The 55713-nt window shown below is 59.0% G+C and carries 57 protein-coding genes and 3 pseudogenes (2 of these 60 only partly in view); 38 read left to right on the top strand and 22 right to left on the bottom strand.

Going from position 1 to position 55713, the window contains the following annotated elements; all coding sequences use genetic code 11:
- The 8 genes and pseudogenes from HX866_RS16235 to HX866_RS16200 all read left to right on the top strand — a co-directional run.
- Positions 1-731, top strand: the 3' portion of a protein-coding gene (locus tag HX866_RS16235) for a TonB-dependent receptor (protein ID WP_177092720.1). Its footprint begins 295 nt before the window's first position; 731 of the gene's 1026 nt are visible here — the last part of the coding sequence; the start codon falls outside the window, past its left edge; its stop codon occupies positions 729-731.
- A gap of 165 nt (positions 732-896) precedes the next feature.
- Positions 897-1271 (top strand): copper homeostasis periplasmic binding protein CopC, encoded by a 375-nt coding sequence (copC, locus tag HX866_RS16230; RefSeq protein ID WP_177092719.1) that lies wholly within the window; start codon positions 897-899, stop codon positions 1269-1271.
- A gap of 107 nt (positions 1272-1378) precedes the next feature.
- Complete coding sequence (locus HX866_RS16225; RefSeq protein ID WP_177092718.1) at positions 1379-1882, top strand: TlpA disulfide reductase family protein; 504 nt, start codon at positions 1379-1381, stop codon at positions 1880-1882.
- 180 nt (positions 1883-2062) lie between these two features.
- Entirely contained in the window at positions 2063-3118 is a 1056-nt protein-coding gene (locus HX866_RS16220) for a HoxN/HupN/NixA family nickel/cobalt transporter (RefSeq protein ID WP_177092717.1), read from the top strand.
- Positions 3119-3402: 284 nt separating this feature from the next.
- On the top strand, positions 3403-3744 hold the full coding sequence (locus tag HX866_RS16215) for a hypothetical protein (RefSeq protein WP_177092716.1): 342 nt from the start codon (positions 3403-3405) through the stop codon (positions 3742-3744).
- Positions 3745-3965: 221 nt separating this feature from the next.
- Positions 3966-5340, top strand: a pseudogene (locus HX866_RS16210) (transposase).
- Positions 5341-5596: 256 nt separating this feature from the next.
- Positions 5597-6628, top strand: a complete 1032-nt coding sequence (locus HX866_RS16205) for an IS110 family transposase (protein WP_177140097.1) — start codon at positions 5597-5599, stop codon at positions 6626-6628.
- Between the two features lie 450 nt (positions 6629-7078).
- Positions 7079-10669, top strand: a complete 3591-nt coding sequence (locus HX866_RS16200; RefSeq protein ID WP_177092715.1) for an SIR2 family protein — start codon at positions 7079-7081, stop codon at positions 10667-10669.
- Positions 10670-10796: 127 nt separating this feature from the next.
- Here the strand turns inward: HX866_RS16200 and HX866_RS16195 are convergent, their stop codons facing one another.
- The 4 genes from HX866_RS16195 to HX866_RS16180 form a co-directional block, all read right to left on the bottom strand.
- Positions 10797-11153: a hypothetical protein gene (locus HX866_RS16195; protein ID WP_177092714.1), complete on the bottom strand. Its 357-nt coding sequence runs from the start codon at positions 11151-11153 to the stop codon at positions 10797-10799.
- A 632-nt stretch (positions 11154-11785) separates the two neighbouring features.
- On the bottom strand, positions 11786-13093 hold the full coding sequence (locus HX866_RS16190) for an nSTAND1 domain-containing NTPase (protein ID WP_177092713.1): 1308 nt from the start codon (positions 13091-13093) through the stop codon (positions 11786-11788).
- 311 nt (positions 13094-13404) lie between these two features.
- Positions 13405-13620 (bottom strand): hypothetical protein, encoded by a 216-nt coding sequence (locus tag HX866_RS16185; protein ID WP_177092712.1) that lies wholly within the window; start codon positions 13618-13620, stop codon positions 13405-13407.
- A 405-nt stretch (positions 13621-14025) separates the two neighbouring features.
- Positions 14026-15228: a tyrosine-type recombinase/integrase gene (locus HX866_RS16180; protein ID WP_177092711.1), complete on the bottom strand. Its 1203-nt coding sequence runs from the start codon at positions 15226-15228 to the stop codon at positions 14026-14028.
- Between the two features lie 273 nt (positions 15229-15501).
- On the opposite strand from HX866_RS16180, the gene HX866_RS16175 reads away from it, so the two are divergent.
- The 3 genes from HX866_RS16175 (at position 15502) to HX866_RS16165 (ending at position 18720) form a co-directional block, all read left to right on the top strand.
- Positions 15502-16341, top strand: a complete 840-nt coding sequence (locus HX866_RS16175) for an alpha/beta hydrolase family protein (protein WP_218179701.1) — start codon at positions 15502-15504, stop codon at positions 16339-16341.
- 281 nt (positions 16342-16622) lie between these two features.
- Complete coding sequence (locus HX866_RS16170) at positions 16623-17312, top strand: radical SAM protein (protein WP_177140096.1); 690 nt, start codon at positions 16623-16625, stop codon at positions 17310-17312.
- Positions 17299-18720: an autotransporter outer membrane beta-barrel domain-containing protein gene (locus tag HX866_RS16165; RefSeq protein WP_177140095.1), complete on the top strand. Its 1422-nt coding sequence runs from the start codon at positions 17299-17301 to the stop codon at positions 18718-18720. The genes HX866_RS16170 and HX866_RS16165 overlap by 14 nt, the downstream gene beginning before the upstream one ends.
- Positions 18721-18910: 190 nt before the next feature.
- Here HX866_RS16165 and HX866_RS16160 read toward each other — a convergent pair whose 3' ends face one another.
- Together HX866_RS16160 and HX866_RS16155 are read right to left on the bottom strand one after the other, a co-directional pair.
- Positions 18911-19147: a hexameric tyrosine-coordinated heme protein gene (locus HX866_RS16160; RefSeq protein ID WP_177092706.1), complete on the bottom strand. Its 237-nt coding sequence runs from the start codon at positions 19145-19147 to the stop codon at positions 18911-18913.
- A 64-nt stretch (positions 19148-19211) separates the two neighbouring features.
- Positions 19212-20216 (bottom strand): catalase family peroxidase, encoded by a 1005-nt coding sequence (locus tag HX866_RS16155; RefSeq protein ID WP_371319256.1) that lies wholly within the window; start codon positions 20214-20216, stop codon positions 19212-19214.
- 151 nt (positions 20217-20367) lie between these two features.
- On the opposite strand from HX866_RS16155, the gene HX866_RS16150 reads away from it, so the two are divergent.
- Positions 20368-20982: a helix-turn-helix transcriptional regulator gene (locus tag HX866_RS16150; RefSeq protein ID WP_177092704.1), complete on the top strand. Its 615-nt coding sequence runs from the start codon at positions 20368-20370 to the stop codon at positions 20980-20982.
- Positions 20983-21038: 56 nt separating this feature from the next.
- Positions 21039-21959: a LysR family transcriptional regulator gene (locus HX866_RS16145; protein ID WP_177092703.1), complete on the top strand. Its 921-nt coding sequence runs from the start codon at positions 21039-21041 to the stop codon at positions 21957-21959.
- A 58-nt stretch (positions 21960-22017) separates the two neighbouring features.
- On the opposite strand, the pseudogene HX866_RS16140 reads toward HX866_RS16145, so the two are convergent.
- Positions 22018-22290: pseudogene (locus tag HX866_RS16140) on the bottom strand (addiction module antidote protein); the annotation flags it as partial.
- A complete protein-coding gene (locus HX866_RS16135) occupies positions 22287-22586 on the bottom strand; it encodes a type II toxin-antitoxin system RelE/ParE family toxin (protein ID WP_177140108.1) in 300 nt (99 codons plus the stop codon). The gene HX866_RS16135 and the pseudogene HX866_RS16140, both read right to left, overlap by 4 nt.
- A gap of 193 nt (positions 22587-22779) precedes the next feature.
- Here HX866_RS16135 and HX866_RS16130 point away from each other — a divergent pair, with 193 nt between their 5' ends.
- On the top strand, positions 22780-23139 hold the full coding sequence (locus HX866_RS16130) for a 5-carboxymethyl-2-hydroxymuconate Delta-isomerase (protein ID WP_177092701.1): 360 nt from the start codon (positions 22780-22782) through the stop codon (positions 23137-23139).
- 153 nt (positions 23140-23292) lie between these two features.
- On the opposite strand, the gene cynS is transcribed toward HX866_RS16130, so the two are convergent.
- Together cynS and HX866_RS16120 are read right to left on the bottom strand one after the other, a co-directional pair.
- On the bottom strand, positions 23293-23763 hold the full coding sequence (cynS, locus tag HX866_RS16125) for a cyanase (protein ID WP_177092700.1): 471 nt from the start codon (positions 23761-23763) through the stop codon (positions 23293-23295).
- A 34-nt stretch (positions 23764-23797) separates the two neighbouring features.
- Positions 23798-24457, bottom strand: a complete 660-nt coding sequence (locus HX866_RS16120; protein WP_177140094.1) for a carbonic anhydrase — start codon at positions 24455-24457, stop codon at positions 23798-23800.
- A 111-nt stretch (positions 24458-24568) separates the two neighbouring features.
- Here HX866_RS16120 and cynR point away from each other — a divergent pair, with 111 nt between their 5' ends.
- From cynR to HX866_RS16085, 7 genes are all read left to right on the top strand, one after another.
- Entirely contained in the window at positions 24569-25447 is an 879-nt protein-coding gene (gene cynR, locus HX866_RS16115; protein WP_177124911.1) for a transcriptional regulator CynR, read from the top strand.
- Positions 25448-25537: 90 nt separating this feature from the next.
- Complete coding sequence (locus tag HX866_RS16110) at positions 25538-25726, top strand: hypothetical protein (protein ID WP_177140093.1); 189 nt, start codon at positions 25538-25540, stop codon at positions 25724-25726.
- Positions 25727-25819: 93 nt separating this feature from the next.
- Positions 25820-27202, top strand: coding sequence for a glutamine synthetase family protein (locus HX866_RS16105; RefSeq protein ID WP_177140092.1), 1383 nt, complete (start codon positions 25820-25822; stop codon positions 27200-27202).
- A 181-nt stretch (positions 27203-27383) separates the two neighbouring features.
- A complete protein-coding gene (locus tag HX866_RS16100; protein ID WP_177092695.1) occupies positions 27384-28061 on the top strand; it encodes a class I SAM-dependent methyltransferase in 678 nt (225 codons plus the stop codon).
- 141 nt (positions 28062-28202) lie between these two features.
- A complete protein-coding gene (rnd, locus tag HX866_RS16095; RefSeq protein ID WP_177092694.1) occupies positions 28203-29336 on the top strand; it encodes a ribonuclease D in 1134 nt (377 codons plus the stop codon).
- Positions 29333-29626, top strand: coding sequence for a YcgL domain-containing protein (locus HX866_RS16090; protein ID WP_177092693.1), 294 nt, complete (start codon positions 29333-29335; stop codon positions 29624-29626). The genes rnd and HX866_RS16090 overlap by 4 nt, the downstream gene beginning before the upstream one ends.
- Positions 29627-29752: 126 nt before the next feature.
- Positions 29753-30685 carry a D-2-hydroxyacid dehydrogenase gene (locus HX866_RS16085; protein WP_177140091.1) on the top strand — a complete coding sequence of 311 codons (933 nt, stop codon included), beginning with the start codon at positions 29753-29755 and terminating at the stop codon, positions 30683-30685.
- A 131-nt stretch (positions 30686-30816) separates the two neighbouring features.
- Here the strand turns inward: HX866_RS16085 and HX866_RS16080 are convergent, their stop codons facing one another.
- The gene (locus tag HX866_RS16080; RefSeq protein ID WP_177092691.1) at positions 30817-31410 is read right to left on the bottom strand and encodes a nitroreductase family protein; all 594 of its coding nucleotides are present in this window, start codon (positions 31408-31410) and stop codon (positions 30817-30819) included.
- A gap of 154 nt (positions 31411-31564) precedes the next feature.
- On the opposite strand from HX866_RS16080, the gene HX866_RS16075 reads away from it, so the two are divergent.
- Positions 31565-32014 carry a YcgN family cysteine cluster protein gene (locus tag HX866_RS16075; protein WP_177092690.1) on the top strand — a complete coding sequence of 150 codons (450 nt, stop codon included), beginning with the start codon at positions 31565-31567 and terminating at the stop codon, positions 32012-32014.
- A 2-nt stretch (positions 32015-32016) separates the two neighbouring features.
- Here the strand turns inward: HX866_RS16075 and HX866_RS16070 are convergent, their stop codons facing one another.
- Complete coding sequence (locus tag HX866_RS16070) at positions 32017-32484, bottom strand: RNA methyltransferase (RefSeq protein ID WP_007926908.1); 468 nt, start codon at positions 32482-32484, stop codon at positions 32017-32019.
- A 48-nt stretch (positions 32485-32532) separates the two neighbouring features.
- Complete coding sequence (locus HX866_RS16065) at positions 32533-33240, bottom strand: glutathione S-transferase family protein (RefSeq protein ID WP_177092689.1); 708 nt, start codon at positions 33238-33240, stop codon at positions 32533-32535.
- A 125-nt stretch (positions 33241-33365) separates the two neighbouring features.
- Between HX866_RS16065 and HX866_RS16060 the strand changes: the two genes are divergently transcribed.
- Positions 33366-33947 (top strand): TetR/AcrR family transcriptional regulator, encoded by a 582-nt coding sequence (locus HX866_RS16060; protein WP_177100043.1) that lies wholly within the window; start codon positions 33366-33368, stop codon positions 33945-33947.
- A 23-nt stretch (positions 33948-33970) separates the two neighbouring features.
- A complete protein-coding gene (locus HX866_RS16055) occupies positions 33971-34672 on the top strand; it encodes a glutathione binding-like protein (protein ID WP_177092687.1) in 702 nt (233 codons plus the stop codon).
- 63 nt (positions 34673-34735) lie between these two features.
- Here the strand turns inward: HX866_RS16055 and HX866_RS16050 are convergent, their stop codons facing one another.
- The gene (locus tag HX866_RS16050) at positions 34736-35638 is read right to left on the bottom strand and encodes an HD-GYP domain-containing protein (RefSeq protein WP_177092686.1); all 903 of its coding nucleotides are present in this window, start codon (positions 35636-35638) and stop codon (positions 34736-34738) included.
- 135 nt (positions 35639-35773) lie between these two features.
- On the opposite strand from HX866_RS16050, the pseudogene HX866_RS34810 reads away from it, so the two are divergent.
- Together HX866_RS34810 and HX866_RS34805 are read left to right on the top strand one after the other, a co-directional pair.
- Positions 35774-36922, top strand: a pseudogene (locus HX866_RS34810) (methyl-accepting chemotaxis protein); the annotation flags it as partial.
- The gene (locus HX866_RS34805) at positions 36896-37777 is read left to right on the top strand and encodes a methyl-accepting chemotaxis protein (protein ID WP_371319262.1); all 882 of its coding nucleotides are present in this window, start codon (positions 36896-36898) and stop codon (positions 37775-37777) included. The pseudogene HX866_RS34810 and the gene HX866_RS34805, both read left to right, overlap by 27 nt.
- Positions 37778-37792: 15 nt before the next feature.
- Here the strand turns inward: HX866_RS34805 and HX866_RS16040 are convergent, their stop codons facing one another.
- Together HX866_RS16040 and HX866_RS16035 are read right to left on the bottom strand one after the other, a co-directional pair.
- Positions 37793-38167, bottom strand: a complete 375-nt coding sequence (locus tag HX866_RS16040) for a YajD family HNH nuclease (protein WP_017124556.1) — start codon at positions 38165-38167, stop codon at positions 37793-37795.
- Positions 38168-38217: 50 nt separating this feature from the next.
- Entirely contained in the window at positions 38218-38904 is a 687-nt protein-coding gene (locus HX866_RS16035; protein WP_121137731.1) for a spermidine synthase, read from the bottom strand.
- Positions 38905-38986: 82 nt separating this feature from the next.
- Between HX866_RS16035 and HX866_RS16030 the strand changes: the two genes are divergently transcribed.
- Positions 38987-39268 carry a hypothetical protein gene (locus HX866_RS16030; RefSeq protein WP_177092684.1) on the top strand — a complete coding sequence of 94 codons (282 nt, stop codon included), beginning with the start codon at positions 38987-38989 and terminating at the stop codon, positions 39266-39268.
- Here the strand turns inward: HX866_RS16030 and HX866_RS16025 are convergent.
- Together HX866_RS16025 and HX866_RS16020 are read right to left on the bottom strand one after the other, a co-directional pair.
- Positions 39265-39738, bottom strand: coding sequence for a cyclic nucleotide-binding domain-containing protein (locus HX866_RS16025; protein WP_177092683.1), 474 nt, complete (start codon positions 39736-39738; stop codon positions 39265-39267). The two genes, HX866_RS16030 and HX866_RS16025, sit on opposite strands and share 4 nt — an antisense overlap.
- A gap of 91 nt (positions 39739-39829) precedes the next feature.
- Positions 39830-41881 carry a S9 family peptidase gene (locus HX866_RS16020; protein ID WP_177140089.1) on the bottom strand — a complete coding sequence of 684 codons (2052 nt, stop codon included), beginning with the start codon at positions 41879-41881 and terminating at the stop codon, positions 39830-39832.
- Between the two features lie 89 nt (positions 41882-41970).
- On the opposite strand from HX866_RS16020, the gene HX866_RS16015 reads away from it, so the two are divergent.
- The 3 genes from HX866_RS16015 to HX866_RS16005 are packed head-to-tail and all read left to right on the top strand — an operon-like array spanning position 41971 to position 43825.
- Positions 41971-42471 (top strand): MFS transporter, encoded by a 501-nt coding sequence (locus tag HX866_RS16015; protein WP_218177281.1) that lies wholly within the window; start codon positions 41971-41973, stop codon positions 42469-42471.
- Positions 42472-42503: 32 nt separating this feature from the next.
- Positions 42504-43280: a class II glutamine amidotransferase gene (locus HX866_RS16010; protein ID WP_177092681.1), complete on the top strand. Its 777-nt coding sequence runs from the start codon at positions 42504-42506 to the stop codon at positions 43278-43280.
- 11 nt (positions 43281-43291) lie between these two features.
- A complete protein-coding gene (locus HX866_RS16005) occupies positions 43292-43825 on the top strand; it encodes a DUF2937 family protein (RefSeq protein WP_177092680.1) in 534 nt (177 codons plus the stop codon).
- Here HX866_RS16005 and HX866_RS16000 read toward each other — a convergent pair.
- A complete protein-coding gene (locus HX866_RS16000; protein WP_177092679.1) occupies positions 43819-44751 on the bottom strand; it encodes a LysR family transcriptional regulator in 933 nt (310 codons plus the stop codon). The two genes, HX866_RS16005 and HX866_RS16000, sit on opposite strands and share 7 nt — an antisense overlap.
- A 159-nt stretch (positions 44752-44910) precedes the next feature.
- Between HX866_RS16000 and HX866_RS15995 the strand changes: the two genes are divergently transcribed.
- The 4 genes from HX866_RS15995 (at position 44911) to HX866_RS15980 (ending at position 48627) form a co-directional block, all read left to right on the top strand.
- Positions 44911-46197: an MFS transporter gene (locus HX866_RS15995; protein WP_177092678.1), complete on the top strand. Its 1287-nt coding sequence runs from the start codon at positions 44911-44913 to the stop codon at positions 46195-46197.
- 62 nt (positions 46198-46259) lie between these two features.
- Positions 46260-47012: a 5-oxoprolinase subunit PxpA gene (locus tag HX866_RS15990; RefSeq protein ID WP_177092677.1), complete on the top strand. Its 753-nt coding sequence runs from the start codon at positions 46260-46262 to the stop codon at positions 47010-47012.
- Entirely contained in the window at positions 47009-47713 is a 705-nt protein-coding gene (gene pxpB, locus HX866_RS15985) for a 5-oxoprolinase subunit PxpB (RefSeq protein WP_177092676.1), read from the top strand. The genes HX866_RS15990 and pxpB overlap by 4 nt, the downstream gene beginning before the upstream one ends.
- On the top strand, positions 47710-48627 hold the full coding sequence (locus HX866_RS15980; protein ID WP_177092675.1) for a biotin-dependent carboxyltransferase family protein: 918 nt from the start codon (positions 47710-47712) through the stop codon (positions 48625-48627). The genes pxpB and HX866_RS15980 overlap by 4 nt, the downstream gene beginning before the upstream one ends.
- Before the next feature lie 132 nt (positions 48628-48759).
- Here the strand turns inward: HX866_RS15980 and HX866_RS15975 are convergent, their stop codons facing one another.
- Complete coding sequence (locus tag HX866_RS15975) at positions 48760-49938, bottom strand: vWA domain-containing protein (RefSeq protein ID WP_177092674.1); 1179 nt, start codon at positions 49936-49938, stop codon at positions 48760-48762.
- A gap of 163 nt (positions 49939-50101) precedes the next feature.
- A complete protein-coding gene (locus HX866_RS15970; protein ID WP_100938900.1) occupies positions 50102-50947 on the bottom strand; it encodes an AAA family ATPase in 846 nt (281 codons plus the stop codon).
- 244 nt (positions 50948-51191) lie between these two features.
- Here HX866_RS15970 and cysK point away from each other — a divergent pair, with 244 nt between their 5' ends.
- The 3 genes from cysK to HX866_RS15955 all read left to right on the top strand — a co-directional run bounded on the left by cysK (position 51192) and on the right by HX866_RS15955 (position 54558).
- Positions 51192-52166 carry a cysteine synthase A gene (gene cysK, locus HX866_RS15965; RefSeq protein ID WP_177092673.1) on the top strand — a complete coding sequence of 325 codons (975 nt, stop codon included), beginning with the start codon at positions 51192-51194 and terminating at the stop codon, positions 52164-52166.
- A 240-nt stretch (positions 52167-52406) separates the two neighbouring features.
- On the top strand, positions 52407-53345 hold the full coding sequence (locus HX866_RS15960; RefSeq protein WP_177092672.1) for an aspartyl/asparaginyl beta-hydroxylase domain-containing protein: 939 nt from the start codon (positions 52407-52409) through the stop codon (positions 53343-53345).
- Between the two features lie 349 nt (positions 53346-53694).
- Positions 53695-54558 carry a DMT family transporter gene (locus HX866_RS15955; RefSeq protein WP_177092671.1) on the top strand — a complete coding sequence of 288 codons (864 nt, stop codon included), beginning with the start codon at positions 53695-53697 and terminating at the stop codon, positions 54556-54558.
- Positions 54559-54580: 22 nt separating this feature from the next.
- Here the strand turns inward: HX866_RS15955 and HX866_RS15950 are convergent, their stop codons facing one another.
- On the bottom strand, positions 54581-55492 hold the full coding sequence (locus HX866_RS15950) for a DMT family transporter (RefSeq protein WP_177092670.1): 912 nt from the start codon (positions 55490-55492) through the stop codon (positions 54581-54583).
- Positions 55493-55631: 139 nt separating this feature from the next.
- On the opposite strand from HX866_RS15950, the gene aceK reads away from it, so the two are divergent.
- Positions 55632-55713: the beginning of a bifunctional isocitrate dehydrogenase kinase/phosphatase gene (aceK, locus tag HX866_RS15945; protein WP_177140088.1), read on the top strand. Its footprint extends 1640 nt past the window's final position; the window shows 82 of its 1722 coding nt (coding positions 1-82); its start codon is at positions 55632-55634; the stop codon falls past the right edge of the window.

Genomic DNA, 55713 nt, shown 5'->3' with positions numbered 1-55713 from the left:
ACTATCTGACACTGGGTCTGGATTACAGCTTCAATCCGAGCTGGGGCGTGGATCTGCAAGTGCCCTACATTTTTCGCAGCCATAACACGTTGGGCACTGCATCGGACGGCGTCACGCCAGGCGATGGCGGCGGCCAATACAGCTCGAAAACCTCCAGCCTCGGCGACGTCAAGATCATCGGCCGTTATCAGGGATTCACACCGCAGCATAATTTTGGCGTGATGTTTGGCTTGAAGCTGCCCACCGGTGCCCATGACGATACCGCCGCATCAAGCGATCCCACAGCTCCAGGCCCTGTGGCTATCGATCGTGGCCTGCAACCCGGCACTGGCACCACCGATGGCATCCTGGGTGTTTATTACATGGATACGCTCAACAAGAACTGGGACTACTTCAGCCAGGCCATGGTGCAGAAGGCGCTGGATTCCAGCGATCACTACCGCCCTGGCGACGGTATCAATCTGAATGTCGGCCTGCGCTACATGGGCAACGCCTACGTCATGCCGCAAATCCAGTTGAATGTGCGCCATGTCGAGCGTGATGTCGGCGCCAATGCCGACACCGTCAGTACCGGCGGCACGCTGGCCTACCTCAGCCCGGGCGTGACAGTGCCGGTCGGCAAAAAGACCTCGCTGTACAGCTTCGTGCAGGTGCCGGTGTACCAGAATGTCAACGGTGTGCAACTTGCCCCGCGTTATACCGCGACCATCGGCGCGCGTTATTCGTTCTAGTTCGCAAGCTGTCGGCGGCTCGCCGCCGACTTTTGCGGGTGACGGGTGAGCACTCCCTCCCGGTACTACCCTGAGTTTCTGATTCGAGGCAAGACGCATAGCCCCGTCGTTCTCGAAAATGCCGATTTGGTATACCACCTATCCCACTATCGAAGGTACTTGAACATGTCTGCTCATTTCACCAAGAAAGCCTTAACTGCTGTCGCCCTGATTGCCTCTCTCGCATCGATCAGCAATGCCTTTGCGCATGCACACCTGAAAAGCGAAATACCTGCCGCCGACAGCAGCGTTACGGCCCCCAAAGACTTGCGTTTGAATTTCTCCGAAGGTGTTGAAGCACAGTTCACGAAAGTGAATGTCACTGACGATGGGAAACCAGTTGCCATCAAAGCTGTCGAGACGGAGCCGAACGACAAGAAACTGTTGATCGTTACCCCAGAACAACCCTTGAAGCCAGGGTCGTACAAAGTCGAGTGGTATGCCGTTTCAGTCGACACCCACAAGAGCGAAGGCCACTACACGTTCAAGATCACTGACTGATGATGTCGGGCGTCGGCGATACTCCTTCGACGCCTCGTCGCGGTATTTTGAATATCAGAAACCGACTGAGCCTGCTGTGCTGAGCCAATGATGCCGAGGGAAACCCGATGTCCGCAAAAAAACTACTGCCCTTGTTCGTATTCTGTTGCAGCCTGGTTGGTCTGCCCGCATGGGCTGTTGATGTGGGTGAGCATGCCCCGAATCTGACGGTAAAAATGCTCAATGGAGAAACGTTTGATTTGCAGAAACAGGCCAATCAGGTGGTGATCGTGAATTTCTGGGCGTCGTGGTGCGAGCCGTGTCGTGAAGAAATGCCTGCCATGGAAACCTATTACCAGCAGCACAAAGGCGAAGGGCTGAAGATCATTGCGATCAGTATGGATGAGCCGGAAGACGACGCCATGGTGCATAAGGTCATGGCCCAGTACAGCTATCCTGCCGCGTTCCAGCGAGATGCCGATTTCAAAGGGTTTGGCCGAGTCTGGCGCATGCCGATGACCTATGTCATCGACCGGCAAGGAGTGGTTCGCAAGGATGGCAGCGTGGGAGACCCGAAAATCGATCTGCCTTTACTGGATAGGCTCGTGACGCCATTACTGACAGCGCATTGAGTGCTCTGCTCATGCACAATGTTTTCAAATGTTGCAAAGCGAGAAGCCGGTTCAATCCCGGAACGGTCGCGCCACTGTATCTGGATCGCAGGCTATGAGCCGAATGAGTCCAGGAGTCAGACCTCGTTTTGTGCTTTCCTCAATCCAACCAGGGCGCGTATTCCCTGAGGGTAATCTCTAATGATTCTTCGTCTTGCCCAGATTTTCAGTGACTCCAACACCCAGGTTAGGGCCAAGTTATTTGGCATCTACGGGGTGTTGATAGGAATTAACGTTGCTGCCTGGATCTGGGCGTTGGTGGCTTTTCATGGCTACCCTGTACTGCTGGGTACCGCCTTGCTGGCCTACGGTTTCGGCCTGCGACACGCGGTTGATGCCGACCATATCGCAGCCATCGACAACGTTACCCGCAAACTCATGCAGGAAAAAAAGCGCCCGGTAGCGGTCGGCTTCTTTTTCTCCCTCGGCCACTCCTCGGTGGTGGTACTGGCTTCCATCGGCGTCGCCCTGGCGACGTCCGCCATGAAAGACCGCTTCGAAGACTTCAAGGCCATCGGCGGCATCATTGGCACGTCGGTGTCTGCGTTGTTCCTGCTGGCCATCGCCTTGATGAACCTAGTCATCCTGCGTTCGATCTACAAGGCTTGGAGCAACGTGCGCCAAGGTGGCGTCTATGTCGACGACGATTTCGACATGCTACTGGCCGACCGTGGGTTTATGGCGCGAATCTTCCGTCCGTTGTTCCGCCTGATCACCCGCAGCTGGCACATGTTCCCAATGGGCTTTCTGTTCGGCCTGGGTTTTGACACCTCCACGGAAATCGCCCTGCTGGGTATTTCGGCGACCCAGGCTTCTCAAGGCCTGTCGCCTTGGGCAATCATGGTCTTCCCGCTGTTGTTCAGTGCTGGCATGTCGCTGGTCGATACACTCGATGGCCACCTTATGCTGGGGGCCTATGGATGGGCCTACATGAAGCCCATCCGCAAGATCTACTACAACATGACCATCACCCTGGTCTCGGTGGTCGTGGCCGTAGTCATCGGTAGTATCGAGGCCTTGGGGTTGATCTCGGACAAGCTGGGCCTCAAGGGACCGATGTGGGACTTTGTCAGCGCACTGAATGATAACTTCGGCACCCTGGGTTACATCATCATCGGGATTTTTATCGCCAGTTGGGCCATTTCGGTGATGCTCTACCGCATAAAGGGGTTTGATACGTTGGAGGTAACGCGTTGAGTTCAAGCAGTAAATAATGCTCAGTCATTGGATAGCGTGGCGACCTAGATGGGGCGCCGGCAATTCCCGCTAATTTTTCTCTGCACATGCGCCAACGGCAGAATGTCCGCTCCGGCCGATTGCCGTCACTCGGGATCGACAGTTTGCTTGGGTGGACGTGCCGCCATTGGAGGCGCAGTCGACACTCATCAAGTGCACATGACTGGTCAGATTGTGTGAGGGGGGCTTTTTCGTTTTCGGCTACCCAATGCTACAGTCCCGCCAAATCTCAACGAGGGAACGACATGAAATTGATCGTAGGGGCTTTGGCCTTGGCACTGCTTTCTGGCTGTGCAGACAGCGGCCCAATAAAGGTCGGCCCAGACACCTACACGATTTCAACGCGCGTCCCCTTCGGCGGCCCGGCATCTGCAAAAGGGCAGGCCCTGAAAGAAGCGAACGTATTCTGTGAATCCCAGGGTAGAGAAATTCTCCTCGACCACATGCAAGCGAGCGAGTGCGCTTTGCACGGCGGTTGTGGCGAGGCCGAGATCTATTTCTTCTGCCTGGCTAAAGGCGATCCGCAGCTGAAGCGTCGGAAATACAGCCCTGATCCGACACAGAAGATTGAGATCGATCAGCGCTGATCTTGTGGGCTTGCTGCCTGGTGAATTGGACGGCTGCTAGCCCTAGTCCAGTACTGGGCTTTGTCGTTTATGGGGACTGTGCGGCCAGGGTCGTCATATCTTGCACGATGTTTTCGTGCCGCGTGGCGAATGACGTCTTTCGACCGATTCTGTTGAAAAAGTAGCTCCCCTTTCTGGCCTGCGGCAAAATCTCCGCATCGGCCAGCAGGGAAGCACGCAGCATGATGGGACAGTTATCGAGTGGGCAGGAACGGCTGTTTTACTCGTTCAACCTTGAGGATCACATCCCCGCCAATCACCTTCTGCGCAGCATTGATCAGTGTCTCGACCTGAGCGATCTGCGCCATTACCTCACCGATTTTTACAGCCCGATTGGGCGTCAGTCGATTGATCCTGAACTGATGATCCGCATGCTCATCGTCGGCTATTGCTATGGCATTCGCTCAGAGCGGCGGCTGTGCGAAGAGGCCCATTTGAACCTAGCGTATCGCTGGTTCTGCCGGTTGAGCCTCGAAGGTGAAGTACCCAATCACTCGACCTTTTCCAAAAGTCGACACGGTCGTTTTCAGGACAGCGATCTGTTCCGCTGGCTGTTCAATGAAGTGCTGCGTCGTTGCATGAACGCAGGCTTGGTTAAAGGTGAAGGCTTTGCCGTGGACGCCAGCATCATCAAAGCGGATGCCAGTCGGCAGCGCGGCGTACCGGGTGATGAGCAGGTCAACTGGAGCGATCCGTCTCTGAGCACCCGCGCCGTGCGTGAGTACCTTGAGGCACTTGATGAGGAGGCTCTGGCCGAAACGCTACCGAAGCGACTATCGCTGACTGATCCTCAAGCCCGCTGGACCGCAGCTCCAGGTGGCCCAGCGTTCTACGCTTACTCCACGAATTATCTGATCGATACCGAGCACGGTGTCATCGTGGATGTGGAGCCCACACCGGCTCATCGCACGGCCGAGGTCGAGAGCACCAAGATCATGATCGAGCGGGTCGAGGCGCAGTTCGACATCAAGCCGGAACGCCTTATTGGCGACACCGCTTACGGAACCGCGCCGATGCTGGCTTGGATGGTGGAGGAAAAAGACATCGAGCCGCACGTGCCGGTGTGGGACAAAACTGAGCGCAAGAACGACAGTTTTTCGAGCAACGATTTCCACTGGAATGAAGAGGCTGAGGAATACTGCTGCCCAGCCGGCAATGTATTGCGCAGCGAATGGCGAGCCTTCAAGAATGAGCGTTCGCACGTCACCAAAGCCAGCACCATCATCTTCCGATCCCGGCAGAGACCGACTGTGTTGCCTGTCCGATGAAAGCCAAGTGCTGCCCGAACACTGCGTTCCGCAAGATCGCTCGCAGCGTCCACGAGGCCGCTCGTGATGTAGCTCGACGCATCGCAGCAACGCCGGCGTATCAGCGCTCTCGCCACGAACGTAAAAAGGTCGAAATGTTGTTTGCCCACCTCAAGCGCATCCTGAAATTGGATCGCTTGCGACTACGTGGCATGAGTGGCGCGACGGTGAATTCACGCTGGCCGCTGCGGTGCAGAACCTGAGACGGCTGGCTAAATTTACATCTCAAGGTCCACCTGCCACGGGATAGGTGCGCCTGCACTCAGCAAAAAACCTCAAATTAACCCACTAACTGAGCAGCAACGATCAACGAAAGGGCCGAGAAACCACTCAATGTGGTGAGTCGGTTCTTAGGCGATGGTCGTGCCTGAGTTCAGGCGAGCGGTAAATCCGACTTTTTCAACAGAATCGGCCAGAAGCAATGGGATGGACTCCTCCTCACCTCGGCATCTTGAGTGCCAGACTGAAGGTGCGAACCACAGTCAACAGTGAGAAGGAGTCCACACATGAAGCTTATGCGCATTGGGGTCGACCTGGCCAAGAACGTGTTTCAGATTCACGGAGTGGATCGTCATGAGCAGCCCATCTGGCGGCAGCGTCTGCCTCGCGATCGCTGGCTGCAAACGGTGCTGGAGAAGATCGAACCCGGCTGTGAGATCGGCATGGAAAGTTGCGGTGGTGCGCACCATTGGGCGCGGCAGCTACAGGCACGCGGATTTCGAGTGAGGCTGATCGCGCCGCAGTTCGTCAAGCCGTACGTCAAGAGCAACAAAAACGACGCCAACGATGCCGAGGCAATCTGTGAGGCGATGAGCCGTCCCAGCATGCGCTTCGTCGCCGTCAAGACCATCGAGCAACAGGATATCCAAGCGACGCATCGCATCCGGGCCGGCTTAATCGAACAGCGGACGGCCAAAGCCAATCAGATTCGTGGGTTGATCGCCGAGTACGGCCTCGTAGCGCCGAAGGAGTTACTGATGCTGCGTCGCGCAATACCGTGCTGGCTAGAAGATGCCGATAATGGTTTGACGGCACGCTTTCGTCGTCTGCTGAACGGTTTGTGGGACGACCTGCGAGCACTTGATGACCGCGTGAGAGAACTCGATGGCGAGATATCAGCGATCGCGGCAAGTGACCCAGCGGCCGCCCGTTTGCAACAGCTGCGTGGCGTCGGCCCGATGATTGCCACCGCGCTGGTTGCTGCCATCGGTGATGCCAGCCAGTTTGACAATGGCCGACAACTGGCCGCCTCGCTAGGGCTGACGCCAAAGCAACACAGCTCTGGCGGCAAGGATCGACTGCTTGGCATTAGCAAACGCGGGGATGCTTATCTGCGAACTCTGATGATCCACGGTGCGCGATCGGCCCTGCGCACGGCCAAATCCAAAGACGACCGGCTCAGCCAGTGGGCTGTCCGTTTAGCCGAGCGCTCACATCCCAATGTGGCCGCTATTGCCCTGGCCAACAAAACTGCACGCATGGCTTGGGCCATGCTGCGCAACGGCACTGATTACCAACCGGATCGGGCAGCGGCCTGACCCATTGATCCAAGGAGAAACACCTCTACACCACGATTGCGAAGCAACCCGAACAATGGCAAACCGGTCGAACCGGCGTCGGCAAAACCCTCTAATGTCCAGGTGCGTAAAGCACGTAGAAGCGATTGGGAGCCGACGCGCGAATAGCCCATCATGGCCCTGCATCGAATCGATGCCGAAGTCAGAGGCCGAATATACGTGTGCAGTCGGCACGGGCGCCAAAGCAAAGGAGGCTTGCAATGAGGAGGAGTCCATATACGGCCATTGGCGTTCCTGCAAACTCCCGCCCACGCACTCTTCAAGCTGCCAATAGTGAAGCATCCCAAGCTTCGACCTGCGACTCCGTGTACTAAGCGTCACACCTTGCAACGTCTGGAGAACCAAACGAGGGTCGAGTACGATGGCCTTACGCTATCGCACCAGAAACTTGCCTCGGACGGACGTTCATTTATGGAATTTGCTGAACAAAAAGTAAAAGCGCTCCAAGATTATCCTGCGCTGAAGAAGTTAGCAGGAGTACTGTGGCGTCAGGACTCCTCGTATCGAGGGGCCGCAGTGATGGTCGGCGCAGGATTTAGCCGGTGCGCTGCACAAAGTGGCGAAACCACACGACTGATGCCGCTCTGGATGGATTTTTCAAGAAGGCTGGCGTCGGAATTGGATCCTAGCGACCCTAATTTAGCATATCTAGACCCGCTTCGCTTGGCGGAGTTGTACAAGGCGCAATTTGGACAGCAAACACTCAATGACCTCATCAGAGCTGAGATCGATGACTTAGCTTGGTCGCCGGGTGAATTACACAATAGACTGTTGGAACTTCCTTGGTCCGATGTTTTGACGACTAATTGGGATACTCTTCTAGAGCGCGCCAGTGAACGTGTACATGTACCTATTTACAGCACCGTGACAAAGCAAACTGACTTGGCAGCTGTTGCCCCACCCAGAATCACCAAGCTTCATGGAACGGTCAACGTCACCGAGGAGCTGATATTCACTCAAGAAGACTACCGGCGCTACCCTGAAACTCACGCCGCGTTCGTAAACTTTTCTCGCCAAATATTCATCGAAAATGAGCTATGTCTGCTAGGTTTCTCTGGTGAGGATCCTAATTTTTTACAGTGGACCGGTTGGGTTCGAGACCATTTGCACAGTCAATCGCGAAGAGTGTACTTGGTGGGCGCTCTGAACCTCTCCGGTGCTAAGAGAAAATATCTGGAATCAATTAACGTCGCGCCCATTGACCTATGGGATGCTGTTAAACACCTTGACGACGCCAGTCTTCGACATTTCCAAGCAACCGAACTGTTTCTCAGCACGCTGAATAACCTTAAGCCCGCGCATGCCTCAGAGTGGAGGCCGCAATCAATTGAAGGTCTTTCACTCGCAGAGGCAGCATCGGTGATGGAAGTCGATCGAAAAAGCTACCCGCACTGGATGGTTTGTCCGCATGAATTACGATATTTTCTTCACTGCCAATATGGAACTAGGAATATAAATCCCAGTGCTTTGGCCACATGTTCGCCGGAGTTACGCGAGAAAATTCTATACGAAGTATCTTGGCGTCACGGCATTACTTTTGATGCGATGCCAGGTTGGCTAGTGGGTTCACTCCTGCAAGTTATCAAAGAGCCTTTGAATCTATCGATAAGGCAACAGCTTGAGATTGCCTTGGTATTGCTCAGCTCTGCTCGCTGGTCTATTGGCGGGTCGCAAGAACTAAGAGATTTTGAAGACGCAGTCATTGCGCATATTGAAGCGCGTACACAGTTTTGGCCGGATGTCATTGCGGAGGTAGCATACTTTAAAGTTAACCGCGCCAGGCTCGATCTAAATTTCGCAGAGATGGAAAGCAATGCCACTCAGCTTTCAGAGCACTCACCAGAATGGAAGTTGAAAAAGTCTGGCATACTCGCCGAGCTAGGTGAGATTGAAAGAGCGACCAAGCTAATCCAAGATAGCCACGCTCAACTAATCGACCAGTATCGAAAAAATCCGAACTCAGTACAAATTTTATCGAGGCTTGCATGGGCAGACCTATTGGCGCGGATTGTCGACGCTTTCAGTGGCTCGAAGTCTAACTCTCTGCCCAAGAGCATCTTGTCTAAATGGAAATGTGATCCATGGGACGAGATTGAACACCTCAAGGAGAGGGTAAGAGAGCACCTTGACGAGAATGATAAAAAAACATCAGTTGAGCAATATTTTCAGGTGGGCAAGTACAAAGATAATTCCAAAACCGTGCACTTCAACAATGGCACCCATGTGCTCTTGGTTGCTGATGGCCTCATGCGTTCAACAGGGCTGTTGCCAATTTGGAATGGTGTTAACATTTTTTCAACTCAGTTCGAAAAAATTCCCTTCTTAGATGAGCTATCAGAGCACGACCGTATGAGGCTTTCGCTGCGGTTTGCCACCACTGATACCTCGGAGAACCTAAATCGTATGTTCTCACGAGTCAATGTAGCGGCAGCAGCAGAGGAAACAGCTCGTGAAATGAGGCAGCTATGCCTCAATGCAATTAACTATTTCTCAACTAGATATTCCTCAAGTAAAACCAGCACCACTTTTGTTGTTTCAAAGCTGAGAGTCATGATCGAGGTGTATGCCAGGCTAATTGTCAGATCTACGCCTGAAGAAGCTAAAGAGGCTTTCCGGTTTGCAATTCGTCTTGAGGAGCGCAGAGTTGTAAGGCATGTATGGATGTTTAGGGCGTATGGAAATTTGTTGAATTATTGCCTCGCCAGCATTCCAACCAGTCAACAGGGCGAATTGCTGGAAGAAGTGCTGAAGTTTCCGCTAGCGAGTGAGAAAAGCAGCTCCGATTGGCCTGAACTGATTGTGCATCATCCTGGCCCGCGGAAAGATGACCCAAGAGTAACATTGAGGATCTTCGAGATGATTGACTCCATTGCGAAGCTTTCAATTTCACCCCGTCCAGTAATAACCCACCCGGTCGAGGGGATTTCGACAGAAATGTTGGAAATGCTCAACCAGTCGAGTTCAAAGCCGAATATTAGTACTCCAACCATCGCCCGTCTTTTGCCGCTGGTTACAGAAGGGTTCACTAGCGAGGAAGAGAATGCCTATTTGGCGAGTGCGATTTATGGTGCCGATAACCAATTTGACGCTCTGCCAAGCTCTAGTTTTTACCCTCACATATTCAGCTTGCTACCATCACCTGATCGAGAAAAGACTGACCGACTTGTCAGGGAGTCTCTCTATAAAACTCCATTGTCGTTACAAACTGAAGACCTTTACAAACTGATCTGCGCGTCGCAAATTAGTGACAACAGATTGGCACCCACTCCGGACCAAGCTCTTGCATGCTTCAATGAATTGGTTGTTTGGAGGCGGCCCGATGACGACGGTTCGTCCTTGGTGAAGATTTTTTCCGATCCATCTGCGCTTGGGCCACTGGTTGCGGAAGTTCTAGCAAAGAGCGTGCTGCCATGGCTGAGCAAGGAGCAAGTGACTTCAAATCTGGTGCTACGATTCAAAGAATTCGCTTTTCAAGAAAGTTTTCCCGCGACACCTTTGGCGCTCTGCTATCTCGCACAGCATCTTCCTGAATTGAAAAATGAATTAGCCATAGCGATTAGGCAGGGTCTTCAAGAAAAAGACGTGAATAATGTTGCGTACGCTGCTCGCGCTGTAGCCAAGGCTAAAGAGTTGGGGAGTGATGAGACAGCTGAAAAATTTATACCTCGACTGATTTATCTCATAGAGTCTGGTCGGCCAACTGTGATAGCGCCCTTGTTGGCAGTGGCTCGTGACCTAGTCAGTCGTTCTTGGCTTAGTAATGAGTACGTCGCAACGTTGGCAGAGTGCCTTCCCGATCTTTTCAAGGGTACTTATTACGCCGCCCAACACTCCGTCACGACAGAGGTCGTCTTCATTTCGGCAATTAGGTCTGGCTGCGCCAGATTGGCTAGAGCCATCGTAACGTCCAGTGCCAGCGAGCACTATCCTGAACTGGAGTCTCTCATAGCTAGCGCAGAAAATGACCCTCTACCGGAGGTTAGACTGTATAATGAAGAATGAAGTAGGGCGCGGTTTTTATGGTACGCCGAGGTTATCAGCAAACGTGCCGCGCCAGGCGTTTTGGAGCTTGGAGCTTGGAGCAGGGGGCTGTAAATAAAACAGTCCCCTTTTCGATTTATTTCGAGTTTTAAATTGGAGTGAACGTTACCGTCGCGCTTCCAGAGTTATCGCTGACTTGGATCTGATCTACGATAAAAACATAGACAGGATAGTCGCCGTCAACTTTAATTACCGCACCTTCCGACGTGTTAACCGTATAGAACCATTTTTCATAGTTTCCATCCTTGAGTGGGGTCGTATTGAAGAGAATAACCTGTTGTATATAAACGCTGCTGCCCGAATTAAATTTCATCGTGTCATCCGACAGCGTGACTGCGTACTTGCCTGTCGCCAGATTTACCGGCGTAGCCCCGCTGCCGCTTTCTGATATATTTGTCAGGTTTATTGCAGAGTTTGCATTTATCGTAATTTGAGTAGTAGACATGTCGTTGACTTTCCCTGTTCGACCGAAACTGGTCAAAATTACTATAGCCTAATTTTTATTTTTGGAAGCCGCGAGCCTTTAATTTTTCGACCATTTCCGAGAGCCCTTCGTTGGAAAGCAGGCCACGCCAGTGCAGGTCTTGCGCTCCGACTTTTCAAAGCCCACAACAGTGGTTCAGAGGGGACGGGTATCGAGGCGAAATTTAGGGTAGAACCGGAACCGGCAGGCGCCGGGATACGCCTTGCGTAGTGATCGAAATCACTGTGTTCTAAGGTCCATACCGGGGGGCTGCATAAGTAGAAGGGGTTCGAATCCCTCGGTTAGCGACAGGCCATCCAGGTCACGAGTATGGGGCAAAAATTGGGCAAACCATGCGCCAAACCATGCCATTCAATGCCCACTATGCATTTCTGCAAGCAGGCAAGAACGGGCGTTACAGCCAGCAACTACGGGCGTTCCCTGCCCAAGCCACCGCATACCCGAGCACAATCGGGGTATGGCCATATACACAAAGATAAGAGCAACGTCGTCGCGAGCTTTAACTAATGAGTTGATTTTATAGTCGTACTTTGCGAAAGCAAAGCAAATAAAATCAATGCTGTATTATACTTGTTGCCTTGTCGTTACTCCTATTATTTGGCGTTTGCTTCAATGCGTCGGAGTTTTATATATTGGCGAAAAACAGGATTCACGAATTCGTATATACCTTGCCTCTCTGGGATGCGCTCAAGTACCGGACCATATTTTTTTTCGATGAGCCTGGGAATAAGCTGGTCGATATATTGAATATTTAGATCTTCCGCATCCTGCCTAGATGACTTAAGGACTACGCGCCCGATCTCATCCGAAAATAAACTTTGCTCTGATTCTTGCTCTGCGAGTAAATGTAGTAAAAGCTGCCTGTCGGGGGAGTTGCCGATTGCGCGTTGATAGGCTGATTCAAGAGTAGGGAAAACTTTTCCTGCCTGTAGATCTTCGAGGACTTTTGTAAGGACTCCCTGATCTATTACAGAGGTACCTATAGAGTTTGCCTCGTTAACGCACTGCTTACCAATTAACTGAACAAAATAAGGGTAGCCTTGGCCAATGTCTGCAATTTTTGCTGCAATGCCTGGCTCAAAGCGGATAGAACCTTTAAAAAGCTCGCTTGCCCGATTGATAATTGATTCCGATTCGCTTGCGGGCATTGGTTTTACAGCTAAAACACCTTGTTCAATTAGTCTTTCAACTGAAGCATGATCTTGTATGAGATCATTCAAGTCTCTACCAATACCACATACAGCAAATTTTATTTCTGGTGTGGTTAGTGATTTGATCAGTGATCCTAAACCGTCTTTATCCTCAACCACATCAAATTCATCAAGAATAATTAAAAGGCCGTCCCTTTTCATTCGCTTTTGAACTTGGTGGACTACTACTGAGTCTACAAAATTTCTAAATGTCTGGACCGTGTCTGACGGAATTACTTTGGCGTATTTCGAGCTTTCAATGCCCTTTGTTCCCCAGTTTACTACCTTTAAGTCTGCCCCTCCAGATACCTCTTTTGTTCGCGTAAACTCAATAATTTCTTTTCCGTCATTTGGAATAAGCCTAAGAAGACTGTCTTCCATGTTCTGGTCAGTGCATAATCTTGAAAGTAACTCCTTGCCATTTGCTATTAGCGAGTCGCAAGTGTAATAAACGGTAAGGTAAGTTCTAGGTTTCTGAGGGATCAAATGGCTCAAGCCGGCATGCTTTGCGAGGGTATAATCTCCGAGCGCCATTTGTTGAATCTGTCGCAGTAGAGAAGATTTGCCGACGCCCCTTTTACCAAAAACCGCAATGAGTCCAGTGCGAGAATTCAGCGCTGATACGCAATCCCTTATAAGCTCTGTACGACCTACGAACCTGCCTGGGTCTCGTATAACGTCTGCGGTAAAACCGATTTCTGGATCTATCATCTGGACTTCCTTATTCGATTGTATTCAATATCTGATTAGCCCATGAAGCTCGGTGTCATTGCTAACCCACAACGTCGGACGGTGGTGCATTGGTATGCTGCTGATCGTGTCATCTGTTAGCCGTCGGTGACCTTCACTAGCTTTCACTATAGTTGACAATGACCATAGACCACGTTGGCGATACTTGCTTGACTAAGAAATCGTTTCGGTCCGAGCAGGAGGTTGGCTCATTGCGGTCAAGCTCTGAGGACTGAGATTTTTGAAACGCTCTACAAAAATCAGTTGCAGACTTGCTAGGAAATAACTCAACTCTAGCTAAGCTCTGAACCCCTGAGCCTGGCCAAGCCCTGTTTGATATGGCCAGCGTTTTCACCAATCGTTTGCAGCGCCCCACGGACATTATCCCCCACCTCTGACGCGCCCCGCTGTTCGACATGCAGTGTCAGCTCCATCAAAGCAGCTTCCAGGGCCAGCTGGTTGGTGTACATCCTCTCCAGCACATCCGACAGTGAATAATCACCCGGCATGGTGTCGACTCCGTTAAAGAAAAACACAAGCATAGTACCGGTAGTGCCCCTGTCAGGCAGTAATTGAGGCTTGCTTAGAAATTGCTACAAAACAGAGACGGTGAAGCATGTGAGCCAAGCTGGCCGGGGCATTGGAAGAGCACTGCGTCCAATCCATCATAGGTGCGACGCTGAAGCGCCGAGATGGCTCGGAGCGGGAAGGGGTAGCGTCGTTCAATGGCATGGAAGGTCTGTCGCCGTGGGGGCAGCCAGTGCGGATGGGGCAGGGTGTAGGCTGAGTGTGATCGTATGAAGCTAGAAATAATATGAGGTTCTTGAGGCGCGGAACCATCGTTTGGGAAAAAAAATAGAACCAACATCTCCTGCATCGTTTGTCGATGCAGGAGATGGCTTGGAGTGGGCAATTTACACACCGGAAGGCTGAGTCACGAATGCGGCCCAATCCGACATCATGGCCTGACGCTTCTCAAACAAGTCTCCGCGAAAATAGGCCGCCTCGACCTTGTCTTGCCGCACATGTGCCAAAGCCAGTTCACAGACCTCTCTTGTATATTGAGTCGACTCCGCCGCCCAGTCGCGAAACGTGGATCGAAAGCCGTGCATGGTTAAATCAGTGCGGCCCATGCGGCGAAGCCCCATGAGCATCGACATGTTGGATAGATGCTTGCCTTCCCGGGCCCCCGGAAATACGTGGGAATTACCACGCATCCGGATTAAGCCATTGAGTAGATCCAGAGCCGCTTGACTCAATGGCACGCGATGCTCCTTCGCAGCCTTCATCCGATGAGGCGGTATTTTCCATACTCCCTTCTCTAGATCGAATTCGTCCCAGGTCGCTCCAAGAACCTCGTTTGTTCTGCACGCGGTCAAGATGGTCATCTGCATGGCTTTGTAGCTGAGCTCGTCATGCTTACTTATTTCTTTCATGAACGCAGGCATCTCTACCCACGGTAGTGCCGGGTGATGGACCACGGTTTTAACCTTGGAGCGCGGAGGCAGCAGTTTGTCGAGATGCCCACGCCACCGGGCTGGATTTTCGCCTTCTCGCAGTCCCCTCACCTTCGCGGCATCAAGCACCATTTCCATTCTGTTGCGGACACGAGAAGCCGTTTCTGGCTTGACCTGCCATATCGGGGTGAGCACTTTGAGTACGTGCTCCGTGGTCACCTCTTTGGCGCTTAAGTTTTCCAGCACGGGGTAGGCGTAGGTCGTTAACGTGTTTTCCCATTGTTGGGCGTGCTTCGCGTTTTTCCAGCCGGAGCGGTGAGCCGCGATGTAGTCCAGGGCAACGGATTTGAAGGTGATGGCTTTGGCTTGCTCGGTGAGCACTGCTTTGGCCACTGCCAAACGTGTGGCCTCGCGCTCAGCGAGAGGGTCGATCTTCTTTTGAAGGAGCTGTCGTTGAATCACCGCTTCAGAACGTGCGTCCTTCAGCTTCACGTCGGGGAATCCACCCAATCCCATCTCCCGGCGTTTTCCGGCCAGCTGAAACCGTAAGACCCAAGACTTCTTCCCGCTGGCCTTTACCACCAGGCGCAGCCCATCTCCGTCCTCGTAGGTGCCTGGTTCAGACAGGTTTTCGATCTGCTTTGTATTTAGTTTTCCCATGTGTATTCACTCACCAGAAAATGTTGAGCCCACGAGTTTGTTCCCCCATCTGTTCCCCCATTAGCTGTGGGATTCAGCGGATGCTCTCGGGACGCTAACGGACGGATACTAGGCTGTAGCCCTTGTATTATCTAGGGTGCATGTACGTTGCCGGACATTGCCGGACACCAGTTTGGCGGTCTATCTCTCCGCCATTATTGAAGTAGACTAAGCCCCCGTAATCGTTGAGATTCCGGGGGCTTTTTCGTGGCGGTCATTTTATTTGGGGGGCAGATGAACCAACCACGCGCCGTGCTGATGATGCTGGCGCTGATACTGGGTGGTTGCACCGCTCCCGGACAACAAGGTGATCCGAGTCGCCACGCCGATCAGCTGGCGCAACCGGCACATTTGCAGCGCGAGCTGATTAAGACCGACGGCTTCCTGTTGACCGGCTTCTATCGGATCACCCGTCCGGACTTGCCGGTAAATCTGTATATCGAGGGCGACGGCAGGGCTTGGCAAACCAGTAGCCAACCGTCCTCCGACCCGACGCCGTACAAGGCATTGGGCTTGGCGTTGGCCGCGAGCGATCCGGCGGCCAACGTGGTCTATCTGGCGCGCCCCTGCCAGTTCACGCCAGCCATTGATAACCCCCACTGTGATGTTCGCTACTGGACCGACAAGCGTTTTGCCGAAGAGGTCGTGGTCGCCATGAATCAGGCGGTGAGCCATTACGTAGTCGAGGGCCAGCAGGTGAATCTGGTGGGCTATTCCGGGGGAGGGGCCGTGGCCGTGTTGATCGCCGCCCGCCGCCATGACGTGGCCTCGATCCGTACGGTGGCCGGTAACCTCGATCATGCCGAGGTCAATCGGCTGCATCGCGTGACGCCGATGCCTGGGTCACTGAATGCCATCGATGTTGCCCGGCAAGTGGCGTCCATCCCGCAAATCCATTTCAGCGGTGCCGATGACAGCGTGGTGCCGCCGAGCATTGCCCAGCGTTTCGTCGAGGCCTCCGGTGCTCGCTGCGTCACCCGCTACGTGGTGCCGGGCATGACTCACGAAAGCGAGTGGGCGCAACGCTGGCCAGAGCTGCTCGCCCGTACGCCAGTTTGTAGCCAGGTGCCTTAGCTGTTTCGCTTTGGCGTGATTAATTGGCGTTTCGTCGGCTTTTTGGCGTTTTTGTGGAAGAAAAATGTCATTTCAATGTCGCTTCTTGAGCGTTTTCAGCCGTTTGGCGGAAACGAACATGAAATATCTTGAAATACTTATCTAAGGAATTGGCATGATGATGCCAATAGAGCATCATTTAGCCATTATCTTGACTCCGGTCAGCCTAGACACCGCAGAGTGTCGCCGGGCATAGGCCGCAGAGTCCCTCAACCTGTAAATTTCTGCCGGAGCCATCGTGAATGGGCGTCCTTGACGTTGTTCGTGGGCCGCAATTGGGTGCCCGCTCGCTAGGTGACGCAGAGTTCTGGAAGCTACTGCGCCAGGACCTGCTGCCGCTTCGCCCCAGTCAGTATGACATCACCTCGGTCTGCAACCTGGCCTGCGAAGGGTGCCTGTTCTTTTCGGGTGACGATTACCTCGGGCACAAGGACGTCAAGGATCTTCAGCGCATCGAGGCGTTCTTTGCCGGTGAGGCCGCCCGTGGGGTGCGCTACGGCTACTTCGGTGGGGCCGAGCCGTCCCTGGCCGAGAATAAGTTGCTTATCGCCAACCGGCATATACCCCACGGCGTGGTGTTCACCAATGGCATCAAGCGCTTGAGTGCCGAAATCGACTACCGCGTGCATGTGTCGCTGTGGGGCAATCCCGAGCGTAGTCGCGAGCTGCGCGGGGCCGACATCATGACCAAGCAGATCAGGAACTACCGCAACGACCCCAGGGCGGTCTTCGTGTTCACCCTGACGGCACGCAACCTCGACGATATTCCGTATATCGCCGGGGTCTGCGCGGATAACGGCCTGGCGCTGACCTTCAATCACTACAGCCCCACCAGCAAGTACCTGGACTTTATTGGCAGCGGTGCCGGCGCCGACGAATACCACATCACCAGCACGGCGGCTGACAACCTGATCCTGAGTGCCGACGAGTAACGCCTTCAACCAGGTTAGCAGCGGCACCTTGCAGGTCAGTGCCTTGAGTTCCTCGCAGTACAGCAAGCTGAGCGTTGATGGCAACGTCCATCTGGACGGCACCCTGAACGTTGATGTCAAAAATGGTAATACCCTGGCCACGGGCAATCAGTTGGCCAACGTGATCAGCGCGACCGGCACGGTCACTGGGCAGTTCGCCCATGTCACCGACAACAGCCTGTTGTTCGACTTCACGCCGACCTACAACAGTAGCAGCGTCGACTTGAACGTGATTGCCGCCGCATCCAATGGCAGCAACACCGTCCGAGGCAGTGTCCAGGCCTTGGGCAACACGGCGGCCGAGGGCGCGGCTACGGCTCTGGACCAGATCATTGCCAGCAATCCAACTGGTCAGTTGGCCAGCCATTTCATCGGGCTCAGTACCCAGGGCGAAGTGTCCCAGGCAGCGACTGAAACCTTGCCGTTGATGACCGGCGCTTCCACGGCGGCGGCGAAAACCGCACTGAGTAGCATCAACGGTGTGGTACAGGCGCGCAGCGATTCGGTTCGCGGGGTGTCTTCGGGCGAGAGTGCCCTGACGGACCAGCACCTCTGGATCAAACCGTTCGGCTCCTGGGCTGACCAGGACAGCAGCGGTGGTGTCGCCGGGTTCAAGTCCAGCGTGGGGGGCATGGCGTTCGGTCTTGACGGCAGCCTGAATGATCGCTGGGTACTGGGTAGCGCTTTCATCTACGCCAAAGCGGACACTCACAACACCGGCGACACGGCTCGGCAGCAACTCAACACCGACGTCTACCAGTTGGTGGGCTATGGCACCTATCATCTGGACGACACCACCGACCTGAGTTTCCAACTCGATGGCGGGCAGAACCACAACGACGGCACGCGCGACCTGGACTTTGCCGGGGTGCAAGCCAAGTCCAACTACGACTCCTGGACCGCTCACGCCGGCGTCACCCTGGATCGTACCTTCAGCCTGACACCGACCACTCGCTTCACCCCTTCGGTGCGGGCGGACTACACATGGATCAAGGATGAGGCCTACAACGAGAAAGGTGCCGATGACTTGGATTTGCAGGTCAAGAGTCGTAGCACCGATCAATTCATTCTCGGTGTGGATGGCAAGCTGGCCCATGATTTCACGCAACAGCTGACCTTGAGTGGCAAGTTGGGGGTCGGTTATGACTTCCTGGCGACTCGCGACTCGCTGACCAGCAGCTTTGCCGGTGCACCCGGAACGGCCTTTACCACCTATGCCTCCAGCCCGCAGCGTTGGCTGGCTCGCGGTGGCACCGAGTTGAACTACAAGGTCAACGGCCAACTGCAACTGGCCGTGCGTTATGACCTGGAGGAGCGTACGCACTACCACAACCAGACCGCATCGGCCGAAGCACGCTGGGCGTTCTAAAAAACAGTACCCGCAATAATGTCCGCCGTGGGAGTGCAAGGCTTCCATGGCGTACGGTTTGCGTGAGCAAGGCCCTGATGGAGACGACCCTGTCTTCAGGCCTATCGAAGAAAAGCCCCTGGAGTCGCGAGATTTCAGGGGCTTTTTCGTTTCCGGCATTGGCCGGTTTGATTGCTCTATCCGTCGCCGATCACGAGCGCCAGTAATGATTGGCCGCCGCAATCACAGCAAACTCGGTCGCCACCACCTGGCCGATCTGAATCAGCATCGCCGCATCATTGGCATACACGTCCCGCAGTCGGTTACGCACGGCTTCGTCCGGCTGGGTGGTCTTGATGACCAGGCGCGACATCTTGATCGCCAGTTGCCGACCTTCTTCGGGAGTCGCGGTTATCAGGGTGTTACCCGGTATCAGGCTGGTGCTCATGGTGTGTTCACCTCTTGTGTGTGTTGGGGCGCCTTCAATGGCACCTTGAAGTCTAGCGATGCAGTCACTGCTGGCGACGACCGAAGGACACCGCATAAGCGGCCGAGCGTACGTTGACCATCGGGTCCTGCACTTCGATGCCCGGGGTCAGTACGTTCGGTTGGAACAACAAGGCTTTTTCCGCGCTCGCGCTGTTCTCGACGGCGCTGCTGATCGACAGGGTGCCCAGCTCCACCGTGCGGTGGCTGTCCGACCAGGCAATGGACGGGTCGTCGAGCTTGTCACCCGGCTCGGCGATTTGCAGCAGCAGCTTGAACTGGGCCGGCGCCTGCTTGATCCGTTGGCGTATCTCGTTGCTCAGGTAGTCCGGTGCGGCTTTCTCCGCGTCGACAGCCTTGAGCAGGTGCTCGCCGCTGAGCGGCAGGAACTGATAGCGCCCATAGGACACCTTGCCGTCGGCATTGGTGAACTTGAAGGTGTTCACGCCGTAGTAAGGCAGGGTCGCGTAGCTCACTGGTGCGGTTTTCTGCTGGGTCAGGAAGTTCTTCGCCACCGGATGGTTGCCCAGGTAAGTGTCCAGCGCGGTCGGTTTGGCCGCGCCCGGACCACTCGCGCCCAGGGCCACGATCAGGTTGTGAAACTCATCGGCGTTCGGCGCCGGAAAACCATTGAACGAATGGGCAACGATATCGGTGACCGTGCCGTCCGGCAGTTTGAACTTGATCGCCAGGCCGCGTGGATTGGCCAACGGGTGGTTGTCGGGGATGTCCGGGATCCCGGCAAAGTTCGAGAAACGCACGGTGACCGGCACGCTGGCGTGCTGCAAGTGTGCTGCCTTGCTGACCGTGGCGGCGCTGGAGGCCGGGGTGAAAGTGCCTTCGAGCACGATGCCCTTGGCATGGATGGCGCGGGCCCCCGGATGCTGGCCGAAGACTTTGTTCAAGCCGTCGACGTGTTCGACAGGGCCGACCTGGGGCGGGGCGCTGTCGTTTTGGGCGGCCATGGCCGCACTGGCGGCTGCCACTAGTGGAATCAGGGTCAGGCAGCGGAGAAGGGCTAAGGATTTCACGGTCGGGTCCTGCGAGGTTGTTGTAGGTGGGAAGAAGTCTAGCAACATAAAAACAATAATGACAATACGGGTTGTCGTTATTGTTTTTTAAGACCCGAATCCATAAGCGAGGGGTATAATCGGTTTTTCGTCCTTCGACCCTGAGTGTTCAGTGACCACCAAGAACGACATTCTCAGCCTCCTGCAGCGCGAGCCGCTGACGGTGGTGCAGTTGTGCGAGCGTCTCGACGTGACGCGCAATGCCATCAATGTGCAGATCAAACAGCTGGAAGCCGAAGGTCTGGTGCAGCGCAGCAAGGTCCGTCAGCGCGGAGCCCTGGGCAAACCGGCGACGGTCTACGAGGCCAGCGCCGGCAGTGAAGACACGTCTTCGAGTGCCTATCGCAGTTTTCTGCTCGGGTTGCTTGGGGTCATGCAGGAGCAATTGGGTGAGCCGCTGCTGGGCGATCTGCTGGAGCGCACGGGCCGCCGGCTGGCACATGAGTCCGGGCTGAGCGATCCGACGGATTTCGCCAGCGGATTGCGTTCGGCAATGGCCGCCGCGGACTCGCTGGGGGCCAGCACCGAGGCGCAGGTCCAGGCAGACGGCGTCATGGTGCGTAATTACAGCTGCCCCCTGGGCAGTGCGGTCCGCGATCAACCTTGTGTGTGCCGGGCCCTGGCCGCATTTTTTTCCGAAGCCACCGGTCGACCCGCTGCCGAGCAATGCCTGCGCGATGGCCGGCTTATCTGCCAATATTTCATCGACAACCCGGCGTCCGCATAGACTTCAGGGGCAGCGCCTTTCTACACTGAAAGCGTTTTGGGTACCGGAGGCCACAGATGAACCGCAACGAATTGCGCAAGGCCGACATCAACCTGATGGTGGTGTTCGAAACACTGATGCTCGAACGCAATGTGACGCGGGTGGCGGAGAAGCTGTTCCTCGGCCAGCCGACCATCAGTTCGGCGCTTAATCGCCTGCGGGCAATGTTCAATGATCCGCTGTTTATCCGTGTCGGACACCGCATGGAGCCCACTGCACGGGCCGAGGAGATCATCCAGCACCTGTCGCCGGCGCTGGATTCGCTGTCGAATGCCTTGAGCCTGACCCACGACTTCGACCCGACCAGCAGCACCATGACCTTTCGCATCGGCCTGTCGGACGATGTCGAGTTCGGCTTGTTGCCGACGCTGCTGCGGGCCTTGCGCCAGGAAGCGCCGAATGTGGTGATCGTGGTCCAGCATGTCGACTACTGGCGCATTCCCGATCTGCTGGCCTCCGGTGATATTACCGTGGGTATCAGCCAGACTCGCGGCTTGCCGGCCAATGCCAAGCGCAAGTTGCTGCGCCATATCCAGCCGATGATCCTGCGCGCCGACGCTTCGCCGACGCACTTGACCCTCGACGAATACTGCGCGCGGCCGCATGTACTGGTTTCCCACACCGCCAATATCAGCAGCCTGGCTGACGAGTGGCTGGCGGAAATCGGTCGCAAGCGCCATGTGGTGCTCTCGGTGCCGCAATACAGCGCCTTGCCGGCTTTGTTGGCGGGCACGGATCTGGTCGCCAGCCTGCCGGATTATACGGCCAGGGCCATGGCGGCTTCGGGGCTGCTGTTTGATGAGCCGTTGCCGTTCAAGGTGCCGAACCTGGACCTGTCGATGGTCTGGCTCGGGCTTGTCGATACCGACCCGGCGGAGCGTTGGTTGCGCTCACGGCTTGAGCATTTCATGAGTGATCGACAGCCCTTGGCGCCTTGACGGCGGCGGTGCCGGGTTCCACTGGCAGGCGGGAGTTGGCGCTGGTGGGCTCGGAAGATTGCACCACCAGTTCCACACCCAGGGCCTCAATCAGTTTCAGCAGCGTGTCGTAGCGTGGCTTGGCGCCGGGAGCCAGGGCCTTGTAGAGACTCTCGCGGCCCATGCCGGAGTCACGGGCAACCCGGGTCATGCCGCGGGCCTTGGCGACGGCGGCCAGCGCCGCGAGAAATACGTCGGGATTCTTGTCTTTCAGGGCGACATTCAGCAGTTCGGCAATGGTTGCCTCGTCGCTCAGGTAGTCGCTGGCTTCAAAGGGCTTCAGCGTGGTCATGTTCGATCACCTTGTTCTATCTCGCTCAGGATCAGCCTGGCATGCTTGATGTCACGTTTTTGCGATGACTTGTCACCCGCGCACAGCAGCAAAATCAGAATCTCGTCCCGGCGCGCAAAATAGACGCGATAGCCGGGGCCTGTATGAATACGCATCTCGCTCACACCGTCGGCGATTAGCCGCGTATCCCCCAGCGCACCAAACTGCGCCGAGATCAATCGGGAGAGGATGCGTGCCTTGGCAATGGGATCCCTCAGTCGCCGTAGCCAATCGTCAAACGCATCGGTAGTGACCAGGGTGTGTGTTGGTTTCGAGTGTAGTAGTTCGGATACGATTTTCAAAGTGTCTACGCCGTTTTTTTTACCTTGACCTCTCTGTATTTGGTCCAGAAGCCAGCGGCGCGCCAATGCGCTATCGTTTCACGATCTTTCCCGAAGGCTGCGTGCTATACCTGTGTGCCTTCCCATTTCGCTGTTTTGGAGCCCGTCAATGCCTCACGTTTTCCTGGAGTACACCCCCAACCTGACTGAATTCGACGCCGACAAGGCGTTGCTGCGCATCAACCATGGGTTGGTGGCGTCCGGTCAGTTCGGCGCCGAGTTCGATATCAAGAGCCGGGCTACGGAGCTGGGGGCGTTTCGTGTGGGGACGGGGTTGGGCGAGCGCGGCTTCGTGCATGTGAAGCTGGCGCTGTTGAGCGGGCGCTCGGCACAGATCAAGAAACAACTTTCCGAAAGCCTGCTGGCGGGATTGAAGGATCTCGGCGACTGGCCGGAAGGTATCGAAGTGCAACTGTCGGTGGAAGTGGTGGATCTGGATCGCGAGTCCTACGCCAAGGTTGCGCTCTGACCCGGAATCTACAGACACCATAGAACCCCTGTAGGAGCGAGCTTGCTCGCGATGGCGACAGTGCGGCTTGCATCGCCATTGCGAGCAATCGAGCTTCGACCGGCTGCACCTACAGGGGTTGTGTTGACCGCAAGATAGCGCTGTATCCGAAAATCAGAACGGCTTGGTCGGCAGGTATTTGCCATCCAGGGTGATGACCGCACGCGAACCGCCTTCCGGATCTTCAACCTTCTTGATGTCCAGCTTGAAGTTGATGGCACTGATGATGCCGTCGCCGAACTGTTCGTGGACCAGCGCTTTCAAAGTGCTGCCGTAGACCTGGATCATTTCGTAGAAACGATAGATGGTCGGGTCGGTCGGCACACCGTTGCCGATGCTGCCGCGCAACGGCACGCTCTGCAGCAGGCGGCTGGCGTCCTCGTCCAGGCCGAGTTTTTCACACACCACGTTGGCGGCGCTGGCCGGCAATGGGTGCTGGCCGAGCAGGGCGGCGGTGACAAAGGCCAGGCTCAGTCCGGTGCCGTCGGTCAGGTCCTGCCAGGACAGGTTCAGGCGCTGCTTGGCGTCGATGATGGTGTCGGCCAGGGCCAGGCGTGGAGCTTGTGCGAATTGGGATTGCAACATGGTGATTTCCTCGTTTTCGTTAGTAGGATTCAGATCAGGCAACTTGTGGCGGTTGTGTCGACAGCGCGCAGGCTTGCGGCTGTTCGGCAAGTGAGACAAAACGACCGGTGCCGCCGTCGAGGGCCGCGATGGAGCCGCTCTCGATGTCGTACACCCAGCCGTGCAGGTTCAGTCGACCTTGTTCCAGCGCCAGGGCGACCGATGGGTGAGTCTTGAGGTTAGCCAATTGGGCGATGACGTTTTCCCGAACCAGGGCGTCCAGTCGCGCCTCGGCCGAGACATGGCTGCGAGCGGCGTTGATGACCTTGGCCGACTCGGCGTGGCGCAGCCAGTTGGCGACGGCCGGTAGATGGTCAAGACACTTGCAGGTGGAAATGGCGGTCATCGCACCACAATCGGAGTGGCCGCAGATCACGATATCGCGCACCCCGAGCACCGCCACCGCGTACTCCACCGTGGCCGAGACGCCGCCCGGCTCCGGGCCGTAGGAGGGCACGATATTGCCGGCATTGCGGATCACGAACAGGTCGCCCGGTTCTTGCTGGGTCAGCAGTTCCGGCACCACCCGGCTGTCCGAGCAGGTGACGAACAGGGTGCCGGGGTTCTGGGTGGTTGCCAGTTGTTTGAACAGGGCACTGCGGGTCGGAAAGGCTTCGCGTTGGAACTTCAGGAATCCGTCGATGATGGCTTGCATGGGGCTTCTCCTTGCGGGTGGCTGATGGGGCAAGGATGGAAGTTTTAAGGTATAGCGTCCAAGACTGGCTTATTATCAAAACCATAAGCCTTGCCTATAGTTGAGTGTCCGATGCTGCTGCGCCATATCCGTTATCTGCTGGCTGTCGCCGACCATCGCAACTTCACCCGGGCCGCCGAGGCCTTGCATGTCTCCCAGCCGACGCTGTCCCAGCAGATCAGGCAACTGGAGGACAGTCTCGGGGCGGCGCTGTTCGACCGTTCGGGCCGCAGCATCCGCCTGACCGATGCCGGCGAGGCCTATGTGCGCTTTGCCCGTTTGGCCCTGCAGGACCTGGAGGCGGGCAAGCGGGCGATGCACGATGTGCAGGACCTGAGTCGCGGTAGCCTGCGCTTGGCCATGACACCGACCTTCACCGCCTACCTCATCGCGCCGTTGTTGCATCGCTTCAACAGCCTCTACCCGGGCATCACCCTGAGTGTCGAGGAAATGACCCAGGATCGCCTCGAGGCCGCGTTGGCCGAGGATCGACTGGATATCGGCATTGCCTTTACCGGGATGCACCTGGCGGATATCCAGGGTGAGGCGCTCTTCAGCGAAACCTTGAGCCTGATGGTCGGCGCGATCCATCCACAGGCCGCTGGCAAAGCCCTCGGTGCCCGCGATCTGGAACAGCAATCACTGGTTCTGCTCAGCCAGGATTTCGCCACGCGCCAGCACATCGACCTTTACTGCCGCCAGCACGGCATCGTGCCGCGCATCGCCATCGAGGCCAATTCCATCAGTGCAATTGTCGAACTGGTCCGTCGCGGTCAGTTGGCGACGATCCTGCCCGCGGCCATTGCCGTCGAACAGTCGGGGCTGGCCGCGTTGGCGCTGACGCCGGCATTGCCGCAGCGTACGGTGGCCCTGCTCAGCCGCAAGGGTGCCTGGCGCAGCGCCGCCTGCCAGGCCTTTGCGGCGCTGGCGGGGCAGTGGCGCAATGTTTAGTCATTGCGCATGCAAGCTTCTTCAAAACTGAATTTAATCACCTGGACGCACGTGTGAGGCTGCCGGTCTCAGGTTTGTCGCGACAGGCATATGGACGATTGGCTCGGCGAGATTCGCTACGCAGCAGGGACGGGGGCTTCGGCACCGTACGTCCGCTCGCGTCGCCATCCGCTGTTGCGTGTCGCTCCGCGCCTGGTGGCCTTGCCTTCCGAGTTGGCGTTCTGGGCGCTATGGCATTGCCGTCACGCGCGCCCGCCGGATGTTGGTTTTCCCCGTTGAGTTTTTTCATTGATCACCATCGGCCTGCCTTGGTCGTGGGGATTGAACCGGTGGGCGCGTGCGCGCCTGCCCGACGCGGAAGACGAGAATCCCATGAGTGTTGCCTGCCCAGCCTTTGCCTGCACCGAAGAAGCCCTGAGCTTTCTTGAGCACAACCCCGATATCGAGATGTTCGAGCTGTTCATCCTCGACAATAACGGCATCCCCCGCGGCAAGTTGCTGCACCGTGACGAGTTGCTGGCGGTCTATGCCAGCGGTCGTCCGCTGCCCAGCACCATTCTCGGCCTGACCATCAATGGCGACGATGTGGAAAACTCCGGCCTGGTCTGGGACGTGGGGGATATCGATTGCCGTGCCTATCCCCTGAGCGGCAGCTTGCAGCGTATGCCCTGGCGGCTGATCCCGACGGCGGCGGTGCAGGTCAGCATGCACCCCAGCGAAGGGCTGCCGGCGACGGTGGCCGATCCGCGGCATCTGCTGGCCAAGGTGATCGAGGCGCTTCAGGCCGACGGCTACTACCCGGTGATGGCGGCGGAGTTGGAGTTCTATCTGCTCGACCAGAAACGTGACAGTCACGGTCGACCGCAGCCGGCCCGCGACACCGATGGTGGACGTCCGAGCACGACCCAGGTCTACGGTCTGCGTGAGCTGGAGCAGATCGAGCCGTTCCTTGCCGACCTCTACAGCGCCTGCAGGCTCCAGGGCATTCCCGCACGCACGGCAATCTCCGAATACGCCCCGGGCCAGGTCGAGATTACCCTGGAGCACCGCGCCGATGCCTTGCAGGCGATGGATGAAGCGGTGCGCTACAAGCGCCTGGTCAAGGGCGTGGCGCACAAGCACGGGATGATTGCCTGCTTCATGGCCAAGCCGTTCGACGACCTGGCCGGCACCGGCATGCATATGCATGTCAGCCTGGCGGATGAGGTGGGCAACAACCTGTTCGCCAGCGAGGCCAGTGACGGTACGCCGCTGCTCAAACACGCGCTGGGCGGCATGCTCGCGACCCTGCTCGATGGGTTGCTGATGTTCTGCCCGAATGCCAATTCCTACCGGCGTTTCCAGAGCAACAGTTATGCCCCGCTGGCGGCGACCTGGGGTGTCGACAACCGCACCGTGAGCCTGCGGGTACCGGGCGGCCCGGCCTTTTCACGGCATATCGAGCATCGGATCTGCGGCGCCGATGCCAACCCCTATCTGGCAGCGGCCGCCATTCTCGCGGGGATTCACCGCGGGATTCGTGAACGCCTTGATCCCGGTGCGCCGGTCGAAGGCAATGGCTACGCCCAGGCCGGTAAACGTCTGCCCACCGACTGGCTGACCACTCTACGAGCCCTGGAAGATTCCGCCTGGGCGCGGGAGGCGTTTGGCCGCGAGTTTCTTGGGGTCTACCTGGCGGTCAAACGCGCCGAATACCGGCAGTTCATGGGGGAGGTCGGCGAGCAGGACTGGCGCTGGTATTTGCAGCAGGCCTGAAGGGTCGATTGGTAACTTATTGAACAACCAGGCCGGGAATTTTTCACGAAATATTGATGTGTGCCTGACTAAGGTTCAGACGGTTGCCGAGTGGATGTTTTTAGCGCTCGGTAGCCCTTCAAACCGATACCCTGTGTTCGATCAATCCGGTACAGGTTCATCCCTCAAGAGTTCGTGAGTCATGTCTGCGCAATCGCCTTCAACCGTAGAGCTTGAATTTGCCCGCCAGTACGCGCGCGAGCATATCCAGGCTTGCCTGGCGCAGCGCCCAGACAACCTGGCCCGGCGCCTGGTGCTGGCCCGTGAAAAACAATGGCTGCGCCAAGCGCTGAAGCTGGCCGGCGAGCCCGGCCTGGTCCTCGATCTGCCCTGTGGCGTCGGGCGTTTCTGGCCGGTGCTGGCCGAGCGTGGCAATCGGGTGATCCTCGCGGCCGATCCTTCTCAAGAGATGCTCGACCACTGCGCGGTTCATCATGCTGAGGCGGTGCTGGGTCGCGTCAGGAGCTTTCAGAGTTCGGTGTTTGCCATCGGCTTGCCGGAGAATGCGGTGGACTGCATTTTCTGTATGCAGTTGTTCCAGCATGTCGACGACAGTCAGCACCGGCTGGCGATGCTGCGTGAATTCCATCGGGTCAGCCGCGACACCGTGATTCTCTCGTTGTGGATGGATTGCAAGGTCATGGCCTGGCATCAACGGCGCCAGGCTCTTGCGTCCGGGCAGCATTCGCAGCGGGTCCTGTTGAGCAAGGCGCAGGTCGAAGGGGAGTTCCGCGAGGCCGGTTTCGACATCATCGGCCACCGCGATTTTTTTCCGGGTTATGCCATGCGTCGTCTCTACGTGCTGCGCAAGAACGGTTGATCCGGTGCAGAACATGTCAACTTGCTGAGTCGGACTATTCTTGTCGTTCAGTAGGCTCTTTCGCTTACGCACCTGCAGAGTGAATGCTCGCAAACCTCGGTGGCGAGATATACTGCGTGCCATTCTTCAAGGGAGAGCCGTGTGGCCATCGATATTCACTGGATTCGCGACAACGATAGCCTCGGTCGGCATTGCGCCCAATGGCAACAACTACCCTTTGTTGCCCTCGACACCGAATTCATGCGGGTCGACACCTTTTATCCGATTGCCGGCCTGATCCAGATCGGTGATGGCGAACGCGCCTACCTGATCGATCCCCTGACCATCGATCAGTGGCAGCCTCTAGCTGCGTTGCTCGAAGACCCGGCCGTGGTCAAGGTCGTGCACGCTTGCAGCGAAGACCTCGAAGTCCTGTTACGGCTGACCGGCGGCCTGCCGGTGCCGCTGTTCGACACCCAGCTCGCGGCCGCCTATCTGAACCTGGGTTTCTCCATGGGTTATTCGCGCCTGGTGCAGGAAGTCCTCGGTATCGAACTGCCCAAGGGCGAGACCCGTTCGGACTGGTTGCAGCGTCCGCTGTCTGAAACCCAGGTCAGCTACGCCGCCGAAGACGCCGTGCACCTGGCCGAGGTCTACACCCGCCTGCGCCCGAAGCTGTCGGACGACAAGTACGCCTGGGTCCTGGAAGACGGCGCGGAACTGGTGGCCAACCTGCGTCGCGAGGTCGACCCCTACGAGGTCTATCGCGAAGCGAAGCTGGCCTGGAAGTTATCCCGTGCGCAATTGGTTGTGCTGCGTGAGCTGTGTGCCTGGCGTGAACGTGAAGCCCGGGCCCGCGATCTGCCGCGTAACCGGATAGTGCGTGAGCACTCCTTGTGGCCATTGGCCAAGAGCCAGCCGGACAACCTGGTGGCACTGGCGCGCATCGAGGACATGCACCCGCGTACCGTGCGCCAGGACGGCGAGTTCCTGCTGGCGCTGATCAAACAGGCCGGCAGTGCGCCGATGGACCAATGGCCGCCGGCGGTGGCCGAGCCGTTGCCGATCGAAGCCTCGGGGCTGGTCAAGCGCCTGCGGGCCCTCGGCCAGGCTGAAGCCGAACGCCTGGACGTTGCGCCGGAGTTGATGTTGCGCAAGAAAACCCTGGAAGCGCTGATCAAGAGCGGCTTCCCCGCTGGACCTTATCAATTGCCCGATTCGCTGCGTGGCTGGCGCCGCGAGTTGATGGGCCAGGCGCTGCTCGACAGCCTGGCCACTGCCGGAGAACAGCCTTGAAACGTATTTGCTCCATCTACAGAAGCCCACGCCGCAACGAAATGTACCTCTACGTGCTCAAGAGCGATGCTCTGGAGCGCGTTCCGGAGAATCTGCTGCTGGCCTTCGGTAAACCGCACCATGCCTTTGACCTGGTCCTGAGCCCCGAGCGCACCTTGTCGCGCGAAGATATCCACCAGGTGTTGGAGAACCTCGACAAGCAGGGTTATCACCTGCAGATGCCACCGGCCGAAGACGAGTACATCGAACATCTGCCCGAAGAGCTGTTGCGGCGCAATGATCCGATGTGACGGCTCTCTCTGAGTGCTCGGTCCGCAGCGCTCGATTCAAATGGACTGTATTTTCTGGCAGTGGCCGATGACGATGGAGCGAACTCCGTCGGCGGCTGCCTGCACTGTTTTTGAAAGGTTTGAACCATGCGCGTTCTGATTGCCGAACACGACCACGCCCTCTACACCCGCCTGTTGCAGCAGATGGCCCCGGAACTTGAAGTCATGACCAGTGGCGATTCGGCCACGCTGTCGACCCTGGCGGTCGACTGCCCGGTCTGGCTGGGGCAGCCGGATCTGATGGCGACCCTGCTGCGTCAGGGGCACACTCCCCAGTGGCTGCAATCGACCTGGGCGGGCATCACGCCGCTGCTGGCCGAGAGCTTGCCACGCAGCTACCGCCTGACTCGTGCGGTGGGCATTTTTGGCCAGGTGATGGCCGAATATGTGCTGACCTACATGCTGGGACATGAGCGCGAAGTCCTCGCCCGCCTGGTCAGCCAGGTCGAGCGCAAGTGGGACAATCGCATGAGTCAGAGCCTGGCGGGGCGCAAGGTGCTGATTGTTGGGGCCGGCGATATCGGCCAGAGCGTTGCGCAGTTTCTGCAACCCTTCGGTGTCGAGTTGTACGGCATTGCCAGCAGCGCGCGCGAGCAAGCGCCGTTTATCGAGGTGGCGGCGCTCAACGCCCTGGGTGAGTGGGTTGGCAAAGTGGACTACGTGATCAACCTGTTGCCCAACACACCCAATACCCATGACCTGTACGATGCGGCGCTGTTCAAGCGCTTCAAGCCGACCGGCTTGTTTATCAACGTCGGGCGCGGCGTCGCGGTGGTCGATGCGGATCTGGTGGAGGCCTTGAAGGAGGGGCATCTGGCGGGGGCGGTGATCGATGTCTGCCGGCAGGAGCCTTTGCCACAGCGTCATCCGTTCTGGACGGCCTGGGGGCTGTTGTTGACCGGCCACAGTTCGGCGCCGACGTCGCCGGCGATGATGGTGCGCTTGTTTGTGGAGAACCTGCGGGCCTATCAGGCCGGGGAAGCGCTGCGCGGGGAAGTGGATTTCGAGCGCGGCTATTGATGGGTGGTAGATGACCTGTAGGAGCCGGCTTGCTGGCGATGAACGATAACGCGGTGCACCAGGAGCACCGCGTTACCCGCATCGCCAGCAAGCCGGCTCCTACAGGCGTGCAATCCCACAGACGCGTGTGGTTACAGGCTGAAATCACCCTCAGCCACCAGCGCGCTCAGCGGCTGGCGTGGGCTTGGGGTTTCACGGGCCTGCAGGTAATCCGGCAGGCTCGCCTTGTCGCCCAGCTTGCCGATGGCCACGGCCGCATGCAGTGCATAACCTTCTGGAATTTTCAGCTCGCTGCGGGTCAGTTCCTGGTCGAAGCCGGCCATGCCGTGGCTGTGCCAGCCGCTGTTGCTGGCTTGCAGCGCCAGGTGGCCCCAGGCTGAACCGGTGTCGAAGGTGTGCCACAAGGCCGGGGTTTCTTCGCTGGAGCCGGGGGCTGTGAAGGTGGTTTTCGAAATCACGATCACCAGGGCCGAGGCGTGCTGCGCCCAACCACGGTTGAATTCGTTCAACAGGCCGAGGAAGCGCTCCCAGTTCGGTGTGTCGCGACGGGCGTAGAGAAAGCGCCAAGGTTGCGAGTTATAGGCCGAAGGCGCCCAGCGGGCGGCTTCGAAAAAGCTCAGCAGGGTTTGCTCCGGGATGCTCTCGCCAGTAAAGGCGCGCGGCGACCAGCGCTGGGTGAACTGGGGATCGATCGGGTGATCGGCGACGCGTGGGTTGGTGCTCATGGCGCAGTCCTGACTGGGGAAATTAGCGAGAAAGCTACTGCTCCGCAGGCAGCCTGACAAGTCTTGTTCAACCGACAGTCGCCGGCGCTTGGCCGCAACGGCTTGGCGCACTAGACTGGCGGCCTTTTCACTCCCCGATGCAGATGTCTGAACCATGGCCGCGAAAGTCGAACCCTTCTGGATACGCAAGACCCTTGAGCACCTCGATCAGGAGGAGTGGGAGTCGCTGTGCGACGGTTGCGGCCTGTGCTGTCTGCAAAAGCTCGAGGACGAAGACGACAACAGCGTCTATTACACCCGCATTGCCTGCAAGCTCCTGGACCTGAAAACCTGCCAGTGCACCGACTACGCCAAGCGTCGCGACTCGGTGCCCGATTGCATCCAGCTCACACCGGGCAAGGCTGACCAGTTCAAGTGGTTGCCACCGACCTGCGGTTATCGCCTGGTGAGTGAGGGCAAGGACCTGCCGCTTTGGCACCATCTGGTTTGCGGTGACCGCGACGCGGTGCACCACGAGCGGATTTCCCAGTCCGGGCGCATGCTCGCCGAAGGCAGCGTGCCCGAGGATGACTGGGAAGATCATCTGATTTTCCGCGCTGGCTGAATCTAGAACTTCGGACCGGACCTTGTGTTGTTGCCCTTGGCCAGGCGGTCGTAAAGCACCACGTTGACCGTCGCCGCGAGGTTCATGCAGCCGGTGGTCGGGATATACACCACGTCCTCGCACCAGTCGCGGATGTCCTTGTCCAGCGAGCCGTCTTCCGGGCCGAAGATATACAGCGCCCGGTCCGGATGGGTGTATTCGGGCAACGAACGCGCGCCCTCCACCAGTTCGACGGCCACCGGCACGCAGCCCAGTGGCAGGATTTTCTTCAGGTCGTCGATACCGATCAGCGGAATGTCCTGGTGGACTTTCTTGGTATCGGTCACGAAGTCCCGCGCCCGCTCGTAGCGCTTGCCGGTGTAGAACACCGAAGCCACGCCGTAACAGCCAGCCGCACGCATCACCGAACCGACGTTCTCCGGTGACTTGGGGTTATACAAACCAATGCAGCTGTACCTTTTGTTTGCCACGAGCCGGGTGCCTTTGAGGAAAAAGACCCGATTATACCGGCATCTCCATCAAACCGTGGTGTCGGGATAGTTCGAGGGGAACAGTGCGCGACGGGTTTGCTCGTCGTTGACCTGCTTGAAGGCATGGCTCTTGCCGACCTGACGGGCCCGGGCCACGGCCGGCCGGGCGTCGATACGCTGGAACCAGGCCGACAAGTGGGGATAGGCGGCCAACGGTGATTCTTCGCCTTTCAGCACGCGGGACGCCCGGTCGATCCAGCCCCAGGCCGAGATATCGGCAATCGAATAGCTGTCCCCGACGATATAGCTGCGCGCCGCCAGATGCCGGTCCAGTACCCGGTAGTGCCGCTCGGCTTCACGGCGATAGCGGTTGATGGCGTAGGGAAGGCTTTCCGGGGCCGAGTGCTGGAAGTGCACCGCCTGCCCGGAAAATGGTCCCAGGCCGCTGGCGATAAACATCATCCACGACAGCAGCTCACCCCGATCGCCGGGCTCCCCGCCGAGCAAGCCGGTCTTTTCACTCAAGTACAGCAGGATCGCGTTCGAGTCGAACACCCGGACTTCTCGGCCGTTCGGCCCTTCGGTATCAAGGATCGCCGGAACCTTGCCATTGGGGTTGATCGCCAGGAACTCCGGGCTGTGTTGTTCGCCCTTGCTGGTGTCGACCGGAACCAGCTCATAGGGCAATGCCGCCTCTTCAAGAAACAGGGCGACTTTGGCCGGATTGGGTGTCGGATGGAAAAAGAAGCGGATCATGTCAAAAGGTCCTGGCTGATGTTTTTGATCGAGTGTTATAAAATAGGCCAAGCCTTGGTGTGTGGCAATCGTCGTTTGTATCAACGAATATCGCCGCCACTTCAATTTGAATGCATGTGTGAGTTATGGCGCGACCAAGAGAATTTGATGAGGCCGTGGCAGTGGAGGCAGCGATCCGCTGCTTCTGGTCCCGTGGCTACGCGGCCACTTCCGTGCGGGACCTGGCGTTGGCCATGGGGATCACCGGGGCCAGCCTGTACAACGCCTTCGGTGACAAGCGCGCACTTTTCGGCCTGGCCCTCGATCATTACATCAAGCGCGGCTTCTGCGAGCGTTCCGCCCGTCTGGAACAGCAGTTGCCGCCCCGCGAAGCCATCCTGACGTTCTTCAACGAAATCATCGAACTGTCGCTGGGCGACCCTGAGCACAAGGGCTGTTTTATCGTCAACGCGGCCCTTGAGGTGGCGCCCCACGATCCGGAGTTCAAGGCGCTGTTGGCAACCGTTCAGGAGGGTATGGAAAGCTTTTTCCTGCGCTGTATCAGCGCCGGCCAGGTCCAGGGCAGTATCACCACGGCGCAGCCGGCGGATGATCTGGCGCGCCTGTGCCTGGGAGTGTTGATGGGGCTGCGGGTGCTGGCCCGCTCAAGGCCTGAACGGGAATTGCTGGAAGGGCTGGTGCGACCGGTCTTCGTGTTATTGAAATAGTCTGTCTTGATGAGGGAAATCGGATGATTGAGCTCTACTACTGGGCTACGCCAAACGGCCACAAGATCACAATGTTCCTGGAGGAGGCCGGTCTTGAGTACCGTATCCATCCTGTGGATATCGGTGCTGGCGACCAGTTCAAACCGGAGTTCCTGGCGTTTTCGCCCAACAACCGGATGCCGGCGATCATCGACACCGCGCCCGCCGATGGTGGCGAGCCGATCACTGTGTTCGAGTCGGGTGCGATCTTGCTGTATCTGGCGGAAAAGACCGGGCAGTTCCTGCCGGCCGATGTTCGCGGCCGCAAGACCGTGACCGAGTGGCTGTTCTGGCAAATGGGCGGGTTGGGGCCGATGGCCGGGCAGAACCACCATTTCGGGCTGTATGCGCCAGAAAAACTGCCCTACGCCATCAACCGTTATGTCAACGAAACCAATCGCCTCTACGGTGTGCTCGATCGCCGCTTGCAAGGGCGTGAATTTATTGCAGGCCAGCACTATTCGATCGCCGACATGGCCTGTTATCCCTGGGTGGTGCCGTGGCAGCGCCAGCAGCAGAACATTGAGGACTTCCCCGACCTGAGCCGCTGGCTTCGCGCCATCGAGCAACGCCCGGCAACGGCGCGCGCCTACGCCCAGGGCGAGCCGTATTCGCGACGTGCGACGAGTACCGAAGAGGGCAAGAAAATCCTCTTTGGCCAGACGTCCAAGGGACCGCAGGCCTGAAGACGGGCCGCTGGAACGATGACGATGCAAGCTTCGCCATCGTTCCAACGGACAGGACGGTATCTACAGGGCCTCGGCGAACTGGTGTTTTGCCAGGCGCTCGATCAACTCGACGTCGGCCTCGGGGCTGAGATCCTTCGCGTTGCCGGTGGCGCCGGTGGCCTGCAGTTCCAATGGGCTGCCTGGCGTTTTCTGTTGCAATAGATAATCGGCACCGCAATTACCGCAGAACACATGGTCGCCCGCGCGGTGAGCACGTTTCAGGATCACCGTCGGTCCACACATGCCGCAGTGGCGCAGGGGGATGCCTTGGTCGGTATGGCCGATGATCGGGCTCAACACACCCGACTCTCCCAGTTGGATAAACAACTCGCCAAAGTGTGCATCGAACTGGGTCCCGAGGTTCTTGCCGATGATCTGCAACGCCTGCGCCTGGGGCATGCCCGCGCGATAGGGGCGGGTGCTGGTCATGGCGTCAAAGGCGTCGCAGATACCGACGATGCTCGCCAGGTGCGGGATCTCGCCGGCCTTGAGCCCCAGGGGATAACCCCGGCCATCCGGCATCTCGTGGTGCAGGCGCACGGCGTCCTCCACCAGCGCGGCCAGGGGGTGGGCATGCAGCAGCCGAAAACCGATGTCGGGATGGGTCTTGATCACCGCGTACTCTTCGTCGCTCAAGGGCCCGGCCTTGCGCAGCACCGCGTCGGGAATGCCGACCTTGCCCAGGTCATGGACAAAACCGCCCAGGGCGATCCGCGCCACTTCTTCGGCGGCGAAACCGGCTTTCTGTGCCAGCAGTTCGCAGAACTGCGCCACTCGCCACAGGTGCCCGCCGGTATAGGGATCGCGCGCCTCCACGACCCAGGCCATCACCAGCAGGCTCGACAGCAATTCCTGCTCTGGGCGTGAAACCTGCGCCGGTTGGCGGGAACCCAGCAGGGTTTGAATCAATTGGTTCAGCTTCATCGACGGCGTTCTCGTGACGGGAACAAAGGGGAAATCGTAAGTGATGGCACTTCGCCCAGTTGAGACGCGACGGGGCTTTAAATTACAGCCGCTGGAAAAAATCTTGATCTTGTGTTTTGGATCGTTCGATTTAGAATGCCAGCGATATCAAAGTGCCTCAAGGCGTTTTGCGTATCGCCCCGGCCGGCTGGCGGCCTCACAGGAGAGTTCTTTATGGTCGCCGACTGGTTGATAGGTGCTTCGGTACGTCGCAAGTTGACCCTGGGGTTTGGCATCGTGTTGCTGCTCACGGCGCTGCTGACTGGAATTGCCTTGTACAGCATAGGGCAACTGACGATGCGCAGCGAAGCGCTGGTGGACAGTGTCTCGCTGGACACCCAGATCGCTGCCGTGCGCTTGCAGGAAAACGAGTTCGACCGCACTGGACAGAGCACGGCGGTCGACGCCTATGCCGGGCAGATGCAGGCGTTGTATGCCGGTGTCGACAAACTGCAGATGAGCCTGGAAGCCGACGCGCAGGCGACCCTCACACGCATCCGTGAGGTGGCCCGGGCTTATCAGCAGAGTTTTTCCGAGTTCGTCGCGGCCCGACGCCAGGCCCATGCCGCAGAAGTTGCCATGGTGCCGGTGATGGAGAATATCGCCGAACAACTGACACGTTTGCGTACCCAGCTCTTCCAGCAGATGCGCAGCGATCCGGCTGTCACCATCGATCAAGCCCAGGCGGTGGTCGAGTTGCAATGGCTGATGGCGCAGCTGCGCGATCAGGTGCGTCTGTATATTGCCGACCCCCAGCCTGAAGCGCAGGTGCACGTTTCGCAGATAGCCGACCAGATTCGTCGGCAGGGCAACGACCTGTATGGGCAATTGCCGGGTGACGCCTTGCAGACACCACTGCTGAGTGCGTTGCAGGCGGCGGTGACCTATCAGGATCGGGTCGTGGATTTTCGCGACAGCGTGCTCAAGAGCCAGCAGGCCAAGCAGGCGATGCTGAGCCAGGCCGGGGACTTGCAGCACCTGAGTGCGGCGGTCTACCAACTGCAACTGCAAGGGCGTGCTCACGATGTGCGGATGGCCCGTGGTGAGTTGCTGGCGGCGGGGTTCCTGGCGCTGTTGCTGGGCTTGCTGTCGGCCTGGGTCATGACCCGGCAGATCGTCCCGCCGCTCAAGCGGACCCTGGCCCTGGCCCGGCAGATCGCCGCGGGCGACCTGACCGGTAACCTGGAAAGCCACCGACGTGACGAGTTGGGGCAGATGATGGCGGCGATGCGTGAAATGGCCGGGCATCTGCGTCAGTTGATCGGCAGCATCGGCGCTGGCACCCGTCAGTTGACCCAGGCTGCGGAGGGTTTGTCGACGGTCACCGCCCACAGCAGCGCCGGCGTTTCGCAGCAGCGTCAGCAGACCGAAGAGGTTGCCAGCGCCATGGGCGAGATGGTCGACAGCGCCCAGCATGTCGCGCGCAATGCCCAGCAGGCCTCGGAGGCGGCCCAGGCGGCCGAGCGGCGCAGTGTCGAAGGCAATCGGGTGGTGACCCAGGCGATTGAGCATTTTGAAGCCCTGGTTCTCAACGTCGATCGTTCGGCCCTGGCGATGGAGCGCCTGCGTGAAGACGGTGAACGTATCGGCGGGGTTTTCGGGGTGATCCGCGAGGTGGCGGAGCAGACCAATCTACTGGCCCTCAATGCCGCCATCGAAGCGGCGCGGGCCGGTGAAGCGGGACGAGGGTTTGCGGTGGTGGCCGATGAGGTCCGGGCGTTGGCCCAGCGTACCCAGCGCTCCACCGAGGAAATCGAAGGGCTGATCAAGGCCCTCCATGGCGGCACCGAGGAGGCTACGAAGATCATGCGCCAGAGCCAGGACATGAGCCTGTCCAGTGTGGCCCTGGCCCGTGAAGCCGGCGGCGTGCTCAGTGAGATTCGCCAGTCGGCGTCGCTGATCCAGTCGATGAACTCACAGATCGCCACGGCTGCCGATCAGCAAACCCGCGCCTGCGAACAGATCAGCGGCAACCTGGTTCGGGTCCGTGATATTGCCGACGAGTCGGCGCAGTCGAGTGCACGGACGGCGTCGGCAAGTCTTGAGCTATCGCGCCTGGGCGGCGATCTGAACGTGCTGGTCCAGCGATTCACCGTATAAGCCGGTGCTGCCGGCTTACTCGTCTTTTTTCATCAACCCGGCCAGCGCCGCGAACGGGTTGTGGGTGGCCTTGGCGATCTTCGGGCTGCTCAGCGAGCTGTCGCCGAAGTACTGCTGGTCGGTGTAGCGCGAGTGCTCGTTGTCATGGCAGAACAGGCACAGCAGTTCCCAGTTGGAACCGTCCTGCGGGTTGTTGTCATGGTTGTGGTCGCGGTGATGCACGGTGAGCTCGCTCAGGCGCTTGCCGGAAAATTCACGGGCACAGCGACCGCAGACGTGCGGGTACATTTTCAGCGCCTTGTCACGATAGCCCATCTCTTTATCGCGTTTCGCATCGGCCAGGATACGGTCCAGCTTGGCGGTATGGGAGGGAGGGTTGGCCGAACTCATGGGTTCACCTTGTCGAATAGGTTAATGACGGTTATGCGGCAAAGTTTAGCTCAGTTCTTGAGCTTCTCGGCGATCCAGATGGTGTGACGCGTGCCCTTGTTACCGTGGGCATAGACCTGGACTTCCTCGGCCTTGAAGCCGGCCTTGCGCAGCTTGTCGGAGAAATGGCTGTCGGCACTGGCCGACCACACCGCCAGTACGCCCTTGGGCCGCAGCGCCTTGGCACAGGCGCTCAGGCCGCCTGCCGAGTAGAGCCAGCTGTTGGCTTTCTGGGTCAGGCCTTCGGGGCCGTTGTCGACATCGAGCATGATCGCATCGAAGCCATTGGGTTCGGCCTGCAGGACCTTGGCCACGTCTTCCAGGCGGATCAGCGTGCGCGGGTCGTCCAGCGGCCGGCCGGCTTTTTCCCCCAGCGGACCGCGGTTCCACTCGACGACGCCGGGCACCAGTTCGGCCACCACGACTTCGGCGGTCTTGCCCAGGTGCTTGAGGGCCGCTGCCAGGGTGAAGCCCATGCCCAGGCCACCGATCAGCACCCGCGACTGCGGCCGGCCTGCGACCTTACGGCAGGGAATTTCCGCCAGGGCATCTTCGGAACCGTGCATGCGGGTGTTCATCAATTGCCCGCCGTCACCGCCCTGGATCTTGATCACGAAGTCTTCGCCATACTCGAACAGGCACAGGGCACCGCCGTTTTCAGGGATCGGAGTGGTGTCCAGCAGAACGAAACGTTTCATGGAAATCTCATTGGGAGGGGCAAAATAGCCGCGTTGCGAGTAGCCTGATGGCAGACAGAGAAGTCTGGCAACGGAGCCATTGATGAAACGCGCTATTGTAGCGGTCATTGCATTGACCGCGCTCACCATTACCACGGTACGGGCCGAGGATCTCTCGCCGGTACCGGTCACGCCGAAAACGGGAGCGCCGAGTACGGCCACCCCGACGCCGTCCCCGCAGATCACCCCGCGCACGCCGCCCAAGGCCGGTGAGCCGCTGCCCAGTATCGAATTGCCACAGCCGCCCAAGGACCAGACCCTGCCGGGGCCGGAGCAGAATGACAAGGCGGACAAGAACGATAAGGTGAAGGAGACCTCCAGCTAGATCTGTTGCGAGAGCAGTTGGCCGTCCGCCATGCGCAGTCGTTTGGACAGCGCAATGGCGATGGCGCGAATGATCTTGGCGGCGATCTTCGGTGCGTCGTTGAGCATCTTTTCCAGGGAGTCCTTGCCCAGGTTCAGCAGTTGGCAATCGCTGGCGGCCACGCAACTGGCCGAGCGCCGCTCGCCATCGAGCACCGCCATCTCGCCGAAGGCCCGGCCGGCGCGCAAGGTGGCGATCACCACCGGTTGACCCTCGGCGTTGCTCTTCTGCACGTTCACGCTGCCGTAGTGAATGATGCACATGAAGGTCCCGGCATCCCCTTCGTTGAAAATGGCTGCGCCCTTGGCGACGCTGCTGATGCTGAAATAGCCGGCAGCGGCGAGGCAATCCGCCGGCAGCAAGCTGGCGAACAAACCGCTGTCCATCAGCATGTCGCGGATTTCGTTATTCAGTAAGGTCGTTTCTGACATGGCTCACGGTCTTTTCTTGTTGCCTATTATTCTGTGCGGGCATTGAAACCCGGCGGCCCAGAGTTATGACAAGGACGCCGGGCAGAGTTCCTCAGATCAGGCCGAGAACCTTGAACACGAAGGCATATTCGAGGGCTACGTCACGTAATCCCTGATAACGACCACTCATGCCACCATGGCCGGCGTCCAGTTCGGTCTTGAGCAAGAGTAGATGCTCGTCGGTTTTCGTGGCGCGCAGTTTTGCCACCCATTTGGCCGCTTCCCAGTACTGCACGCGACTGTCGTTGTAGCCGGCGATCACCAGCGCCGCCGGGTAGGCCTGGGCGCGGACGTTTTCATAAGGTGCGTAGGCCTTGATCCGCGCATGGACCTCGGGCTCCTCGGGATTGCCCCATTCGTCGTATTCGGTGACGGTCAGCGGCAGGTCCGGGTCGAGCATGGTGTTCAGCACATCGACGAACGGCACTTCGGCGATCGCCACCTGGAACAGTTCCGGGCGCTGGTTGAGCACCGCACCGATCAACAGGCCGCCGGCACTGCCGCCGCTGATCGCCAGTTGCTTCGAGGTAGTCAGGCCCTCGGCGATCAGGTGCTCGGCGCAGGCGATAAAGTCGTCGAAGGTGTTTTGCTTGTGGGCCTGCTTGCCGGCGCGATACCAGGCTTCGCCCAGTTCGCCGCCGCCCCGCACATGGGCGATGGCGAAGGCCATGCCGCGTTCGAGCAGGCTCAGGCGGGCGTGGGAGAACCACGGGTCGAGGCTTTCGCCGTAGGCGCCATAACCATAGAGATAGAGCGGCGTGACCTGGCCTTGCAGTTCACGCTTGACCACCAGGCTGATGGGCACCTGTGTGCCGTCCGTGGCCTTGGCCCAGAGGCGCTGACTGACGTAGGCATCGGGGTCGAAGTCGCCCAATACCGGGGTTTGCTTGAGTACGCTTTGTTCGCCGCTGGCCAGGGTCAGTTGGCGGATCTGGGCCGGACGATTGAGTGCTTCGTAGCGCAGGCGGATGGTCTGGCTGGTGAATTCCAGGCTGTCCTGCACGTAGAGGCTGTAGGCGGCATCCGGCAGTTGCACGCGATAGCTCGGCAGGCCCTGGGGCCGCACTTCGATGATCGGCAAGCCGCCTTCACGCAGGCTCAGGCACAGGGCCGAGGTATTCAGGGTCAGGCCTTCGAGCATCACCTGGTCGTCGTGGGGCACCAGCAACTGCCAGTCGCCCCGCGTCGGCACGCCATGGTCCGGGGCGTGAAACAGGGCGAAGTTGATGCCGTCCTGGTTGCTGCGGATAAACCAGCTCCACTGCGCCTGGTAGTGGCCGTGATCGACGAAGTATTCGTGGCCTTCGACCCGTGGCGCCAGGCAGGTAAAGGCCTGGGTCGGTGTATCGGCGTCCAGGGCCCAGGCTTCGCTGGTGGTCTTGCTGTTGAGCAACACCACCAGTTGCCGTTCGGAACTGCTGCGGTAGCAGTTCAGGAAGAAACGCCCGTCGGCTTCGTGCAGGACTTCCTCGGCGCTGCTGTCGCCGAGGCGATGGCGGTAGAGCTTGTGGGGGCGATGAGTCTCGTCCAGTTCGGCGAAAAACAGTGTCTGGCTGTCATTGGCCCAGGTCATGCTGCCGTCGCAGTCCTCGAACGGCAGTTCGCTGACCGCGTCGCTGGCCAGCTCCTTGACGTACAGGCGATAGACCTCTTCGCCAGTGGTGTCGAGGCTGTAGGCCAGGCGCTGGTGATCCGGGCTGATGCTGAAGGCCCCGAGGGAGAAGAAACCGCCTTCGGCCAGCCGGTTGGGGTCGAGCAGCAGGATTTCGGCGCTTTCATCCACCGTCAGGCTGTCGTCGGCCGGGCGCGGGCAGCGGTAGTGCCGCGCATATTCGTCGCCGGCGGTGGTGCGGGTGTAGTACAGGAACGGTCCCCAGGGCGAGGGCAGGGACAGGTCGGTTTCGAGAATCCGCGCCTTGATTTCCTCGAACAGGGTTTCGCGCAGTGCGCCTTGATCGGCCAGTTGGGCTTCTTGGTAGCTGTTTTCGGCCTTTAGGTAGTCGAGCACGGCATCGCTGTCGCGTTCCTGCAACCAGGCGTAAGGGTCCGCGCCCGCGTCGCGGCGGGCAATCGGGGCGCTGTTGACGGTGCTATCGAGGGACATGGGCAACTCTCTGTGGACGGATCGCTGACGGCGGTGCAGCCGGACCTGCGAAAAGCCGTTATCATAAGCATCTATTTGCCAGCCTTGCCATGGACACCATGACCGAGAACGACTATCTGATTGCCTGGGGCTGCTACGCCTTCGCCGCCCTGGGCTGCTTGTTGGTGTGGTTTCGCCTGACCCGCTGGATCTGGCGCTGGTTGCGCGAACCGCTGCGCGTGGTGATGGCGGTGCTGTTGTTCAGCCCGACCATTATCGATCCGGTGAAGGAAAAGTTCGCCCCGGCGGTGGCCATTACGGCCCTGGACCTGATGTTCAAGGTCGGCAACAACGCCTGGCGCGCGGTTTCCGATCTGTTCATGTACCTGATGATCGCCCTGGGCGTCTATCTGGTCTTCGCCCTGATCCGCTGGCCCATCGAGCGCTCCATCAAGGCCCGTCGCCCGCCTCCCGTTGCGGCCGGCACGACGCCTGCGGCCGAGTCCGAGGAGGACGATCAACCGTTCGCCGCGGCCGATCGCAACGAGCGTTATGGCCGTCAGCCGCCAACCGGTGGCAATGGGCGTTCGCGGGTCGAACCGCGTCTGTAACGGCGTCACGGCATTGAAGCGAGAGTCCGAGCATGTGTGAATTGTTGGGCATGAGCGCCAATGTACCGACCGATATCGTTTTCAGCTTTACCGGTCTGATGCAACGCGGGGGGCGTACCGGCCCCCATCGCGACGGTTGGGGCATCGCCTTCTACGAAGGCCGTGGCCTGCGCCTGTTCCAGGACCCGGCGGCGAGCTGCGAGTCCGAGGTCGCGAACCTGGTGCAGCGTTACCCGATCAAGAGCGAAGTGGTGATCGGGCATATCCGCCAGGCCAATGTCGGCAAGGTCTGCCTGTCCAATACCCATCCGTTTGTCCGCGAATTGTGGGGGCGTAACTGGTGTTTCGCCCATAACGGCCAGTTGGCGGACTTCCAGCCACCCACCAGTTTTTACCGCCCGGTGGGCGACACCGACAGCGAGGCGGCGTTCTGCGACCTGCTCAACCGCGTGCGCCAGGCCTTTCCCGAGCCCGTGGACATTGAAGCGCTGCTGCCGTCCCTGGTCCAGGCGTGTGCCGAGTACCGTGGCAAAGGCGTGTTCAACTGCCTGCTCAGCGACGGCGACTGGCTGTTCTGCTATTGCTCGACCAAGTTGGCGCAGATCACCCGGCGCGCGCCTTTCGGGCCGGCGCGCTTGAAGGATGTGGACGTGATTGTCGACTTCCAGGCCGAGACCACTCCCAACGACGTGGTGACGGTGATTGCCACCGAACCCTTGACCGAAAACGAAACCTGGACCCGCTACGAACCGGGCCAATGGAGCCTGTGGCGGCGCGGCGAATGCGTCAGCCAGGGCCAGACCGAATAAGGAAGTCCGTTATGTGGTTGAGTTACCTGCGGCTGATTCTGTTTACCCTGGGCCTGCTGATCGGTGTCCAGGTGCCGGGCTTCATCAACGACTACGCCAAGCGGGTCGAGGCACACCTGATTGAAGCGCAGACCAGCCTCCAGGGCTTCCAGAAGACTGCCGAGCAGTTCTTCAACGGCGATCTGCAGGCGTTGGTGGCGCATTATCGTGCCAGCGACGACCCGGTGTTTCGCAGCGATGCCGACAGCCTCGGCAACCTGCTCAACCGCCAGCGTCTGCTCGATGACCAGTTCCAGGCCATGCAGGGCCCCTGGTACAAACGGGCGTTACAGGTGGCGTATGCGGCCGATCCGGCGATCCGCGAGGAAACCTTGCAGGGCTACACCTATCAGGTCCTGCTCTCGCCCGAGGCGATCGGCTGGGCGATGGGCGCGGCGCTGCTGTTCTCGTTCGTGATCGAAGGCTTCTTCCGCCTGGTGGACTGGGTGGTGCTGGGCGGCAAGCGCCAGCGCGAACGCCTGGCCCGGCGCGAACGGGGTTATTGACCGGAGAGGGCGGGCTTGCTCAGGACCACATACTGCTCGCCCATCTTGTCCGCATAGCTGTGCAGCACCTCCTGGCACAGCGCGACAATTTCCTCCACCAGCTCCACGCCGACCCGCCAGGACACCACCACTTCCAAGTTCGGCGGGCGTACGTCGAGGGCCAGCAAGGTCAGCTCGCCGCGCATCAGTTCTTCCCTCACCAGCACCGACGGCAGGGCGCCGATAGCGAAGCCGTCGCGCAGTAGCCGGGTAATCGCCGACACCGAGTTGACGCAGTTCAGGCGCGGCGCCGGGACGCCATGGACCTGCATCAAGCCAAGAATTTCCTGGTGTGGCCGCGAGTTTTTCGAGAAGGTCACGATGCGCTCCCGGGCGAGTTCGGCCAGGCTTGCATATTCGCGGTTGTAGATCGAATGGCTGGCCACCACCCAGCCCATCGGGTGGCTGATCAGCTTCAGGCTGCGGATGGATTCCTGGCGTAGCAGGTCGGTTTGCAGCACCAGGTCGAGAAAGCCTTTTTGCAGCTGATCGCAGAGGTTCAGCGCGGTATCGGCCACCAGCTCGATTTCCACCAGGGGAAATCGATCCGACATCTGCGCCACCAATGGGCTGAGCCAGGTATGGATGACCGTGTCCATCACGCCGATACGCAGGCGCCCGACCTTGGTCGAACTGATTTCGATGGCATGCTTGAGGGCCTGCATGGTGTCCATCATCTGCTCGGCATAGTCGAGCACCTTGAGCCCTTCGGGGGTCAGGCTGACGCCGCGGGAATCGCGCAGGAACAGCTTCACCCCAAGCTCGCCTTCGAGCACCGCGATCCGGCTGGAAATGGACGCCTGGGTGGTGAACAGCTTGTCCGCCGTCAGGCGAAAGCTCTTCAGCCGCGCAACCCAGACGAAGGTTTCGAGAAACTTGAGGTTCATGCAATCAACTTTTTCTTATGCCTGGGCAGGACTTTTATTAGTTGGACGCAGAGGGCACGGCCAACGAAAAATGGCCCTCGACCGGTCGGGCACGATAAGCCTAAGCCTGAGCGCTCGCCAGAACAATACCAATAAGCTTTACGCGGAGAATTTCCCCCCATGACTACGCCCGGCTCGCTGGATGTTACCCAAGCCGAGGGCCCACCCGGTCCGTTCACCTGGTATCGCAATCTCAATCAGCAGGAGCGTCGTACGTTCTGGAGTTGCAAGATCGGTTACGGCCTGGATGGCATGGACACCCAGATGCTCAGCTTCGTCATTCCGACGCTGATTGCCCTCTGGGGCCTCACCACCGGCCAGGCCGGGCTGATTTCCACCAGCACCCTGATCGCCTCGGCCCTCGGTGGCTGGATCGCCGGGATTCTTTCCGACCGCATCGGCCGGGTGCGCACCCTGCAACTGACGGTGCTCTGGTTCGCGGTATTCACCTTCCTCTGCGGCTTCGCCCAGAACTACCACCAGTTGCTGGTGGCCCGTACCCTGATGGGCTTCGGTTTCGGTGGCGAGTGGACGGCCGGCGCGGTGCTGATGGGCGAGGTGATTCGCGCCAAGGACCGCGGCAAGGCGGTCGGCATGGTGCAATCAGGTTGGGCCCTGGGTTGGGGGCTGACGGCGATTCTCTATGCGTTGCTGTTTTCACTGCTGCCACCCGACGACGCCTGGCGTGCGCTGTTCGTGTTGGGCATCGTGCCGGCGATTTTCGTGATTTTCGTTCGTCGTCTGGTCAAGGACCCGGAGGTCTATCGTCAGACCAAGATCCAGGAAGCCCCGAGCAACCCGACGCACTTCTACGAGATCTTTGCCCCGGGCATGCTCAGCACCACCCTGCGGGCCTCGCTGCTGACCACTGGTGCACTGGGCGGTTATTACGCCATCACCGCCTGGTTGCCGACTTTTCTGAAGAACGAGCGCGGCTTGAGTGTACTCGGCACGGGCGGTTACCTGGCCATGGTGATCATCGGTTCCTACATCGGTTATGTGATCAGCGCGTACCTGACCGATCGGCTCGGGCGCAAGAAGAACTTCATCCTGTTCGCCGTTGGTTCCTTCATCATCGTGCTGCTCTACACCCAGTTGCAGGTCAGCAACGCGGTCATGCTCTGGCTGGGCTTGCCACTGGGCTTTTTCGCCTCGGGGATTTTCAGCGGCATGGGGGCGTTCCTCACCGAGCTGTTTCCCACGCGGATTCGCGGTTCGGGCCAGGGTTTTTGCTACAACATCGGGCGGGCACTGGCGGCGTTTTTCCCGCTGCTGATCGGCCTGCTCAGCCAGAAAGTGTCCTTGAGCCTGGGGATCGGCGCTTTTGCCGCCGTGTCCTACGGTGTGGTGATTCTCGCGGCCTTGAGCCTGCCGGAAACCCGTGGCAAGGAACTCGAAGCGCAGTAATCTGTGGGTATTTGCGAAAAGCCCCACGTTAAGAAAAGTTAAAGCCCACAGGAGCAACCACCGTGAGCCGCTTGTTATTGAATTGCGATATCGGCGAAAGCTATGGCAACTGGACCATGGGCCTGGATGCGCAGGTCATGCCGTTTATCGATTGCGCCAACGTGGCCTGCGGTTATCACGCGGGCGATCCGAGTATCATGCGCAAGACGGTGACCTTGGCCCTGGCCAACGACGTACGTATCGGTGCCCATCCGGCCTATCCCGACCTGGTGGGCTTCGGTCGCCGTTCCATGGCCTGCACACCGCAGGAAATCCAGGACCTGCTGCATTATCAGATCGGCGCGCTGGACGGTATCTGCCGGGCGCAAGGTGCCCGGGTGAGTTACGTCAAACCCCACGGTGCGATGTACAACGACATGATGGCCAATCCCGAGCAACTGCGGGCGGTGATCCAGGCGATTGCCGCCTACGGCGGGGACCTGCCGTTGATGCTGCTGGCGATGCGCGACAACAGCGCGGCCCAGGCCCTGGGTGATGAGTACGGCGTCGAGTTGTGGTTCGAAGCCTTTGCCGACCGGGCCTATGACAGCGCGGGGCGCTTGGTGTCGCGCCAGTTGCCCGGTGCGGTGCATCACGAACCGTCACTGATCGTCGAACAGGCCCTGACCATCGCCCGTGGCGACAGCCTCACCGCCAGCGATGGCAGTGCCTTGCGCTTGCAGGCCAACACCTTGTGCGTACACGGCGACAACGTCAGTTCGGTGGCTGCCGTGCAGCGTATCCGCGAGGCCCTGGATCGGCAGTCTGCGGTATGAAGCCACGGATCGAAGTGGTCGGAATCGACTGTCTGATGGTGCGGCTGTTCGAGGTGATTGCCGAAGAAAACATGCCGTGGATGCTGGCCGCCGGCGAGCGTCTGCGGGCTGGATTTGCCGGGCACCTGATCGACCTGGTGCCGTCCTATACCACCCTGATGGTGCATTACGACCTGATGGCGCTGAGCCCGTCCCAGGCCCGGGAGCTGATTGCCGAAGCCTTGACCGACCTGACCCCGGGCACCAGCGCGGCGGGCCGATGCCATGTGTTGCCGGTGTGGTACGACCCGAGTGTCGGCCCGGAGCTGGGCTTGTTGGCCGAGCGCAGCGGCTGGTCGGTCAGCGAGGTGATTCGTTGCCACAGCGAGCGCGAGTACCAGGTGTTCGCCTTGGGCTTTGCGCCGGGGTTCGCGTTTATGGGGCTGGTCGACGAACGGCTGGCGGCACCGCGTATCAGTACCCCGCGCAAGCGGGTGGCGGCGGGGAGCGTGGGGATTGCCGAGCGTCAGACGGCGGCTTACCCGGTGGTTTCCCCTGGGGGGTGGAACCTGATCGGTCGTACACCGAGCAAGCTGTTCGACCGTGAGCGTGACGGTTACAGCTTGATGCAGCCGGGCGACACGGTGCGTTTTGCCGCAATCGACCATGCTGAATTCATTACGTTGGGCGGCGATGACACGCCACTGGAGGGCTTGGCATGAGTCATTTGTCGATCGAGGCGAGTACACCGTTGTGCCTGTTGCAGGATGCGGGACGCTTTGGCGTGCGTCATCTGGGGGTGACCCAGGGCGGCGCGCTGGATTGGGTCTCGATGTTCTGGGCCAACCATCTGCTGGGCAATGCGCCGGATGCCGCGGTGGTGGAAGTGACGTTGGGCGGGCTGACGCTGGTGGCGCAAGAGGATTGCTGCCTGGCCCTGGCCGGTGCCGATCTGGGCGCACGGGTGGACGGTCAGGCACTGGCGCCCTGGTGCAGTTTTGTCTTGAGGAAAGGCCAGCGCCTGCAATTGACGCAACCGCTGTCGGGGGCTCGGGCTTATCTGGCGGCGCCGGGTGGTTTTATCGCGCCGAAAGTCCTGGGCAGTGCCGCCTGCGTGGTGCGCGAGGAACTCGGCGGGCTGGATGGCATGGGGCGGCCTTTGGCCAAGGGCGGGCGCCTGGAATATCGCGGGGTGGCGTCGACGCCGAGAGGATTGTCGGGCGCGCAGGTGCCGGATTTCAGCTCCAGCGCACCGTTGCAGGTGGTGCTTGGGTCGCAGATCGGTGAATTCAGCGGGCAAAGCCTGTTCGATGCGTTCAACAGTGTCTGGACCTTGGACAGTCGTGCGGATCGCATGGGGATTCGGCTGTTGGGGCCGGAGTTGAAGTATCAGGGCGAACCGATGATCTCCGAGGGCATTCCCCTGGGGGCGATCCAGGTACCGCCGGATGGACAGCCGATTGTGTTGCTCAATGACCGGCAGACCATTGGTGGTTATCCACGCCTGGGTGCGCTGACACCATTGTCGCTGGCCCGCCTGGCGCAATGCCTGCCGGGGATCCCGATAAGACTGGCGCCGGTGGTGCAGGAAACGGCGCATCGGCAGCAGGTCGAGTTTATGCGCAAGTTCGCCTGACACCGCTGACTCTGTAGGAGCGAGCTTGCTCGCGATGGTCGTCAACGATGATGCGGGAATAACCGATGTCCCGCGGTGTCTGGGCTACCATCGCGAGCAAGCTCGCTCCTACAGGGATTGTGCGAAAGACTGCTACTTGGACAGGAAGCGCATCCCTTCTTCCAACCCACGCAAGGTCAACGGATACATCTGATCCTCCACCAGATCGCGAACGATCCCGGTCGACGCGGTGTAGTTCCAGGTGTCCTTCGGATACGGGTTGATCCAGATCAGCTTCTTGTACTTGGCCATGAAGCGCTGCATCCACACATAACCGGCTTCTTCGTTCCAGTGCTCGACGCTGCCGCCGGCCTGGGTGATTTCATACGGCGCCATGGCCGCATCGCCGATGAAAATCACTTTGTAGTCGGCCCCGTACTTGTGCAACAGGTCCTGGGTCGAGGTGCGCTCTGAGCCACGGCGCAGGTTGTTCTTCCACACCGACTCATAAACAAAGTTGTGGAAGTAGAAGTATTCCAGGTGCTTGAACTCGGTCTTGCAGGCCGAGAACAACTCCTCGCAGGTCTTCACGTGGGCGTCCATCGAGCCGCCGATATCAAACAGCAGCAGCAACTTGATGGTGTTGCGCCGCTCCGGCCGCATCTGGATATTCAACAACCCGGCATCGCGGGCGGTGTGGTCGATGGTGCCGTCGATATCCAGCTCTTCCGCCGCACCCTGGCGCGCGAATTTGCGCAGGCGACGCAAGGCCACCTTGATATTACGCGTGCCCAGTTCGACCTGGTCGTCGAGGTTCTTGTACTCGCGCTGGTCCCAGACCTTGACCGCCTTGCCCTGGCGCTGGCCGGCATCGCCGACACGAATGCCTTCGGGGTTGAAACCGCCCGAGCCGAACGGGCTGGTGCCGCCGGTGCCGATCCACTTGTTGCCGCCGGCGTGACGTTCCTTCTGTTCCTCCAGGCGTTTCTTGAACTCCTCGATGAGCTTGTCCAGGCCGCCGAGGGACTGGATCTGCGCGCGTTCCTCGGCGCTCAGCGAGCGCTCGAACTCCTTGCGCAACCAGTCCTCGGGAATCAAGGCCTGGAGGTGATCATCGAGTTTTTCCAGGCCATTGAAGTAGGCGCCGAAAGCCCGGTCGAATTTGTCGAAATGCCGCTCGTCCTTGACCAGGATCGCCCGGGCGAGGTAGTAGAACTCGTCCATGTCGGCGAAGGTCACGCGTTGTTTCAGCGCGTTGATCAGGTCGAGCAGTTCGCGCACCGACACTGGAACCTTGGCGGCGCGCATTTCATTGAACAGGTTGAGCAGCATGGCAATTGCCCCGAGTGAACTTTGGGTCTGTTCGAAAGATCGCCGAGCGGCGATCAGGCAAGGCAAAAACAGGCGAGGAAGCGGAGTTTAGTCCACTAAATGAGCATTCCGAGCCTGTTTTTAACGCAGTATGATCGATGCGCAGGCATCTTTCGGACTGAGCCTAGCGGCTGCCGCGGCGGCTCATGAACGCCAGCCGTTCAAGCAGTTGAACGTCTTGCTCGTTCTTCACCAGGGCACCGGCCAGCGGGGGGATGGCCTTGGTCGGATCACGCTCGCGCAGCACCGCTTCACCGATATTGTCGGCCATCAGCAGTTTCAGCCAGTCCACCAGTTCCGAGGTCGAGGGCTTTTTCTTCAGGCCCGGGACCTTGCGCACGTCGAAGAACACGTCGAGGGCTTCGCTGACCAGATCCTTCTTGATGTTCGGGTAGTGCACATCGACGATTTTCTGCAGGGTGACGCGGTCCGGGAAGGCGATGTAGTGGAAGAAGCAGCGGCGCAGGAAGGCGTCCGGCAGCTCTTTTTCGTTGTTGGAGGTAATGATGATGATCGGGCGTTTTTTCGCCTTGATGGTTTCATCGATCTCGTAGACGTAGAACTCCATCTTGTCGAGTTCTTGCAGCAGGTCGTTGGGGAACTCGATGTCGGCCTTGTCGATTTCGTCGATCAGCAGGATCACCCGCTCCTCGGACTCGAAGGCTTCCCAGAGTTTGCCCTTCTTCAGGTAATTGCGAACGTCGTGAACCTTCTCGTTGCCCAGTTGCGAGTCCCGCAGGCGGCTGACCGCGTCGTATTCGTAGAGGCCCTGGTGCGCCTTGGTGGTGGACTTGATGTGCCAGGTGATCAGCTTGGCGCCAAAGGATTCGGCCAGTTGCTCGGCGAGCATGGTCTTGCCGGTGCCGGGTTCGCCCTTGACCAGCAGCGGGCGCTCCAGGGTGATGGCGGCATTCACCGCCAGCTTCAGGTCATCGGTGGCAACGTAGGCCTGGGTGCCTTCGAACTTCATCTGCAATTCCTCGGACGATAACGCCGGCCGGTTTGAGGGCGGGCGGAAAAAAATCATGCCTGACTATAACGCGGCGCCCGGTCGAGTGTGAACGCAGACGGCTTATTCAGTCTCTGAATGGGGCGTCAGATCCTGACTCGGTCCGTCGCGGGCCATTGGCCAGCCATTTGTCATGACTGGACGCCTGCAACCCTGAGGCATAACCTTGAAGGTTCCCGTCAACGCTGCATGAAAGGACCCCGTCATGAGCCGTATTTTTGCAGACAACGCGCATTCCATCGGTAATACGCCCCTGGTCCAGATCAATCGTATTGCCCCCCGTGGCGTGACGATCCTGGCCAAGATCGAAGGGCGTAACCCTGGGTACTCGGTGAAATGCCGGATCGGCGCCAACATGATCTGGGACGCCGAAAGCAGCGGCAAACTCAAACCGGGCATGACCATTGTCGAACCGACTTCCGGCAACACCGGCATCGGCCTGGCCTTCGTCGCCGCTGCCCGGGGCTACAAGCTGCTGCTGACCATGCCGTCCTCCATGAGCCTGGAACGACGCAAGGTGCTCAAGGCGCTGGGCGCCGAGCTGGTGTTGACCGAGCCAGCCAAGGGCATGAAAGGCGCCATCGAAAAGGCCACGGAAATTGTCGCCAGCGACCCGGCCCTTTATTTCATGCCGGCACAGTTCGACAACCCGGCCAACCCGGCCATCCACGAAAAGACCACCGGCCCGGAAATCTGGAACGATACCGATGGCGCGGTGGATGTTCTGGTAGCCGGTGTCGGTACTGGTGGGACCATTACCGGGGTTTCGCGCTATATCAAGCTGACCAAGCACAAGCCGATCCTTTCGGTGGCGGTGGAGCCGGCCGGCTCGCCGGTTATCAGCCAGACCCTGGCCGGGGCCGAGGTCAAGCCCAGCCCGCACAAGATCCAGGGCATCGGTGCCGGTTTCGTGCCGAAAAACCTCGATCTGGCGATGGTCGACCGGGTGGAACTGGTGACCGACGAAGAGTCCAAGGCCATGGCCCTGCGACTGATGCAGGAAGAGGGCATTCTCTGCGGTATTTCCTGCGGCGCGGCCATGGCCGTTGCCGTGCGACTGGCGCAGACGCCGGAAATGCAAGGCAAGACCATCGTGGTGGTGTTGCCGGACTCCGGTGAGCGTTACCTGTCGAGCATGTTGTTCAGCGATCTGTTCAGCGAGCAGGAGATTCAGCAGTAACCCTGCGACGGCGATCGACACGCCAGAAGAGGAGGGCTGGACGGTATCCGCTGACCTGGATCAGCTACCGTTCAGCCGTTTCCTGTTAAATAGGGGTTTTATTGCCGCATAGGCAACGCTGAATCTGTGACGTCATGGGTTTTTCCCGGCGCCGGTAATGTTTATCATGGCCGGCTGCCACGTCGGGTGAGTCGAGTGTTACAGGCTACCCGCGCGTTGCCCATTTTCGAGGAGTGTTGAATGACCTTTTCCTTTGCCGCCAAGGCCGCAGTCCTGCTGCTGTTCCTGGGCAGTACGCTTTATGTGCATTTGCGCGGCAAGGCGCGCTTGCCCCTATTGCGCCAGTTCGTCAACCATTCCGCCGCTTTCGCGCCGTATAACGCCTTGATGTACCTGTTTTCCAGCGTACCGTCCAAGCCTTACCTGGACCGCAGCAAGTTTCCCGAGCTGGATGTGCTCAAGGACAACTGGGAAGTGATCCGCGAAGAGGCCATGCATCTGTTCGACGAGGGTTATATCCGCGCCGCCGAGAAGAACAATGACGCCGGTTTCGGTTCGTTTTTCAAGAAGGGCTGGAAGCGTTTCTACCTCAAGTGGTACGACAAGGCCCTGCCATCGGCCGAGCAGCTCTGCCCGAAAACCGTGGAACTGGTGAACTCGATCCCCAACGTCAAGGGCGCGATGTTCGCCCTGTTGCCTGGTGGCAGCCACCTCAATCCGCACCGTGACCCGTTTGCCGGTTCCTTGCGTTATCACCTGGGCCTGTCCACGCCGAACTCCGACGATTGCCGGATTTTCGTTGACGGCCAGGTCTACGCCTGGCGCGACGGTGAGGACGTGATGTTCGATGAGACCTACGTGCACTGGGTCAAGAACGAAACCGAGCAGACCCGAGTGATTCTGTTCTGCGATATTGAGCGTCCGCTGAGCAATCGTTTCATGACCGCGATCAACCGCCGCGTCAGCGCCTTCCTCGGCCGCGCCACGGCGCCGCAGAACCTCGATGACGAGCGGGTCGGCGGGATCAACCAGGCTTATGCCTGGAGCAAGCGTTTCAGCGACAGCTTCAGCGGCGTGGTCAAGCGCTTCAAGCGCGCCAACCCCAAGGCCTATCGGATCATGCGTCCGGTGCTGGCGGTTGTGGTATTCGCCGCGCTTGGCTATTGGTTGTTCGGCTGACCGGTTGCAATTGTTCCCGAGCGCTGGGTATAGTCGGCGCTCGGTGTTTCAATCGATTCACCTTCCTCAGCAAAAGATCAGCCCATGCCGGTTTCCTTTCTCAATGCGGTAGTCGATTCAGCGGTCAACGCTGTGGTCGTGCCGTGTGGGAGCCAACAGCCTGCGCAAATCAGTCATTACCCCCCACCTGTCAGTAGCACGCCGGTGTACGCAGTCGTATCACCGCCGGGTGTTGGCTTTTCGGGCTGATCAGCAGTGTTTGCTGTTTCCCCTGTGCCCGCCTGAAAAAAACTACTGAATGTTCAGCCTTGCGCTGAATCGGCTTTTGCCTGAATCACAGGTGGTATCCATGTTGGCTTTTTCAAAACAATCCGCAACCGCGGCGGCTTCGACGAGTCTGTTTGTCCTGCTCTGGAGCAGTGGCGCGATTTTCTCCAAATGGGGGCTGGCCCACGCCTCGCCGTTCGCTTTCCTGTTGATCCGTTTTTGCATCGCCCTGTTGGGGCTGTTGGTGTTGGTCCCGTTGCTCAAGCTCAAGCTGCCGCGGACGGGCAAGCCGCTGCTGTACGCGGCGGCGACCGGGTTGGTGTTGCTGGGGGCCTATCAGATTTTCTATCTGCTGGCCCTGGACCTGAAGGTTACGCCTGGGGTGATGGCGACGATCATGGGGGTACAGCCGATCCTCACGGCGGTGCTGATGGAGCGTCGGCGTTCCTGGAGCCGGATGTTCGGCTTGGGGCTGGGGCTGGCGGGCCTGATCCTGGTGGTTTACCAGGGGATCGGTCTGGCCGGTATGTCCCTGGCGGGCATGCTCTTTGGTTTGCTGGCCCTGGCGAGCATGACCTTGGGCTCGATCATGCAGAAACGCATCACCGATAATCCCCTGGGCACGCTGCCGGTGCAGTATCTGGCCGGGCTGCTGCTGTGCGGGGTGTTTGTGCCGTTCCAGCCGTTCCATTTTGAAACCGGCAGCGGCTTTGTCGTGCCGGTGTTGTGGATGGGGCTGGTGGTTTCGGTGCTGGCGACCCTGTTGCTGTACCGGCTGATTGCCCGGGGTAACCTGGTCAATGTCACCAGCCTGTTCTATCTGGTGCCAGCGGTGACGGCGGTGATGGATTACCTGATCTTCGGCAACCGCCTGGCGGCCCTGAGCATGCTGGGTATGGGGCTGATCATCGTCGGATTGGTGTTTGTGTTCCGCAAGAGCGCCTGACGTCAGCCCATACACCACGACATTAGCGGTCAGCCACGCTGACCGCTTTCAGTACCGCCGCTGGCTTCAGCACCAGCCACAGCGCCAGGGCAATCAACACCCCGCCATACACATGGGCCATCGACAGCGGCTCATCGAGAAACAACGCCCCCCACAACACCCCGAAAGCCGGAATCATGAAGGTCACGGTCATCGACTTGACCGGGCCGATATTGCTGATCAGCTTGAAATACATGATGTAGGCAAACGCCGTACACACCAGGCCCAAGCCCAGCAGCGACAGCCAGACACTCATCCCGCCCCAGCTGGCCGGCGGATGGGTGATAGCGCTGTAGCCGAAGAACGGCAAGATCACCAGGGTTGCACCGAACATGCTGCCCATGGCCGATAGCCGTGGGTCGAGGCCACCTTGCTGGTCGAGCCAGCGGCGGGTCAGAAAGCCGGCGAAGCCGTAGCTGGTGGTTGCCAGCAGGCACGCCGCGGCCCCCATCAGTAATTCCAGGTTGAAGGTCACCGGACCTGCACGGGTCAGCACTGCCACCCCGAACAGCCCGAGGAAGATCCCGGCCAGTTTGTTCAGGCTCAGTTTTTCATGGAAGAACAGACCACCGATCAGTACGCCCATCAGCGGCGTGGTGGCGTTGAAGATCGAGGAGTAGCCGGCCGGCAATACTTGCGCCGCCACCGAATACAGCGTCGCCGGCAACCCGGAGTTGATCACGCCGAGCATCAGGCAGACCTTGAACTTGCCTTTGAAGTCCCAGTTGACGCGCATCAGCGTGAGGATCACCAGCAGCCCGACAGCGGCAATCGAGACGCGGAAAAAGGCGGTCGGAAAGGCGCCGAGCGCCGGAGCAATGATCCGCATGAACAGGAAACTGGCGCCCCAGACGGCGGCCAGAATGAACATGCGCAGAATATCGACGGGTCTCACGGTGGCATCCTTGGCAGGGTAGGGCGGGTAAGTGTCACCGTATGTATCTGGCAAGGCAAGGTTGCGTTGCCTGAGGGTTGGCCTCTAAGCTCAAGCGAGTCGCGAACAGAACCATTTCGAACAGCGCAGGGGTTCCACTATGCCGCAGCCATGGCCGGCCGCTGATATCGCCCGCATGATCCTCGATGGCTTCGACGATTACCGCGAGCACTTTCGCCAGA

Origin of the sequence: Pseudomonas gingeri (assembly GCF_013386165.1) — a bacterium.
GTDB classification, from domain to species: Bacteria; Pseudomonadota; Gammaproteobacteria; order Pseudomonadales; family Pseudomonadaceae; genus Aquipseudomonas; species Aquipseudomonas gingeri_C.
The sequence above is the reverse complement of the archived record's forward strand: the minus strand, read 5'-3'. Positions and strand labels throughout refer to the sequence as shown.

Coding starts and splice junctions, on each gene's coding strand:
- HX866_RS15995 (WP_177092678.1), top strand. CDS start 44,911: ATGACTACGCCCGGCTCGCTGGATGTTACCCAAGCCGAGGGCCCACCC.
- HX866_RS16065 (WP_177092689.1), bottom strand. CDS start 33,240: ATGATCCGCTTCTTTTTCCATCCGACACCCAATCCGGCCAAAGTCGCC.
- cynS (WP_177092700.1), bottom strand. CDS start 23,763: ATGTTGCAATCCCAATTCGCACAAGCTCCACGCCTGGCCCTGGCCGAC.
- HX866_RS16220 (WP_177092717.1), top strand. CDS start 2,063: ATGATTCTTCGTCTTGCCCAGATTTTCAGTGACTCCAACACCCAGGTT.
- HX866_RS16215 (WP_177092716.1), top strand. CDS start 3,403: ATGAAATTGATCGTAGGGGCTTTGGCCTTGGCACTGCTTTCTGGCTGT.
- HX866_RS15975 (WP_177092674.1), bottom strand. CDS start 49,938: ATGCTGCTCAACCTGTTCAATGAAATGCGCGCCGCCAAGGTTCCAGTG.
- HX866_RS15955 (WP_177092671.1), top strand. CDS start 53,695: ATGTTGGCTTTTTCAAAACAATCCGCAACCGCGGCGGCTTCGACGAGT.
- HX866_RS16025 (WP_177092683.1), bottom strand. CDS start 39,738: ATGTCAGAAACGACCTTACTGAATAACGAAATCCGCGACATGCTGATG.
- HX866_RS15980 (WP_177092675.1), top strand. CDS start 47,710: ATGAGTCATTTGTCGATCGAGGCGAGTACACCGTTGTGCCTGTTGCAG.
- HX866_RS16075 (WP_177092690.1), top strand. CDS start 31,565: ATGGCCGCGAAAGTCGAACCCTTCTGGATACGCAAGACCCTTGAGCAC.
- HX866_RS16055 (WP_177092687.1), top strand. CDS start 33,971: ATGATTGAGCTCTACTACTGGGCTACGCCAAACGGCCACAAGATCACA.
- HX866_RS16035 (WP_121137731.1), bottom strand. CDS start 38,904: ATGAAACGTTTCGTTCTGCTGGACACCACTCCGATCCCTGAAAACGGC.
- HX866_RS16030 (WP_177092684.1), top strand. CDS start 38,987: ATGAAACGCGCTATTGTAGCGGTCATTGCATTGACCGCGCTCACCATT.
- HX866_RS16100 (WP_177092695.1), top strand. CDS start 27,384: ATGTCTGCGCAATCGCCTTCAACCGTAGAGCTTGAATTTGCCCGCCAG.
- HX866_RS16050 (WP_177092686.1), bottom strand. CDS start 35,638: ATGAAGCTGAACCAATTGATTCAAACCCTGCTGGGTTCCCGCCAACCG.
- HX866_RS16130 (WP_177092701.1), top strand. CDS start 22,780: ATGCCTCACGTTTTCCTGGAGTACACCCCCAACCTGACTGAATTCGAC.
- pxpB (WP_177092676.1), top strand. CDS start 47,009: ATGAAGCCACGGATCGAAGTGGTCGGAATCGACTGTCTGATGGTGCGG.
- HX866_RS16180 (WP_177092711.1), bottom strand. CDS start 15,228: ATGGGAAAACTAAATACAAAGCAGATCGAAAACCTGTCTGAACCAGGC.
- cynR (WP_177124911.1), top strand. CDS start 24,569: ATGCTGCTGCGCCATATCCGTTATCTGCTGGCTGTCGCCGACCATCGC.
- HX866_RS16105 (WP_177140092.1), top strand. CDS start 25,820: ATGAGTGTTGCCTGCCCAGCCTTTGCCTGCACCGAAGAAGCCCTGAGC.
- HX866_RS16060 (WP_177100043.1), top strand. CDS start 33,366: ATGGCGCGACCAAGAGAATTTGATGAGGCCGTGGCAGTGGAGGCAGCG.
- HX866_RS16170 (WP_177140096.1), top strand. CDS start 16,623: ATGGGCGTCCTTGACGTTGTTCGTGGGCCGCAATTGGGTGCCCGCTCG.
- HX866_RS16085 (WP_177140091.1), top strand. CDS start 29,753: ATGCGCGTTCTGATTGCCGAACACGACCACGCCCTCTACACCCGCCTG.
- HX866_RS16010 (WP_177092681.1), top strand. CDS start 42,504: ATGTGTGAATTGTTGGGCATGAGCGCCAATGTACCGACCGATATCGTT.
- HX866_RS16020 (WP_177140089.1), bottom strand. CDS start 41,881: ATGTCCCTCGATAGCACCGTCAACAGCGCCCCGATTGCCCGCCGCGAC.
- HX866_RS16145 (WP_177092703.1), top strand. CDS start 21,039: ATGAACCGCAACGAATTGCGCAAGGCCGACATCAACCTGATGGTGGTG.
- HX866_RS16005 (WP_177092680.1), top strand. CDS start 43,292: ATGTGGTTGAGTTACCTGCGGCTGATTCTGTTTACCCTGGGCCTGCTG.
- HX866_RS16000 (WP_177092679.1), bottom strand. CDS start 44,751: ATGAACCTCAAGTTTCTCGAAACCTTCGTCTGGGTTGCGCGGCTGAAG.
- HX866_RS15970 (WP_100938900.1), bottom strand. CDS start 50,947: ATGAAGTTCGAAGGCACCCAGGCCTACGTTGCCACCGATGACCTGAAG.
- HX866_RS16195 (WP_177092714.1), bottom strand. CDS start 11,153: ATGTCTACTACTCAAATTACGATAAATGCAAACTCTGCAATAAACCTG.
- HX866_RS16225 (WP_177092718.1), top strand. CDS start 1,379: ATGTCCGCAAAAAAACTACTGCCCTTGTTCGTATTCTGTTGCAGCCTG.
- HX866_RS34805 (WP_371319262.1), top strand. CDS start 36,896: ATGGCGGCGATGCGTGAAATGGCCGGGCATCTGCGTCAGTTGATCGGC.
- HX866_RS16200 (WP_177092715.1), top strand. CDS start 7,079: ATGGAATTTGCTGAACAAAAAGTAAAAGCGCTCCAAGATTATCCTGCG.
- HX866_RS16015 (WP_218177281.1), top strand. CDS start 41,971: ATGGACACCATGACCGAGAACGACTATCTGATTGCCTGGGGCTGCTAC.
- HX866_RS15960 (WP_177092672.1), top strand. CDS start 52,407: ATGACCTTTTCCTTTGCCGCCAAGGCCGCAGTCCTGCTGCTGTTCCTG.
- HX866_RS16110 (WP_177140093.1), top strand. CDS start 25,538: ATGGACGATTGGCTCGGCGAGATTCGCTACGCAGCAGGGACGGGGGCT.
- HX866_RS16160 (WP_177092706.1), bottom strand. CDS start 19,147: ATGAGCACCAGCCTGATACCGGGTAACACCCTGATAACCGCGACTCCC.
- HX866_RS16205 (WP_177140097.1), top strand. CDS start 5,597: ATGAAGCTTATGCGCATTGGGGTCGACCTGGCCAAGAACGTGTTTCAG.
- HX866_RS16120 (WP_177140094.1), bottom strand. CDS start 24,457: ATGCAAGCCATCATCGACGGATTCCTGAAGTTCCAACGCGAAGCCTTT.
- HX866_RS16040 (WP_017124556.1), bottom strand. CDS start 38,167: ATGAGTTCGGCCAACCCTCCCTCCCATACCGCCAAGCTGGACCGTATC.
- copC (WP_177092719.1), top strand. CDS start 897: ATGTCTGCTCATTTCACCAAGAAAGCCTTAACTGCTGTCGCCCTGATT.
- cysK (WP_177092673.1), top strand. CDS start 51,192: ATGAGCCGTATTTTTGCAGACAACGCGCATTCCATCGGTAATACGCCC.
- HX866_RS16190 (WP_177092713.1), bottom strand. CDS start 13,093: ATGATAGATCCAGAAATCGGTTTTACCGCAGACGTTATACGAGACCCA.
- HX866_RS16175 (WP_218179701.1), top strand. CDS start 15,502: ATGAACCAACCACGCGCCGTGCTGATGATGCTGGCGCTGATACTGGGT.
- HX866_RS16185 (WP_177092712.1), bottom strand. CDS start 13,620: ATGCCGGGTGATTATTCACTGTCGGATGTGCTGGAGAGGATGTACACC.
- HX866_RS16080 (WP_177092691.1), bottom strand. CDS start 31,410: ATGAGCACCAACCCACGCGTCGCCGATCACCCGATCGATCCCCAGTTC.